The organism is Streptomyces sp. NPDC050564, from assembly GCF_044457265.1.
Classification (GTDB): domain Bacteria; phylum Actinomycetota; class Actinomycetes; order Streptomycetales; family Streptomycetaceae; genus Streptomyces.
In genome coordinates, this window is sequence record NZ_JBITGS010000013.1 from 1 (window position 1) to 55,581 (window position 55,581).

55 protein-coding genes and 1 pseudogene (1 of these 56 only partly in view) are annotated in these 55,581 nt (G+C 68.9%); 37 read left to right on the forward strand and 19 right to left on the reverse strand.

The window, feature by feature from the left end:
- The first annotated feature begins 328 nt into the window (after positions 1-328).
- The 12 genes from ACIBK0_RS21265 to ACIBK0_RS21320 all read left to right on the forward strand — a co-directional run bounded on the left by ACIBK0_RS21265 (position 329) and on the right by ACIBK0_RS21320 (position 6,388).
- Positions 329-694, forward strand: coding sequence for a gas vesicle protein (locus ACIBK0_RS21265; RefSeq protein WP_399081924.1), 366 nt, complete (start codon positions 329-331; stop codon positions 692-694).
- 46 nt (positions 695-740) lie between these two features.
- Positions 741-1,166, forward strand: coding sequence for a gas vesicle structural protein GvpA (locus ACIBK0_RS21270; protein ID WP_399081926.1), 426 nt, complete (start codon positions 741-743; stop codon positions 1,164-1,166).
- Positions 1,163-1,921 carry a GvpL/GvpF family gas vesicle protein gene (locus ACIBK0_RS21275; protein ID WP_399081928.1) on the forward strand — a complete coding sequence of 253 codons (759 nt, stop codon included), beginning with the start codon at positions 1,163-1,165 and terminating at the stop codon, positions 1,919-1,921. The genes ACIBK0_RS21270 and ACIBK0_RS21275 overlap by 4 nt, the downstream gene beginning before the upstream one ends.
- A 4-nt stretch (positions 1,922-1,925) precedes the next feature.
- Positions 1,926-2,189 carry a gas vesicle protein GvpG gene (locus ACIBK0_RS21280; protein WP_399081930.1) on the forward strand — a complete coding sequence of 88 codons (264 nt, stop codon included), beginning with the start codon at positions 1,926-1,928 and terminating at the stop codon, positions 2,187-2,189.
- Positions 2,186-2,830, forward strand: coding sequence for a DNA primase (locus tag ACIBK0_RS21285; RefSeq protein ID WP_399081932.1), 645 nt, complete (start codon positions 2,186-2,188; stop codon positions 2,828-2,830). The genes ACIBK0_RS21280 and ACIBK0_RS21285 overlap by 4 nt, the downstream gene beginning before the upstream one ends.
- A complete protein-coding gene (locus ACIBK0_RS21290; protein WP_399081934.1) occupies positions 2,823-3,896 on the forward strand; it encodes an SRPBCC family protein in 1,074 nt (357 codons plus the stop codon). Before ACIBK0_RS21285 ends, ACIBK0_RS21290 begins: the two co-directional genes overlap by 8 nt.
- Entirely contained in the window at positions 3,893-4,219 is a 327-nt protein-coding gene (locus ACIBK0_RS21295; RefSeq protein WP_399081936.1) for a gas vesicle protein, read from the forward strand. The genes ACIBK0_RS21290 and ACIBK0_RS21295 overlap by 4 nt, the downstream gene beginning before the upstream one ends.
- Positions 4,216-4,983 (forward strand): GvpL/GvpF family gas vesicle protein, encoded by a 768-nt coding sequence (locus ACIBK0_RS21300; RefSeq protein ID WP_399081938.1) that lies wholly within the window; start codon positions 4,216-4,218, stop codon positions 4,981-4,983. The genes ACIBK0_RS21295 and ACIBK0_RS21300 overlap by 4 nt, the downstream gene beginning before the upstream one ends.
- Entirely contained in the window at positions 4,980-5,168 is a 189-nt protein-coding gene (locus ACIBK0_RS21305) for a gas vesicle protein (protein WP_399081940.1), read from the forward strand. The genes ACIBK0_RS21300 and ACIBK0_RS21305 overlap by 4 nt, the downstream gene beginning before the upstream one ends.
- Positions 5,165-5,446 (forward strand): gas vesicle protein K, encoded by a 282-nt coding sequence (locus ACIBK0_RS21310; protein ID WP_399081942.1) that lies wholly within the window; start codon positions 5,165-5,167, stop codon positions 5,444-5,446. The genes ACIBK0_RS21305 and ACIBK0_RS21310 overlap by 4 nt, the downstream gene beginning before the upstream one ends.
- A gap of 215 nt (positions 5,447-5,661) precedes the next feature.
- Entirely contained in the window at positions 5,662-5,853 is a 192-nt protein-coding gene (locus ACIBK0_RS21315; RefSeq protein ID WP_399081944.1) for a CsbD family protein, read from the forward strand.
- Between the two features lie 358 nt (positions 5,854-6,211).
- Entirely contained in the window at positions 6,212-6,388 is a 177-nt protein-coding gene (locus ACIBK0_RS21320; RefSeq protein ID WP_399081946.1) for a CsbD family protein, read from the forward strand.
- 55 nt (positions 6,389-6,443) lie between these two features.
- Here ACIBK0_RS21320 and ACIBK0_RS21325 read toward each other — a convergent pair whose 3' ends face one another.
- Complete coding sequence (locus tag ACIBK0_RS21325; RefSeq protein WP_399081949.1) at positions 6,444-6,983, reverse strand: CinA family protein; 540 nt, start codon at positions 6,981-6,983, stop codon at positions 6,444-6,446.
- A 132-nt stretch (positions 6,984-7,115) separates the two neighbouring features.
- Here ACIBK0_RS21325 and ACIBK0_RS21330 point away from each other — a divergent pair, with 132 nt between their 5' ends.
- Entirely contained in the window at positions 7,116-7,484 is a 369-nt protein-coding gene (locus ACIBK0_RS21330; RefSeq protein WP_399081952.1) for a low affinity iron permease family protein, read from the forward strand.
- Between the two features lie 78 nt (positions 7,485-7,562).
- On the opposite strand, the gene ACIBK0_RS21335 is transcribed toward ACIBK0_RS21330, so the two are convergent.
- A complete protein-coding gene (locus ACIBK0_RS21335; protein WP_399081955.1) occupies positions 7,563-8,561 on the reverse strand; it encodes an SRPBCC family protein in 999 nt (332 codons plus the stop codon).
- Positions 8,562-8,564: 3 nt separating this feature from the next.
- The gene (locus ACIBK0_RS21340; RefSeq protein WP_399081958.1) at positions 8,565-9,428 is read right to left on the reverse strand and encodes a histone protein; all 864 of its coding nucleotides are present in this window, start codon (positions 9,426-9,428) and stop codon (positions 8,565-8,567) included.
- A gap of 224 nt (positions 9,429-9,652) precedes the next feature.
- Between ACIBK0_RS21340 and ACIBK0_RS21345 the strand changes: the two genes are divergently transcribed.
- From ACIBK0_RS21345 to ACIBK0_RS21410, 14 genes are all read left to right on the forward strand, one after another.
- Positions 9,653-10,030, forward strand: coding sequence for a gas vesicle protein (locus ACIBK0_RS21345; protein WP_399081961.1), 378 nt, complete (start codon positions 9,653-9,655; stop codon positions 10,028-10,030).
- A 28-nt stretch (positions 10,031-10,058) separates the two neighbouring features.
- A complete protein-coding gene (locus ACIBK0_RS21350) occupies positions 10,059-10,553 on the forward strand; it encodes a gas vesicle structural protein GvpA (protein ID WP_399081964.1) in 495 nt (164 codons plus the stop codon).
- 3 nt (positions 10,554-10,556) lie between these two features.
- On the forward strand, positions 10,557-11,270 hold the full coding sequence (locus ACIBK0_RS21355; RefSeq protein ID WP_399081967.1) for a GvpL/GvpF family gas vesicle protein: 714 nt from the start codon (positions 10,557-10,559) through the stop codon (positions 11,268-11,270).
- Between the two features lie 10 nt (positions 11,271-11,280).
- Positions 11,281-11,523: a gas vesicle protein GvpG gene (locus ACIBK0_RS21360; protein ID WP_399081970.1), complete on the forward strand. Its 243-nt coding sequence runs from the start codon at positions 11,281-11,283 to the stop codon at positions 11,521-11,523.
- 40 nt (positions 11,524-11,563) lie between these two features.
- Complete coding sequence (locus ACIBK0_RS21365) at positions 11,564-11,971, forward strand: gas vesicle protein (protein WP_399081973.1); 408 nt, start codon at positions 11,564-11,566, stop codon at positions 11,969-11,971.
- The gene (locus ACIBK0_RS21370) at positions 11,964-12,773 is read left to right on the forward strand and encodes a GvpL/GvpF family gas vesicle protein (RefSeq protein WP_399081976.1); all 810 of its coding nucleotides are present in this window, start codon (positions 11,964-11,966) and stop codon (positions 12,771-12,773) included. The genes ACIBK0_RS21365 and ACIBK0_RS21370 overlap by 8 nt, the downstream gene beginning before the upstream one ends.
- Entirely contained in the window at positions 12,770-13,012 is a 243-nt protein-coding gene (locus ACIBK0_RS21375) for a gas vesicle protein (RefSeq protein WP_399081979.1), read from the forward strand. The genes ACIBK0_RS21370 and ACIBK0_RS21375 overlap by 4 nt, the downstream gene beginning before the upstream one ends.
- Positions 13,002-13,412 carry a gas vesicle protein K gene (locus ACIBK0_RS21380; RefSeq protein WP_399081982.1) on the forward strand — a complete coding sequence of 137 codons (411 nt, stop codon included), beginning with the start codon at positions 13,002-13,004 and terminating at the stop codon, positions 13,410-13,412. The genes ACIBK0_RS21375 and ACIBK0_RS21380 overlap by 11 nt, the downstream gene beginning before the upstream one ends.
- A 127-nt stretch (positions 13,413-13,539) precedes the next feature.
- On the forward strand, positions 13,540-13,998 hold the full coding sequence (locus ACIBK0_RS21385) for an SRPBCC family protein (RefSeq protein WP_399081985.1): 459 nt from the start codon (positions 13,540-13,542) through the stop codon (positions 13,996-13,998).
- Positions 13,999-14,250: 252 nt separating this feature from the next.
- Entirely contained in the window at positions 14,251-15,240 is a 990-nt protein-coding gene (locus tag ACIBK0_RS21390; RefSeq protein WP_399081988.1) for an iron-containing redox enzyme family protein, read from the forward strand.
- A gap of 50 nt (positions 15,241-15,290) precedes the next feature.
- Positions 15,291-16,004: a HemK2/MTQ2 family protein methyltransferase gene (locus ACIBK0_RS21395; protein WP_399081991.1), complete on the forward strand. Its 714-nt coding sequence runs from the start codon at positions 15,291-15,293 to the stop codon at positions 16,002-16,004.
- The gene (locus tag ACIBK0_RS21400; protein ID WP_399081994.1) at positions 15,937-16,188 is read left to right on the forward strand and encodes a CDGSH iron-sulfur domain-containing protein; all 252 of its coding nucleotides are present in this window, start codon (positions 15,937-15,939) and stop codon (positions 16,186-16,188) included. The genes ACIBK0_RS21395 and ACIBK0_RS21400 overlap by 68 nt, the downstream gene beginning before the upstream one ends.
- 332 nt (positions 16,189-16,520) lie before the next feature.
- Positions 16,521-18,191: a cytochrome c oxidase subunit I gene (gene ctaD / locus ACIBK0_RS21405; RefSeq protein WP_399081997.1), complete on the forward strand. Its 1,671-nt coding sequence runs from the start codon at positions 16,521-16,523 to the stop codon at positions 18,189-18,191.
- Positions 18,188-18,589: a cytochrome c oxidase subunit 4 gene (locus tag ACIBK0_RS21410; protein ID WP_399081999.1), complete on the forward strand. Its 402-nt coding sequence runs from the start codon at positions 18,188-18,190 to the stop codon at positions 18,587-18,589. Before ctaD ends, ACIBK0_RS21410 begins: the two co-directional genes overlap by 4 nt.
- Here the strand turns inward: ACIBK0_RS21410 and ACIBK0_RS21415 are convergent.
- The 7 genes from ACIBK0_RS21415 to ACIBK0_RS21445 form a co-directional block, all read right to left on the reverse strand.
- Complete coding sequence (locus tag ACIBK0_RS21415) at positions 18,507-20,012, reverse strand: cytochrome bc complex cytochrome b subunit (protein WP_399082002.1); 1,506 nt, start codon at positions 20,010-20,012, stop codon at positions 18,507-18,509. The genes ACIBK0_RS21410 and ACIBK0_RS21415 overlap by 83 nt on opposite strands.
- A gap of 278 nt (positions 20,013-20,290) precedes the next feature.
- Entirely contained in the window at positions 20,291-20,503 is a 213-nt protein-coding gene (locus tag ACIBK0_RS21420) for a hypothetical protein (protein ID WP_399082005.1), read from the reverse strand.
- Positions 20,504-20,600: 97 nt separating this feature from the next.
- The gene (locus ACIBK0_RS21425) at positions 20,601-21,611 is read right to left on the reverse strand and encodes an SDR family oxidoreductase (protein ID WP_399082008.1); all 1,011 of its coding nucleotides are present in this window, start codon (positions 21,609-21,611) and stop codon (positions 20,601-20,603) included.
- 35 nt (positions 21,612-21,646) lie between these two features.
- Positions 21,647-23,431, reverse strand: a complete 1,785-nt coding sequence (locus ACIBK0_RS21430) for a glycoside hydrolase family 15 protein (RefSeq protein WP_399082011.1) — start codon at positions 23,429-23,431, stop codon at positions 21,647-21,649.
- A gap of 12 nt (positions 23,432-23,443) precedes the next feature.
- Positions 23,444-24,571, reverse strand: a complete 1,128-nt coding sequence (locus tag ACIBK0_RS21435) for an enolase C-terminal domain-like protein (RefSeq protein ID WP_399082014.1) — start codon at positions 24,569-24,571, stop codon at positions 23,444-23,446.
- Positions 24,571-26,397, reverse strand: coding sequence for a thiamine pyrophosphate-requiring protein (locus tag ACIBK0_RS21440; protein WP_399082017.1), 1,827 nt, complete (start codon positions 26,395-26,397; stop codon positions 24,571-24,573). Before ACIBK0_RS21440 ends, ACIBK0_RS21435 begins: the two co-directional genes overlap by 1 nt.
- Positions 26,398-26,511: 114 nt before the next feature.
- Positions 26,512-29,547, reverse strand: coding sequence for an FAD-binding and (Fe-S)-binding domain-containing protein (locus ACIBK0_RS21445; RefSeq protein ID WP_399082020.1), 3,036 nt, complete (start codon positions 29,545-29,547; stop codon positions 26,512-26,514).
- A gap of 585 nt (positions 29,548-30,132) precedes the next feature.
- On the opposite strand from ACIBK0_RS21445, the gene ACIBK0_RS21450 reads away from it, so the two are divergent.
- The 4 genes from ACIBK0_RS21450 to ACIBK0_RS21465 all read left to right on the forward strand — a co-directional run bounded on the left by ACIBK0_RS21450 (position 30,133) and on the right by ACIBK0_RS21465 (position 32,370).
- Positions 30,133-30,276 (forward strand): hypothetical protein, encoded by a 144-nt coding sequence (locus tag ACIBK0_RS21450; protein ID WP_399082023.1) that lies wholly within the window; start codon positions 30,133-30,135, stop codon positions 30,274-30,276.
- A gap of 424 nt (positions 30,277-30,700) precedes the next feature.
- The gene (locus ACIBK0_RS21455) at positions 30,701-30,934 is read left to right on the forward strand and encodes a hypothetical protein (RefSeq protein ID WP_399082026.1); all 234 of its coding nucleotides are present in this window, start codon (positions 30,701-30,703) and stop codon (positions 30,932-30,934) included.
- A 394-nt stretch (positions 30,935-31,328) separates the two neighbouring features.
- Positions 31,329-31,826: a phage holin family protein gene (locus ACIBK0_RS21460; protein ID WP_399082029.1), complete on the forward strand. Its 498-nt coding sequence runs from the start codon at positions 31,329-31,331 to the stop codon at positions 31,824-31,826.
- Between the two features lie 280 nt (positions 31,827-32,106).
- Positions 32,107-32,370: a DUF6158 family protein gene (locus ACIBK0_RS21465; RefSeq protein WP_399082032.1), complete on the forward strand. Its 264-nt coding sequence runs from the start codon at positions 32,107-32,109 to the stop codon at positions 32,368-32,370.
- 577 nt (positions 32,371-32,947) lie between these two features.
- On the opposite strand, the gene ACIBK0_RS21470 is transcribed toward ACIBK0_RS21465, so the two are convergent.
- Both ACIBK0_RS21470 and ACIBK0_RS21475 read right to left on the reverse strand, forming a co-directional pair.
- Positions 32,948-33,103, reverse strand: coding sequence for a DUF6131 family protein (locus ACIBK0_RS21470; protein WP_399082035.1), 156 nt, complete (start codon positions 33,101-33,103; stop codon positions 32,948-32,950).
- Positions 33,104-33,357: 254 nt separating this feature from the next.
- On the reverse strand, positions 33,358-34,200 hold the full coding sequence (locus ACIBK0_RS21475) for a LysR family transcriptional regulator (protein ID WP_399082038.1): 843 nt from the start codon (positions 34,198-34,200) through the stop codon (positions 33,358-33,360).
- A gap of 124 nt (positions 34,201-34,324) precedes the next feature.
- On the opposite strand from ACIBK0_RS21475, the gene ACIBK0_RS21480 reads away from it, so the two are divergent.
- A complete protein-coding gene (locus ACIBK0_RS21480; RefSeq protein ID WP_399082041.1) occupies positions 34,325-35,215 on the forward strand; it encodes an NAD(P)H-binding protein in 891 nt (296 codons plus the stop codon).
- A 246-nt stretch (positions 35,216-35,461) separates the two neighbouring features.
- On the opposite strand, the gene ACIBK0_RS21485 is transcribed toward ACIBK0_RS21480, so the two are convergent.
- Together ACIBK0_RS21485 and ACIBK0_RS21490 are read right to left on the reverse strand one after the other, a co-directional pair.
- The gene (locus ACIBK0_RS21485) at positions 35,462-35,956 is read right to left on the reverse strand and encodes a hypothetical protein (RefSeq protein ID WP_399082044.1); all 495 of its coding nucleotides are present in this window, start codon (positions 35,954-35,956) and stop codon (positions 35,462-35,464) included.
- Positions 35,957-36,544: 588 nt separating this feature from the next.
- Positions 36,545-37,663 (reverse strand): PP2C family protein-serine/threonine phosphatase, encoded by a 1,119-nt coding sequence (locus ACIBK0_RS21490; RefSeq protein WP_399082047.1) that lies wholly within the window; start codon positions 37,661-37,663, stop codon positions 36,545-36,547.
- A 269-nt stretch (positions 37,664-37,932) separates the two neighbouring features.
- Here ACIBK0_RS21490 and ACIBK0_RS21495 point away from each other — a divergent pair, with 269 nt between their 5' ends.
- The 3 genes from ACIBK0_RS21495 (at position 37,933) to ACIBK0_RS21505 (ending at position 43,231) form a co-directional block, all read left to right on the forward strand.
- Positions 37,933-40,692, forward strand: coding sequence for a SpoIIE family protein phosphatase (locus ACIBK0_RS21495; RefSeq protein ID WP_399082050.1), 2,760 nt, complete (start codon positions 37,933-37,935; stop codon positions 40,690-40,692).
- Positions 40,693-41,350: 658 nt separating this feature from the next.
- Complete coding sequence (locus tag ACIBK0_RS21500; protein WP_399082053.1) at positions 41,351-42,340, forward strand: aldo/keto reductase; 990 nt, start codon at positions 41,351-41,353, stop codon at positions 42,338-42,340.
- A gap of 336 nt (positions 42,341-42,676) precedes the next feature.
- A complete protein-coding gene (locus ACIBK0_RS21505; protein ID WP_399082056.1) occupies positions 42,677-43,231 on the forward strand; it encodes an HPP family protein in 555 nt (184 codons plus the stop codon).
- 832 nt (positions 43,232-44,063) lie between these two features.
- On the opposite strand, the gene ACIBK0_RS21510 is transcribed toward ACIBK0_RS21505, so the two are convergent.
- From ACIBK0_RS21510 to ACIBK0_RS21520, 3 genes are all read right to left on the reverse strand, one after another.
- Positions 44,064-44,357, reverse strand: coding sequence for a YciI family protein (locus ACIBK0_RS21510; protein WP_399082059.1), 294 nt, complete (start codon positions 44,355-44,357; stop codon positions 44,064-44,066).
- A 344-nt stretch (positions 44,358-44,701) separates the two neighbouring features.
- Entirely contained in the window at positions 44,702-45,517 is an 816-nt protein-coding gene (locus ACIBK0_RS21515) for a TIGR03943 family putative permease subunit (RefSeq protein ID WP_399082063.1), read from the reverse strand.
- The gene (locus ACIBK0_RS21520; protein ID WP_399082066.1) at positions 45,514-46,563 is read right to left on the reverse strand and encodes a permease; all 1,050 of its coding nucleotides are present in this window, start codon (positions 46,561-46,563) and stop codon (positions 45,514-45,516) included. Before ACIBK0_RS21520 ends, ACIBK0_RS21515 begins: the two co-directional genes overlap by 4 nt.
- A gap of 727 nt (positions 46,564-47,290) precedes the next feature.
- Between ACIBK0_RS21520 and ACIBK0_RS21525 the strand changes: the two genes are divergently transcribed.
- Complete coding sequence (locus ACIBK0_RS21525) at positions 47,291-48,346, forward strand: glycoside hydrolase family 5 protein (protein WP_399082069.1); 1,056 nt, start codon at positions 47,291-47,293, stop codon at positions 48,344-48,346.
- A 99-nt stretch (positions 48,347-48,445) separates the two neighbouring features.
- Here ACIBK0_RS21525 and ACIBK0_RS21530 read toward each other — a convergent pair whose 3' ends face one another.
- Positions 48,446-48,853 (reverse strand): antibiotic biosynthesis monooxygenase, encoded by a 408-nt coding sequence (locus ACIBK0_RS21530; RefSeq protein ID WP_399082072.1) that lies wholly within the window; start codon positions 48,851-48,853, stop codon positions 48,446-48,448.
- A 62-nt stretch (positions 48,854-48,915) separates the two neighbouring features.
- A pseudogene (locus ACIBK0_RS21535) lies at positions 48,916-49,687 on the reverse strand (YqjF family protein).
- A 165-nt stretch (positions 49,688-49,852) separates the two neighbouring features.
- Here ACIBK0_RS21535 and ACIBK0_RS21540 point away from each other — a divergent pair.
- A protein-coding gene (locus ACIBK0_RS21540; RefSeq protein ID WP_399082075.1) for an SDR family NAD(P)-dependent oxidoreductase crosses the window boundary here: on the forward strand, positions 49,853-55,581 show its 5' portion. 2,683 nt of this gene lie beyond the right edge of the window; 5,729 of the gene's 8,412 nt are visible here — the first part of the coding sequence; the start codon lies at positions 49,853-49,855; its stop codon lies beyond the right edge, outside the window.

Genomic DNA, 55,581 nt, shown 5'->3' on the forward strand with positions numbered 1-55,581 from the left:
CATCCAGCTCCGCCCCGACCTGATCGACGGCTGCCTTGCAGGCACCGGACTCACGCTCACCCACCAGCCGACAACAATCCGAAGAGCTCAGTAATCGCGGTTCTGGATCACCCTTCGTGCCATTGCCATTGCCATTGCCATTGCCATTGCCACTGAGGGTGAGCGACTCGATCGCGCAGGCGCACACACGACCCCCAGGGCAGAAGTGATGAGCAGCGCACGCGACTTCCGCCAGTCCTCGCGCAGGTGAACGCCCTACGGGGACCGAGGCGCTCACGCTGAAGGTTTGGCCAACAGGCGTGGGGCCACTCGGGGTTCGAGGGGGCCAATGTCGAACACATCGAACACATCAAAGTCGCAGAATCCACGAAATCCCGCTGAAGGCGGGGGAAACAGCCAGGAGGACAACGCGGCAAAAAACCGGCCGAGCGCCATGGAGGTGCTGCGTCACGCGCGCACCCAACTCGAGGAGCTCACCGGCATGGCCGCCGAGTCCGTGTCGTCCTTCGAACACACCGAGGACGGCTGGACCTTGGAGATCGAGGTCCTGGAGCTCGCCAGGGTGCCCGACACGATGAGCCTGCTCGCGAGCTACCAGGTGGACCTCGACCCGCAGGGCGGGCTCACCGGCTACCGGCGCATCCGCCGCTACGAACGCGGCAGGGCCGACGCACACAGGTCCGGCGGCCGGTAGGCGGCCACACCGCGCAACCATCTACAGACAAGGAGGACCGGTCGGCATGACCGTTGTCCCGGCACAACAGAGCGGCGGATCGGGCGGCAGCAGCGGCCTGTACGACGTCCTGGAACTCGTCCTCGACCGAGGGCTCGTCATCGACGCGTTCGTACGCGTCTCCCTCGTCGGCATCGAGATCCTCAAGATCGACGTACGCGTTGTCGTCGCCAGCGTCGACACCTACCTGCGGTTCGCCGAGGCGTGCAACCGGCTCGACCTGGAGGCAGGGCCGCGCAAGAGCCCCGGCCTGCCCGACCTGGTCGGCGAGATCACCGAGTCCGGTGCGCGCGGCAAGTCCAAGGGCGCGCTGTCCGGCGCCGCAGAGACCATCTCCGACGCCTTCAAGCAGGCCCGCGAGGAAGGTCAGACCGAATCCCGGCCGCGCACCCGCAAGTCAACGGCCTCGCGCAGGAAGGAGGAGCAGGAGTGAGCACGTATGTCTACGGCATCGCGGCGGCGTCGCACCCCTCGCTTCCCGAGGGCATGGGCGGCGTCGGGGAACCGGCGCGTTCCGTCCGCGTCCTGAAGGCGGGCGGGCTGGCGGCCGTCGTGAGCGACGCCCCTGAAGGGCTGCGGCCCAAGCGCAGGGATCTGCTCGCCCACCAGAACGTGCTGAGCGAGGCGGGCGGAGGCGGCTCCGTACTGCCCATGCGGTTCGGCAGCGTCGCTCAGGATGACGCCGCCGTCACCAGCGTGCTCGCCGAGCGCGCCGAGCATTACGAGGAGCGGCTCAAGGCGCTGGCCGGCAAGATCGAGTACAACGTCAAGGCCAGCCACGACGAAGCGGCAGTCCTGCACCGCGTGATGGCCGAAAATCGCGAGGTACAGGCCATCGCGGAGGCCAACCGACAGGCGGGCGGAGGGAGCTACGAGCAGCGGTTGCAGCTCGGCGAGATGGTGGTGGCCGCGCTGAAGAACCAGGAAGCCGCGGACGCCGTCGAGCTGCAGCATCTCCTGGAAGCGGCCGCCGAGGCCGTGAGCGTCGGCCCCGAGTCCACGGGCTGGCTGGCCAACCTGTCCCTCCTCGTCGACCGCAAGTCGGCCGAGGTGTTCCTCTCTGCGGTCGAAGAGATTCGCAAGAGCCATCCACATCTCGAACTGCGTGTCAACGGACCGCTGCCGCCCTACAGCTTCGTCGAGCCCGGCCCCGCCGAACCGGCGGACACCGCCATCGATACGGAGTGAGCGGATGGGACTGATCGGAGAGGTGCTGCTGCTGCCGTTCGCACCGGTACGCGGCAGCCTCTGGGCTGTGAGACAGGTGCTGGCCGAGGCCGAGCGCCAGTACTACGACCCGGCAGCGATCCGGGCCGAACTCGCCCTCCTCGAGCAGCGGCTCGAGGCGGGCGAGATCGATGACGACGAGTTCGACCGCCGCGAGGACGAGCTCCTCGACCGGCTGGAGATCAGCCTGCGCGGAAGCGCGGGTTCAGGCAACGGGACGACAGGATGAATCGACTAGGACTTGGCCTCGCCGTAGGGGCCGGATACGTCCTCGGACGTACGAAGAAGATGAAACTGGCATTCGCGGTCGGCACGCTGGTCGCCGGCAAGCGACTGCATATGAGCCCGCGGGCGCTCGCGGACCTGGTATCTCAACAGCTGCGGGACAACCCGCAGTTCAAGGAGATCGGGGACCAGCTGCGCGAGGACCTGCGCGGTGTGGGGAAGGCCGCCTCCGGCGCACTCGTCGAGCGGCAGGTCGAGGGCCTGGCCGACCGGCTGCACGGCAGGACCGCAGAGGTGCGGGACCAGCTTGCGGGCGTGGTGCCGGACGTGCCGGGGCTCGGCGATGAGGAAGAGGAGAACCAGGCGGCCGAGCCGGACGACGAGTACGAGGAGTACGACGCGGACGACGGCTCGGAGAATGACGAGCCCGAGGAAAAGGCACCACCGCGCAAGAAGGCTCCCACTCGGAAAGCCCCAGCCAAGAAGGCGACGGAGCAGCGGAGTTCCGCCAAGAAGGCACCCGCCAAAAAGACGGCGAAGAAGACGGTGACCAAGAAGGCTCCCGCGAAGAAGTCGGCCGCGGCGAAAACCGCCGCGCGGCGCGCGACACGCAGCCGGCTGACGAGGGGAGGCGGCGATGACTGACACCCTCGGATCCGCGGCAATGCGGGCGACGGACAACCCGCTCACCGGCGTCGCCCAGAGCGCGGCCGCCGACCGCCTCAAGGCGGAGGTCCAGGCGTATCTGGCCGCCCAGGCCCAACGCCTGTTGGTGGACCTGGGCCGCAAGCTCGGCGAAACGACCGGCAGGCTCAACGACATCGCCGAGGGCAACAGCCCCGGTTTCGCCAAGCTTGCCCTCGACAGCGGCCGCAAGCTCGCCGAGGGCAAGGGACCCCTGCGGTCGGCCCTGGAACTCGGCGCAGGGCGGGCGAAGGACAGCGTGGCCGGCGCGTTCAAGAGCCTGACCGGAGGCAAGGGCAGGCGCAAGGGCGGCGCGGGCAAGAAGCCCACGGTCATCATCGAGTTCATCGACGTGGGCGTGCCGCTGCGCACCGCGTACGACCAGTGGACCCAGTACCAGGACTTCAGCACCTTCGCGAAAGGCGTCAAGAGCGCGAACCGCGCCGACGACACCACCTCGGACTGGCAGCTCAAGGTCTTCTGGTCCAACCGGAGTTGGAAGGCCCACACCACGGAACAGGTTGCGGACGACCGCATCTCCTGGACCGCGGAGGGCGCGAAGGGTACGACAAAGGGTGTCGTCTCCTTCCACTCGCTGGCCGAGAACCTCACCCGCGTCCTGTTGGTCATCGAGTACGACCCCAAAGGCTTGTTCGAGAAGACCGGCAACATCTGGCGTGCACAGGGCCGCAGGGCCAGGCTCGACCTCAAGAACTACGCCCGCTTCATCACGCTCAAGGGCGAGGCGGAGGAGGGCTGGCGCGGCGAGATCCGCGACGGTGAGGTCGTCCGCAGCCACGAGGACGCGCTCGAGGAAGAGAGCGAAGAAGAGCGCGAGGACGTCCCCGAGGGCGACTACGAGGAAGAGGAGCTCGAGGGAGAAGAGCCGGACGCGCCGGAGGACGAGGAGGAGGACACCGAGGCGGCATACGAGGACGAGGCGGAGGAGAACGACGAGTACGCCAAGGACGACGAGTACGCCGAAGAGGACGAAGGCGAGCTCGTCGAGAGCCGGGGTCGTCGATGACCATGGCCGGCAGGCTCCCCGAGACTTACGGGCAGAGCAGTGGCGCCAACCTCGCCGACATCCTTGAACGGGTGCTCGACAAGGGCATCGTGATCGCGGGCGACATCCGGATCAACCTTCTGGACATCGAGCTGCTCACCATCAAACTGCGGCTCATCGTTGCCTCCGTGGACAAGGCCAAGGAGATGGGCATCGACTGGTGGGAGGACGACCCCGCGCTGTCGTCGCGCGCGAACCACTCACAACTCGAGCGTGAAAACAGGGAGTTGCGCGAACGGCTCTCCGAGTTGGAACGCGCGAGTCCGAAGGAGGAGACCGAGTGAGCGGTCTGCGCTACGTATACGCGATCTGCCGACCCTTCACGGCCGCACTGCAGGCGCAGCTGACCGGCGTCGCGGGCGTGCCGCCGAAGCTGCTGCACCACGGTGACCTTCTCGCCGTGGTCGGCGCGGTCCCGACGGAGGACTTCGCCGAAGAACCGCTGCGGGCTCACCTGGAGGACCTGGACTGGCTGAGTGAGACCGCCCGCGCGCATCAGAGCGTGATCGACGCACTCACCGCTGTCGCCAGTCCACTGCCGCTGCGGCTCGCCACCGTGTTCCGGGACGACAGTGGAGTACGCACGATGATGCAGGACCGGCGGCAACAGTTCCTGCGGACGCTCGAGCGGCTCGAGGGGCGGGTGGAATGGGGCGTGAAGGTGTACGCGGAGGATTCCGGCACCGATGAGCGCCCGGTGCATACGGGTGAACCCGAGAAGGCCGCGACGGGGCGCGACTATCTGCGGCAGCGGCGTATGCGCAATCGTGCCCACGAGGACGTGTGGGAGCGCGCGGAGAAATTCGCCCGACAGTTGCACGACACGCTTTCCGAGTGCGCGGAGGACACCAGGATCCACGCGCCGCAAAACGCCGCGCTGTCCCGTGCGCCGGGCCGCAACGTGCTCAATGCCGCCTATCTCGTGCCGCGTTCGGACTCCGAGGGATTCGTGGAGCTGATCGAGCGTACGAGGGACGAGGCTCAGGGGATGCGAGTGGAACTCACCGGCCCGTGGGCGGCCTACTCGTTCAGCGGGGAGGGGCAATGACTGTCGTGGAACACCGCGAGGTCGCACTGGTCGACCTGCTCGACCGGCTGCTCGCGGGCGGGGTCGTGATCGCCGGGGACATCACCCTGAGGATCGCCGACGTCGACCTCGTACGCATCGACCTGAACGCCCTCATCAGCTCGGTGAACGCGAAAGTACCCTCACCTTGGCGGGAGTCGATGTGACCGCGAGGAACCGACTGGACCTCGATCCCGACACGGTGGAGCGCGACCTCGTCAAACTCGTGCTGACCGTCGTGGAGCTGCTGCGCCAGTTGATGGAACGCCAGGCGCTGCGGCGATTCGAGACGGGAGAGCTGACGGACGACCAGGAGGAGCGGATCGGGCTCACCCTCATGCTGCTCGACGACCGCATGACCGAACTGCGCGAGCGGTACGGACTGCAACCCGAGGACCTGAATCTGGACCTCGGCCCGCTCGGACCTCTGCTTCCCAAGCAATAGGCTCACCGCCCGTACCGGCGACCCTGTGCGGTTGGCAGGGGGCCGAGTGGCGGACGTCGGTGTGGCGCGGTGCGCCGCTGTGCCGTATGACGCCGCCGACCCGCGTGCCCGCCCCCCACCCATGATGACTACACAACGTGACGACTCGGCGGGCGACGTCTCCCACAGCCGCTTACGTTGGGCGGGCAAGCGACCTCACCCCCAAAGGAGGAACCATGGCCGGCAAAGGCGGCATGGACAAGGCTAAGGGCAAGGCCAAGGAGATGACCGGGAAGGTCACGGGCGACCGCGAGACGGAGATCGAGGGCAAGCTCGACCAAGCTCGCGGCGAAGCCAAGAAGGCCACCGGCAAGACCCGTGAGCGCATCGAGGAGACCGGCCGCTCCGCCAAGCGCGACCGCACCTGAGCATGTGTGGTGAGGGGGCCCCGCAGTCGTGGGAACCCCCTCACCGGCAGGCGTGCCCGTAGCTGCCACCGACGGCGGCAGTGCGGCTTGCTCTCAGCGGTCTCAGCGCCGCGCGCACAGACACACACGGCAGCTCGCATCAGACCCATCCCACCGCGCAGCCACGATCAGGGGACCGATCGGTTACGGCTGACGCGCTTCCCGGTCGGGGCATGCCCCGCGAGTGGCCGACACCGACGCCGCTGACGGCGACATGCTCCCGGTTGCCGCGCCCCGGAGACGGGCGCACGGTGAACAAAGAGGTGGCGGTCCCGGACGGTCCGCGGTCCCCGGCGTCTTCGAGAGGACGACGATTCCGATGGCGAAGAGCACGGCGAAGGTGCAGCAGATCAGGGGCAAGATGAAGGAATCCCTCGGCAAGGCCCTGGGGAACAAGTCAATGCAGCGGTCAGGCCGTGGAGATATGGTGCGCGGCAAGGCACACGAGATCACCGAGAAGATGGCTCACCGGGTCCACAAGCGGATCGGGCACTGACCGTGGCGTACGGCCGGCCCGGCGCGTCTTCCGAGGACTGCCGCTGCCAGTGCCGTCACTGCGACGGACGGACGTGATCGCGGAGCAGTTCGAGGGCCGCGACCACGGCCGTCTGGCATATGGCCTCTCTGACGTCAGCACCCTCGGTGTCCGGCTCGTCGACGACCGTGCCGGTCGGCCCGCAGACGGCGACGAAGAGCGTCCCGACCTCCTGGCCGTCCTGCGGGGCCGGACCGGCGACACCGGTCGTGGCCAGGCCGTACGAGGCGTCCATCAGGCGCCGCACTCCTTGCGCCATCTGTGCGGCGACTTCGCCGTGGACTGCGCCCTGCGAGGCCAGCAAGCCACGCTCCACACCGAGCACGGACGCCTTGACTTCGGTGTCGTAGGCGATCACGCCGCCACGGAAGGTCTGCGACGCACCGGGCGCGGCCGCCAGTGCGGCGCCGAGCAGGCCGGCCGTCAGCGACTCGGCCACCGCGACGGTGTGCCCGGACGCTGCCAGGGCGGCGTGCAGCTGTCGCGCGAGCAGTTCCTCGCGGGTCAGGCCGCGGTCCTCGTGCGCAGGGCCGGAGGGGGAACGGTTGCTGTCCACCTTCACATGGTGAGGTCCGTACTGACGTCTCGCCTGCTGGAGCACACTCGTAGGGCCTTCCGACACTGCCCAGATGGTGACCGCCTGTCAGCAGCACCTCGGCACGCAACGAGCAGTGAAGGATTCGGGCCCATGGCTCTTCAGCATCCCGCCGACCGTGGCGGAGACAAACGCGGAAGGTTCGAACGGCTTGCGGGCTCCGTCTCGAACTTCACCAGTTCAGCGGCATTCTTCGTGTTCTGCCTCGGGCTCGTCGCGCTGACGCTCGCCGTCCATGTCGCCGGACTCGGGTCGGCGTGGCTACTCCTCGCGGGCGATGCCATGACCGCGGTCACCCTGCTGCTTCTCGCGCTGCTGAAGAACTCGGAACTGCGGGCCGAGCGGGCCATCCAGCGCAAACTGGATGCCCTCGCCGCCGCCCTGCTGGAAGCGCAGGAAGGAGAGCCTGGAAAGGCACACGAGGACCTCAAATCGGTGATCCGCATGGAGGACGAGATCTGAGAGACCGGGGTCACCGGCCACATCGCGGGGCGCGGCGCGTCATGTCGAGAGTTCGCTCCTGGCTCCGCGGCGGCCGCGTCAGCCCTCCTCCTCGTCCTCCTCGTACTCGTCGTCGTACTCCTCTTCGTCTTCCGGCCCCTCTTCTTCGTCTTCCTCTTCGACGGCGCCCTCTTCGTCGGCGGCCTCTCCCTCGGCGCCCTCTTCCTCGGAACCCTCTTCGTCGTACTCCTCCTCCCCCTCGTATTCGCCTGCCGCCTCTTCCTCTTCCAGCGCTTCCTCGTGGCTCCGCACCACCTCACCATCGCGGATTTCTCCGCGCCAGCCCTCAACTTCCTCGTCAGCAAACGTGACATGCCGTTGGAAGTTCTTGAAGTCCAGCCGCAGGCGTCGCCCTTGGGCACGCCACAGGTTGCCGGTCTTTTCGAAGAAACCCGAGGGGTAGTACTCCACGACAAGCACAACGCGCGTCAGGGTGGGCGTGAGTTCATGGAAACTGACACAGCCGTGGGTGGTGCCCTTGGCGCCCTCGGAGGACCACACGATGCGCTCGTCAGGTACTTGTTCCTGAACGGTTGCCTTCCAGCCACGCGTCGAAGGGCCGACCTTCACCTTCCATTCGCTGGTGGACTCGTCGTTGCGGGACACACTGCGTACCCCTTTGATGAAGCTGCTGAACTCTTCGTACTGAGTCCAGTAGTTGTAAGCCGTGCGGATGGGCACACCCACATCCAGCACTTCAACGATGTTCATCACCTTGGTGCTGCCGGCCTTGCCTCGTTTACCCCCGCCGAACACGTTCTTGACCTTGTCCATCACGTTGTCTTTGAGATCCTTGGTCTTCTCGCCGACGAACGCTTTCAATGGGGAGTCTCCTTGGAGAATGCGTCCGCCAATGCGGGGAAGGGGTCCGCCGTTCTCGGCGGCGTCAAGGAGTTGGTCGGTGACATCCCCCAACTTCTCCCCAGCTCTGTCGACCAGATGCTCCACCTGAGCACCGAGATAGTCGGTGAGCTCATCGCGCAGCAGTTCCAGACCCGAACCATCTCCGCGGATGGTGTCACGCTCTTTGCTTGCCATGACCTACCTCCGCCGCGCGGCAGTCTTCTTGGTGGCCGTCTTCCTCGCCGAGGCCGTCTTCTTGGCCGGGGCCTTCTTCGCGGCCGCCCTCTTGGCCGTTGTCTTCTTCGCGGCCGTCTTCTTCGCTGCCGCCTTCTTCGCAGGGGGCGGAGACTTCTTCGCGGCCTTCTTCGCCGGCGCCGCCTTCTTGGCGGCAGTCCTCTTGGCCGCGGGCCTCTGCGCTGCGGCCTTCTTCCCTGGAGCCCTCTTCCTGGCGGGAGCGGCCTTCTTCGCCGCCCTCTTACGGGGAGCGGGTTTGGCCACGCGCTTCCTTGCCGTGGTTCCAGCCGGGCGCCGGCGACGCCGTGGCGGTTCTTCCTCAGCCTCTCCCTCGGGTTCTTCCTCTTCGGCTTCTTCTTCGGGTTCCTCCTCTTCTGGTTCCTCCTCTTCGGGTGCTTCCCCCTCGGGCTCCTCCTCTTCGGGCTCTTCCTCTTCTTCTTCCTCCTCCGGCTCTTCCTCCTCCTCGTAGCCCTCCTCGCCGTCCCCCGGCTCTTCCTCCTCCTCTTCCTCCCGCTCCTCACCTATGCGAAGCGTGCGCTCGTGGAGGGAATCGGCGAGATCGGCGAGGCGCCGATCGGCGGTGGCGGCCAGGGCTTTACGTCCGGCGTCCAGTAGCTCGCCGCGCACCTGCTCGTTCAGCTCGGAGACCCCTGGAACGTCGCCGAGTTTACGCAGGCCTGTCGTCATCAACTGCTGCGGATCGAGCCCAAAACGACGCCCGGCAAGATAGGTTGCCATGCCGAATGCGAGACGGCCTTTCTTCGTACGCCCCAGCACGTAGCCAGCTGCGACCGCGGCGGCGAGGCCGATCTTGGTCGTGTCATTCATGAGCCGGTTCCCTTCGGAATAGGCAGGTGAACACGCCCGAACACGTGCCAACGCCCCCTGCCCAAACCGCGATTGACACACAATGTGGATCGCACGCGCGGAGTTGCACAGTCCGCCCCGCTCCGCACCTGCCGCGCAGCCCCCTCGGACAGTTCACGTGAAGGCATCCACCGCTCGGGTGATATATCCCTATATGATGGAATTATACTGTTCACCCGTGGAATATGACGCCCGCTCCGACCACCGGAGAGACCATGGCCGCAGCAGAACCCCGGCGACGACCCAGCAGTAGCCGCAGCACCGACCGAGGTCCCACAGACGGCCCCCGGCGCCGCTCCCGCAAGGCCAAAGCCGCCTGGGCCATCCGTTCCGCCGCCGAACAACTTCAGGAGTTGCTCGGGCGACCCCCCGAGTCCGTCTCGGCACTAAAACTGACGGAGGACGGTTGGGAGGCTGACCTGGAGGTACTCGAGATCGAGCGCGTCCCGGAAACCACGAGCGTTATGGCTACCTACCGCGTGACGCTGGACAAGGAAGGCGATCTGGTGGCGTACGAAAGGACGCGTCGCTATACCCGAGGCCAGATCGACCGGCGGGGCTGAGACAGCACAGCCGGTGAAGGGAGGCACCATGACAGTGGTGCCGCAGGGTGGAGGCGGTGTCGCCCGAGGTGGCGGAACCGGCAACCTCTACGACGTCCTAGAACTCATTCTTGATCGCGGACTCGTCATCGACGTATTCGTCCGCGTGTCGCTGGTGGGGATCGAAATCCTCAAGATCGACGCTCGCATCGTCGTGGCCAGCGTCGACACGTATTTGCGTTTCGCCGAGGCCTGCAACCGCCTTGACCTCGAGGCCGGGAGAAAGGCGCCCACCCAATTGACCGACATCGTCGGAGATTCGGTGGAGAGCGGAGCAAGAGGCAAATCCAAAGGAGCCCTCTCCGGCGCCGTGGAAGCGGTGACGGATTCCCTCAAAGGTGTCACCGACCGTGACAACGGCGACGAAGAGTCCGAGGAAGAAGACGAGGACAAGGAAAGGGAACCCGTGGAGAGGCGACGGCGGCCGGTTCGGCGCACCCCCCGACGTGAGCACGAAAGGGGCTCGCCCCGCGAGAAGGAATGAGCCATGGCCGTATACATCTACTCCGTCACCGGCAAGCAGCACCCGCTCCACATCGGCGACCTCAGCGGTGTCGGTGAGCCATCGGGCGGCTTGCGGACAGTGACCGCTGGACCGCTGTGCGCTGTGGTGAGCGACGCTCCGGAGGATTTGCGCCCCAAGCGCCGCGACATCATCGCCCACCAGGAAGTGCAGCAGCGCCTCATGGCAGACGGCACTGTCCTGCCTATGCGGTTCGGCCTCCTGGCCGCGGACGACGAGGCCGTACGTCTTGCCTTGGAGCAGAATGCCGAGGACTACACGGACAGGCTTCAGGTGCTGGAGGGGTGCGTCGAATACAACCTGAAGGCGTCGCAGGAAGAGGACGCTCTGCTGCGTCAGATCCTTCGGGAATCGAATGTGGCACGAGAGCTCAATGACGAGATCCGCCGCGGGACCGCAGGGCCTGACGCGTCACTGCGGCTCGGCGAGCTGGTCGCCCAGGAGGTACAGGCACGGCAGGAGGCGCTGGCCACGGGTGTGCGCGAAGCACTGCGCCCCTTCGCCCGGCAGATTGAATCCTCCCATCCGACAGGTTCCGACTTCCTCAGTGTGTCGTTCCTGGTGTCCGAGGACCAAGAAGAGGCATTCCTCACTACGGAGTTGAGCGTCGCCCACCAGTTGGGTGATGACTTCGACTTCCGGCTCAACGGTCCCCTTCCTCCCTACAGCTTCGTCTGAAGGAGTTCTCATGGGCCTGTTCACGCAGCTGGTCACCCTTCCCATAGCGCCCGTGCGTGGCGCCGGCTGGGTCGTGGAGCGCGTCCTGGAGGAAGCCGAGAACGTGTACTACGACCCCGCACCGGTGCACCGCGAACTCGCCGAGCTCGAGCGGCGGCTTCTCGCGGGAGAGATCGACGAGGAGACGTTCGACCGGCGTGAGGACGAACTGCTCGACCGGCTGGAGGAGATCCGAGCCCGACAGCAGGGCTGACATCCCGGCATCCGGCACGAGGGAACATGAGGCCGCCACCGTGACTGAACCCCTGGCCAACAGGCTTGGTTCCTACCCGTCCAGAGCCGCGCCGCCGTACGGGCAGGGCTCCTCCGCCAATCTCGCCGACATCCTTGAACGGGTGCTCGACAAAGGCATCGTCATCGCAGGCGACATACAGATCAACCTGCTCGACATCGAGCTGTTGACCATCAAACTGCGACTCCTGGTCGCCTCCGTCGACAAAGCGAAGGAAATGGGCATCGACTGGTGGGAGCACGACCCCGCGCTCTCTTCCCGGAGCAGGGACGAACACTCTCTCGCCGAGGAAAACCGCCGATTGCGGGCCGAGATCGACGCCCTCCGCGAGGGAACCGAACTCCCCTCGCACGAGGAAGCGCACCGGGACACCGGCAGCCGTCGCCGGGGAAGTGCTCGCGATGAGTGACCTGATGACCTACGCGTATGCCGTGGTACCCCGGGCCGAGGGACTGCGGGAGGCAACCACGACGCTGCGGGGCGTCGCCGACGCCCCCGTCCGCCTCGTCGCCGACGCGCGCGACGACCGGGTGATGCTCGTGGTGAGCCATGTACCCGCCCAGGACTTCCAGGAGGACGCTCTCAAGCAACATCTCGAGGATCTGGAATGGCTGGAGGCGGTCGCCCGCGCCCACCACGGCGTCATAGAAGCGTTGGCCGCGCGCACCACCGTCCTTCCGCTGCGCCTGGCGACCGTCTACCTCGACGACAACAGGGCCCGGGACGTGCTGGAAGCGGGCCGGAACCTGTTCGCGGAGCGTCTGGCCCGACTCGCCGAACATGTCGAATGGGGGGTCAAAATCTATGTCGAGCCCTCGGCGGCCCCAGCAGCCCCGGCTGCTCCGTCGGCAGACCTGCCCCCTGGGCGCGCCTACCTACGCGACCGCAGGCAACAGCAGAGTGTGCGCGACAGTGTGTACCAGGCGGCGCAGCAGGCCGCCGAGCGAGTGGAGACCGCAGGGCGCAAGCACGCAGCCGAGCGGGTCCGGCATCGTGTGCAGCAGGGCGTTCTCGCCAACGCGGCCGGCGGGGGCGAGAACATCGTCAATGACGCGTACCTCGTGTCCCTGACGCGTTGCGAAGAGTTCCTGGCCGATGTGACACACGCCGCCGACGGGCTGCCAGGGGTCCGAGTCGAGGCCACCGGTCCCTGGGCGCCGTACTCCTTCGCCATGCCCCTCAGCGGTGCCGCGGAAAGCGTGCCGCCATGATCACGCCGGGCCCGCCGCCCCCGGCAGAGCGCCTGCCTCAGCGGCAGGTCGCTCTCATCGATCTGTTGGACCGACTCTTGAGCGGTGGGGTCGTACTCACCGGTGACGTGATGCTGTCCATCGCAGACATCGATCTCGTACGCATTTCGCTGCGAGCCCTGATCGTTTCCATCAGCGCGCGGAATCCCTCACCATGGGACGGGACGGACCCGCTGCGAGGCGGCGACCATGACGCCTGATGGGGACAGCCAGCCGCCACGTCGCGCCGACGAGGTCGCGGAGGCCGCCGCACGTGCTTTCCGGCTGCTGCCTGCCGCCCCACGCGACTTGGGCTCGCCCGCCGGCAAGGGCTCGCGTTCCCCGGCTCGGCGGATCAGCTCCGATCCCGACACGGTGGAACGGGACCTCATCAGGCTGGTTCTCACTCTCGTGGAGTTGCTGCGCCAGCTCATGGAGCGACAGGCATTGCACCGCGTCGACCAGGGGGACCTCAGCGACGAGCAGGAGGAACGCCTGGGAACGACGCTCATGCTGCTCCACGACCGCATGAGCGACCTGTGTGCTCAGTACGGACTGACCATGGAGGACCTCAACCTCGACCTCGGGCCGCTGGGCACATTGCTTCCGCCCTCCGATTGAACGCCGGATTTCGGGATGAGGTGCCATCCGGGCCGTACTGTCCCCGACAACGGGTACTCGCCTCTCCGCGCCAAGTCCGCGCGGCGGTACCGCGTCCGTGCGGTGAATACACGAAGGAGGCGCAGCGATGAGCATGGTGAAGGAATCGGTCGAGGTCGATGTCCCTGTCCGCACCGCGTACAACCAGTGGACGCAATTCGAGGAGTTCCCGAAGTTCATGGAGGGCGTCGAGGAGGTGACACAGCTCGACGAAACCCACAACCACTGGACCACCAAGATCGGCGGGGTGCGGCGGGAGTTCGACACCGAGATCGTGGACCAGCTCCCGGACGAAAGGGTCGCCTGGCGCACGATCAGCGGCGACATCCAGCAGATGGGCATGGTGCGATTCCAGAGCCTGGACACCACACACACCCGTGTGGAGCTCGTCATGGACATCGAGCCGAGTGGGGCGGCCGAAAAGACCGCGGACGTGTTCGGAATGATCGATCGTCGCGTCAAGGGCGACATGCGGCGCTTCAAGGAATACATCGAAGAGCGCGGCGGCGAATCCGGGTCGTGGCGTGGCCGTGTCACCCCGGGATGACCGCTCCGTTCTTGTCACGCTCGATTAAGCCCTACCATCTCCTCTCACGCTCCCTAAGCCCTCCCGTCGGAGGTCTTCCTGGCCGCCGCATCCCGCGAGGGCTTGGGGATCGATGGCGCCGCCTCCGGCGGTCGGCCACGCGGAACCGCCACGAGGACACCGCGCCGCTTTTGCAGGGCGCGAGTGTCCTCGCCCCCGTCGCGGATGAGAGCGGCCATGTGAGACGTTCTGGATCACGGGTACTTCGTACCCATGGATTTCTGGTCGAAAGAACCACCGTTGCCGCCGAGCCGAGGCAGAATCTCTACGGCAATCACCGAATACTTGAGGAGTACAGGGCCGCCCCCCGATGACAAGACGATTGCCGCCGCATTCCCCTTCGGCGATGACTGGCAGCTCGGCCTGTATCTCTGTTACGAACTGCATTACCGAGGTTTCGCGGACGTAGCCGCCGCACGGGAATGGGACCCCGACCTGCTCAGGGTCCGTGCAGCACTGGAGCAGCCGTACCTCGAGGCCCTGCGCGACAGGGCGGCACGGCATGAGCGCGCCGACGAGGCACTGGACGAGCTGGCCGTCGAGCCCGTCGCCGGCAAGGGTGTCACGCACTTCCTCCAGGACGACGGCGAGCTGTGGCAGCTGCGCGAGTACGCAGCCCAGCGATCGCTGTACCACCTCAAGGAGGCCGACCCGCACGCCTGGGTACTGCCCCGATTGTGGGGCCGAGCGAAGGCGGGCATGGCTGCCGTCGAGTTCGACGAGTTCGGGGGCGGCCGGGCCGAGCGCGTGCACGCGCGACTCTTCGCCGACCTCATGGCGGACCTCGGCCTGGACACGACCTACGGGCACTACCTCGGCGCGGCATCCGCCGAGGCCCTCGCCGTCGTGAACCTGATGTCGCTCTTCGGCCTGCACCGCGCACTGCGAGGCGCCTTGGTGGGTCACTTCGCCACCGTCGAGATCACCTCGTCGCCCGGTTCGCGGCGGCTCGCTCAGGCCATGCGGCGCACCGGCGCGGGACCGGCCGCCGAGCATTTCTACGACGAACACGTCGAGGCCGACGCCGTGCACGAACAGGTCGTCCGCCGTGAGGTCGTCGCGGGCCTCCTCCAAGAGGAAGCCCACCTCGACGGTGACGTCGCGTTCGGCGTGGACGCCACCGGTTACGTCGAGGACCGCCTAGCCGACCAACTCCTCCACGCCTGGCGGGCAGGCAAGTCATCTCTGTACGCACCCGTCTGACCAGCCGACCGCCGAACAGCTTTACCGACACCGAGTGAGACGAAACCTCCATGGCTCCCCTTGCACTCCCCGTTGCACTTCCCGGGGTCTACACCCCCCAGCACGACACCGAGCTGCTCGTCCGAACGCTGCGTCACGAATCTCTTCCCCCGCTGGCTGAAGTCCTCGATGTCGGCACGGGAACGGGCGCTGTCGCTCTGGCCGCCGCGCGGCTCGGCGCGCACGTCACAGCCGTCGACATTTCCTGGCGAGCGGTTCTCAACGCCAGGGTCAACGCGGTGCTGGCGCGCCTCCCGCTGCGCGTCATGCGCGGCGACCTGCTGGCTCCGGTGTGGGGCCGGTCTTTCGACCTCATCTTGACGAACCCGCCGTACGTGCCGGCCCCCGACGCCTCCTGCCCCCGACGGGGGGCGGCCCGGGCCTGGGACGCCGGATACGACGGCCGCCTCGTACTGGATCGTCTCTGCCAGGACGCTCCCGCGTTGCTTCGGCGGGGCGGGGTGCTTCTCCTGGTCCAGTCCACCCTGTGTAGTGCGGAAGAGACACTGAGGCAGTTGCGGGCGGCGGGCCTGAGCGCGGGCATCGTGGAACAGCACCGCATCGCTTTCGGGCCGGTCCTGCGCTCACGGAGCGCTTGGCTGCGCAACCACGGCCTGGTGGACGGCAATGACGAGAAGGAAGAGCTGGTGATCATTCGTGCAGAACGACCCTGCGGCACGACGCCGCCGCATCACAGCTCCACGCGCAGGGCCCCTGCTCGTTGAAGGTCCGGTCGACGTCACCCTCGACGACGGCACCACCGTGTCGTCCGACCGGTTCTGCGTGGCCCTGTGCACCTGCCGCCGCAGCCGCATCTACCCGTGGTGCGACACCAGCCATCGCCGGCCGGCGAGGCCGAGCCGACCGGACAGCCCAGGGTCCGAACCGGCATCTGAACCACCTCCCTGATCCGCGCCGATACCGTCCGCGTTCCCCGGTGTGCGGCGGAGCTCGAATCGAGCGGGCGCCGACCCCGCCGGGGTCCCGGACAGCAGACGGTAGGGCGTGGCGTGGGCGACTGGCGAGGTGACGCCGGTAGCGTCGCCACCGACGATCACGATCCGTACTCGGCCGATGACGTCATGTACGGAAGGGTCGTCGGGAGAGTCGAGGGCGTATCCCGCGTCACGGGGTCCGGATTCCCGGCCGAGGCCAGGGCACTCGCAAAGACGCTTTTCCGTCGTCCGGCCCGTACCCCCGTACACCGTCGGGCCGGGGCAGGCGGTCCGCGTAGGAGGACGATGACCGAGCTGTCAGAACGCGGCGCCGGCACCGAACAGGCCGTCTCCCCGCCCTCTCTGGGGCGAACGCTGCTGCGCTGGACGTCGACGACCGATCACAAGGTGATCGGCAGCCTGTACATGGTCACGGCCTTCTGCTTCTTCCTTTTCGCCGGCCTGCTCGCGCTGGCCATGCGGGCCGAACTGGCCCGCCCTGGACTGCAGTTCGTGAACGAATTCACCTACAATCAGTTCTTCACCATCCATGGCGCCATCATGATGCTGCTCTTCGCGACGCCCATGTTCGCCGGTTTCGCGAATGCCGTGATGCCCCTGCAGATCGGCGCACCGGATGTGGCCTTCCCCCGGCTCAACGCCCTGTCGTACTGGATGTATCTGTTCGGCGGCCTGATGGTGGTCTCGGGTTTCGTTGTGCCCGGCGGGGCCGCCGCGTTCGGCTGGTTCGCCTATGCGCCGCTGAACAGCGCGTACTACTCCCCGGGCGCCGGGGGTGATCTCTGGGTGATGGGACTGGTGGTCACAGGCGTCTCCACGACGCTCGGCGCCGTCAATTTCATCACGACGATCCTGTGCCTGCGCGCCCCCGGAATGACCATGTTCCGGATGCCGATGTTCACCTGGAACGTACTGTTCACGTCGATTCTGGTACTGCCCGCCTTCCCCGTTCTCACCGCGGTCCTGCTGGTCCTTGAGACGGACCGAAAATTCGGGGCGCATGTCTTCGATGCCGCCAACGGCGGCGCCATTCTGTGGCAGCACCTGTTCTGGTTCTTCGGGCATCCGGAGGTCTACATCGTCGCCCTGCCGTTCTTCGGGATCATCTCGGAGATCATTCCGGTGTTCTCGCGCAAGCCGTTGTTCGGCTATCTGCCCATGATCGGCGCGACGATCTCGATCACCATGCTGTCCGCCATTGTGTGGGCCCACCACATGTTCGCCACCGGCGCGGTGCTCCTCCCGTTCTTCTCCGTGATGTCGTTCCTGATCGCCGTGCCCACGGGCATCAAGTTCTTCGCCTGGATCGGGACGATGCACAAGGGGTCCCTGTCGTTCGAGACACCGATGCTGTGGGCGATGGGGTTCTTGGTGTCGTTCCTGCTGGGCGGGCTGAGCGGGGTGCTCATCGCCTCCCCGCCGCTCGACTTCCACGTCACCGACTCGTATTTCATCGTGGCGCATCTGCACTACGTGCTGTTCGGCACGGTGGTCTTCGCGATGTTCGGCGGTTTCTACTTCTGGTGGCCCAAGTTCACCGGAAAAATGCTCGACGAGCGCCTTGGCAAGGTGCATTTCTGGCTGCTGTTCCCGGCGTTTCAGCTCACCTTCCTGGTGCAGCACTGGCTGGGAGCGGAAGGGATGCCACGCCGGTACGCCGACTATCTTCCGGCGGACGGCTTCACGCTCCTCAACACCCTGTCGTCCGTCGGAGCGTTCTTGCTGGGTGTCTCGACGCTGCCGTTCCTGTACAACGTGTGGCGCACGGCCCGGTACGGACAACATGTCACCACGGACGACCCTTGGGGTTACGGGCGCGGACTGGAATGGGCGACGTCGTGTCCGCCTCCGCGCCACAACTTCCAGGCGCTGCCGCGGGTGCGGTCCGAGGCCCCGGCCTTCGATCTGCACCACCCCCGCATCACGAAGCAGGCGCAGGAGGAGGGTCTGCGATGAAGGTCGAAGCACTGCTCTTCGGCGGCGTCGCGGCGTTCTTCGCGGGTGCCGCCGCCCTCTATGCCGCCTGGTCCGGCGATCCGACCGGTACGGCGGCCCTGATCGTCGCCTTCGCGATGGCCGCCCTGGTGTCGTTCTTCTGCACGATGCACTACCGGCGCAAGGGGCGCCGTCCCCAAGACCGTACCGATGCCGAGGTGGCGGACGGCGCCGGGCCCGTGGAGTTCTTCCCCGCCGAGAGTTCGTGGCCCATCATCACCGCGCTGGGATTCGCCGTCGCCGCCATCGGAGTCGTTTACGGCCTGTGGCTCTTCCTCATTGGTTTCGGTGTGCTGGTGCGTGGTGTTCTGGGGATGACGTTCCAGTACGTGGACCGGGGGAGTCATCAGCAGGGGTGAGCGGGGCCCGGGGCGCTCCCGGCCGGAACCTCTCGACCGGCCGGTGGCCACTTTCGTAGCGCCCCTCGACCGTCTGCCGCACGTCGCCCGTCTCCTCGCCCTGCGCCAGGCGTTCCCGCTCGGCGCGCACGAGGGCCTGACACAGCCGCCGGGTCAGCATGAACGCCACGATGGGCGCCACCACGAGGGAGATGCGCAGCAGCCAGGTCAACGTGTTGAGCGAGATCCTGAACGTCTGGGCCACCACGTCGTTGCCGCCGGCCAGCACCAGCACACCGTAGAACGTGATGCCGGCGACGCCGAGGCCCGTCCGCACGGGCCGTTCACGCGGCCGGTCGCACAGGTGCTGCTCCTCCTGCGCTTCGCCCGTCAGCCGCTGCTCGACGAACGGGTACAGGTACAGGACGAGGAAGAGCAGTCCGGGCAGGACCAAGGCCGGGAGCAGGACGTTCCACATGATGGTGTGTCCGAGGACGTTCGTCTCCCAGGGCGGCACGAGCCGCAGCGCCCCCTCCAGGAACCCCACGTACCAGTCGGGTTGCGAACCGGTCGACGCCTGGTCCGGGCGGTAAGGCCCGTACGTCCACACCGGATTGATCTGGGCGAGACCTCCGAGCAGCGCCATGACGCCGAAGACGATGAAGAACAGGCCGCCCGAAGACGCCATGAACTGGGGGAAGAGGGGCTTGCCGCGGACGTTCGCGTTGGACCGGCCCGGTCCGCGCCACTGGGTGTGCTTCAGGTAGAAGACCAGGATCAGATGCACGGTGAGCAGGGCGATCAGTGCACCGGGCAGCAGCAGGATGTGCATGCCGTAGAGGCGGGTGACGATGTCCTCGCCCGGGAACTGGGATCCGAACGCGAACATGCTCACATAGGTGCCTACGACGGGGATCGACAACATGATGCCCTGGGCGATACGAAGTCCCGTCCCGGAGAGAAGGTCGTCGGGCAGCGAGTAGCCCGCGAAGCCCTCGGCGAGCGCCAGGACGAACAGAGTGAGGCCGAAGACCCAGTTCAGCTCGCGGGGCCTTCGGAAGGCTCCCGTGAAGAAGATCCGCAGCAGGTGCAGACCGATCGCGCCGATGAAGACCAGGGCCGCCCAGTGGTGCATCTGCCGCATGAGCAGACCGCCGCGTACGTCGAAGCTGATGTGCAGCGTGGAGTCGAACGCCTCAGACATGAGCACACCGCGCAGCGGCAGGTACCCTCCGGCATACGTCACCTCGCGCATCTCCGGCTTGAACCAGAACGTCAGCCACACGCCGGTCAGCACCAGGACGATCAGGCTGTAGAGCGCCAACTCGCCCAGGAGGAACGACCAGTGGTCGGGGAAGGCCTTGCGGAGCAGTTTCCCGCCGCCGTCCGTGGTGGGCAGCCTGGCATCGACCGCGTCGGCGAAGCGCTCGCCGCTCGAGCTCACGGATGCCTCCCTCTGCACGGACTCACGGAAGCCTGTCTGTGCACGGATCTGTGCACGGGCTGAGCCCAGCCTTCCGGTCCTCCCTGCCCCAGTCAGCCGGGCGAGTACTCACCCCCGCGAAAAACGCGCCTTCGCGGGTCCTCTCCCACCATCACCCGAGGCCGTGTCGCACGACATTGCTGCGCGTCCGAACGGGCCGGAACCGGCGTGCGTGCCGCGGCCCCGGGCGTGCGGCACCGCGTCATGAGGTCCGAGGGTTTCCGACGAGCTGCGCGGGCTCAATCGGGGTGGTACTCGTGCGGCCGACCGCCCTTCCACTCGACCCATACAGGATCGTCGAGGACGTCCTTGCTCAGCGCCAGACCGGCGAGACGTATGTACTCCACGACGTCCCCGTCGGTGTGCGCCAGGCCGATGACCTCGCTGCGCACGACGACGGGGCGGCCGCCCGACGCGATCGGCCGATGCACGACGATCGGCACTCCTGCCACTCCTCCAGCGTGCGACGCATCCGTGTCGTCTGTCGAGTCGCGCGCTCACCCGCCACGTCTCATCCTGGTGATCCGGATGTCTGAGGCCGACGGTGCGCTACCGGAGACGCCTGCGGCGCACAATCGCTGTGAGGGCCGCGGCCACCGCTCCTGTCAGGGCTGCCGATACAAGCACCGGGTGCCGAGCGAGCGCCGCTTCGGGAGACAGTGCGTGGGACGTTTCGTCGAAGACGCCGTGAGCTCCGTGGTCGTATTCATCGGCGTCGTCCACCGGTTGCCAGAGGTTGCTTGCCCGGTTGTCGGCGACGCTGTCGTCCGTCTGCTGCGACGCATAGCCGGTGCGGGCGAGGTAGCGGTCGAGCAAGGCGGGAGCCAGCTTGTCGACGAGGATGGTCGCGGCCGTGGACGCGCCCACGTAGTACTGCTTTCGGTTCGGATGGTTCGCCGCGTGCAGGACAGCCCGGGCGGCCACTTCCGGCTGGTAGATCGGCGGGACGGGCTGGGGATGCTTAGGAAGCCGGGATTTCACCCATGAGAATTGCGGGGTGTTCACCGCGGGCATCTGCACCATGGTGATGCGTACCCGGCTGCGTTCGTGCAGGAGCTCGGTGCGCACGCTCTCGGTGAAGCCGTTGACGGCGTGCTTGGCACCGCAGTAGGCGGACTGCAGCGGGATGGCGCGGTCGCCGAGGGCCGAGCCGACCTGCACGATCGCACCGGCGTCGCGCGGCAGCATGCGCTTGAGCGCGGCCCTCGTGCCGTGCACGAAACCCAGATAGCTCACCGCGGTGACCCGCCGGTACTCATCGGGCTCGATCTCCATGAACGGTGCGAACACCGATGTAAAGGCATTGTTGACCCAGACATCGATCGGACCGAAAGCTTCTTCGGCCGCCGCGGCGGCCGCTTCGACCTGCTCGTAGACGGAGACGTCGGTGGGCAATGCGAGCGCACGGCCGCCCAGTGCCTCGACATCGGTGGCCGCGGCGTCGAGGCCTGCTTTACCTCGGGCCAGCAGGACGACGTTCGCACCGCGCCGGGCGAAGAGCCTTGCGGTGGCTCGGCCGATTCCGGCGCTGGCACCGGTGACTACAACGGTCTGGGTCATGATGCTCCTCTTCGTCGTGCGAAAGGGGTGCCGCGTCAGGTAGGGGCGCCGCGGCCGAGGCCGACCGCGGTTTCGAGCATGAGCGCGTGGACGAAGGCCTGGGGCAGGTTGCCGCGCAGCTGCCGTTGGGCGATGTCGTACTCCTCGGAGTACAGGCCCGCCGCCCCGCACGCGTGGCGGTTGCGTTCGAACCAGCGGTAGGCCTCCACCTCTCGTCCCTGGTGGTGCTCGGCCAGTGCCATCACAAAGCCGCAGAGCAGGAAGGCTCCCTCCGCTTCCTCCAGCGGCCGTTCGTCGTGCCGGAAGCGGTAGGCGTAGTGGCTGCGGGTGAGCTGGTCGGTGTAGACACGCAGGGTGGCGCGGGTGCGGGGGTCGTCGGCGGCCAGCAATCCACGCACCGGGGGCAGCAGCAGGGCCGCATCCAATCCGGTGTCGTCCGGGGCGCGTTGCCAGTGGCCGTCGGGGTGCACCGCGTTCGCCGCGGTGTCGGCGAGGATCGTGGCAGCCAGGTCGGACCACTCCCGGCAGCGGGGGCCGCCGGGTGTCGCCTCGGCCATCCCCCGGAGTCCTGCGGCGCAGATCAGACGACTGTGCGTCCAGACCCGGGCGTCCAGTTCCCAGATGCCCGCGTCCGCTTCCCGCCATCGGCGGGCGATGGCGGCCGCCGCGATGTCCGCGGCCTGCCGGCCGTCCTTGTCGAGTCGGTCGTGACGTGCGGCGGCCGCGAACAACAGCAGTGCTTCGCCGAATGCGTCGAGCTGGAACTGGCGATTGACATGGTTCCCGATCCGGTCATGGCCGCCGGGGTAGCCGGGCAGGTCGAGCTTCCGCTGATCGGGGACAGGACCACCACTGACCGTGTACGCCGGTCTCAGCTTCGGCCCGTCCTCGTGCAGGCGGGCGCCGACGAAACGGACGGCCTCGTCCAGCAGGGGATGAGGACCTGCCGCTGCCACGGCCTGACCCGCATAGCACTGGTCACGGATCCATGCATAGCGGTAGTCGTAGTTGCGTCCTTCTTCGGCTCGCTCCGGAAGGCTCGTGGTGGCCGCGGCGACCATGCCTCCAGCTGCGCTCGTCATACCGCGCAGCACGGCGTACGCCTGCCGCGAGTCGCCGGCTGCGACCGTGCAGTCCAGGGCGGGTACGGCTGCGGACCAGGCCCCTTCGGTCTGCGACCAGGCCTTGGACGGAGCGGGGGGCGCGTCGTCGTGCGGGGGTGTTTCGCTGAGCTCGAGCATCAGGTCGTGCCGCTCGCCGGCGGCCAAGGACAAGTCGAGGGTGAACCGCGCGCCGAGAGAGTCGGCCTCGGACAGGGAGGCGTTGCCGCCGCCGGTCCAGCGCAGATGCAGATCGCCCAGCCGTGCGGTCCATACGCCGGTCTCATCGCGCTGCGCGTCGCGCACTGGCTCGGTCCCGTATCCGGCGAGTGGGTGCAGCACCACGCGGACCCGAGCGGGTGCGTCGAGGGCCAGCACTCGCCGCAGCAGTACGAGTCGACCTGCGGCGCCTGGAAAGGCCAGCGCTTCGCGGCACTCGACGATTCCGGTTTCGGTGACCCAGCGGCTGCGCCAGATCAAGGAGCCCTCCTCGTAGTAACCGCCCGGCACGAATCGCCCCCTCGGTGTCACCGCGTAGAGGCCCGGCCCGCCGATGAGCGTGGAGAAGACGGCGTCGTCGGCCCAGCGGGGTGCGCACAGCCAACAGATCTCCCCGCGCGGGCCGACGAGTGCGCCGCGCTCACCGTCGGCGAGGAAGGCGTAGTCGTGCAGGGCCTGAGGCGGGTAGGCGCCGTGCTCGCTTGATTCGACCGTGCTCATGGCTCTTCGTCCCTACCCGGTGCGATACCGCTCCGCCTGTTCGGTGCGCAGCGTCAGACCGTGGCCCGGTGTGCCGTCACCGCCGGGACGGACGCTGCCACCGCTCGGGTCCAGGGCCCCGTCGAAGAAGAGGTCTTCGATGCGCACGTGATCGTGAAACCACTCCAGATGGCGCAGGTTGGGGACCGAGGCCGCGGCGTGTGCGTGGACGTGCGGAGCGCAGTGGCCGGAGATCTCCAGTCCCGCCGCCTCCGCCAGGGCGGCGACCCGCGTCCACACAGTGATGCCGCCGCAGCGGGTGGCATCGGCCTGAAGGCAGTCCACCGCACCGGCGCCGAGCATGTGCCCGAAGTAGGGAAGGGTGTAGCCGTACTCGCCGGCCGTCACCTCGGGCAGGACAGCGGCCCGGATCCGCGCCAGGCCGTCCAGGTCGTCGGAGGAGACCGGCTCCTCGAACCAGGTGACGCCCTGGTCGTGCAGGTGCCGGGCGAGCCGGATCGCCTGTTTGCAGGTGTAGGCGCCGTTGGCGTCCACATACAGTTCCGACGCGTCGCCGACGCTGCGACGCGCCCATGCGATCCGCTCCAGGTCCCGTTGCTCGGCCCGGCCCCAGGACTCCCCGATCTTGATTTTCACGCGTGGGATGTCCTGCTCCTCCACCCATCGACGCAGCTGACGGTCCTGCTGTTGCTCGTCGTAGGTGGTGAAACCGCCACTGCCGTACACGGGCACGCTGGTGCGGCTCGCACCGAGCAGCCGCACAAGCGGTACACCGAGGAGGCGGGCTTTGAGATCCCATAGGGCGATGTCCACGGCCGAGATCGCTCCGGCGATCAGGCCAGGGCGGCCGGCATTGCGCACCGCTCGGTTCATTGCCTCGTTGGCGGCGGGGACGTCCCACACGCATCGTCCGCCGACGACGTCGGCCAGCTGCCGTTCGACGACTTCAGCGGTTGCGGCCGCGCCGTAGGTGTAGCCCAGTCCCGTGGCATCGCCGGAGCGCGCCTGGACGATGACCATGGTGGTCGAGTCCCAGGCGAGCGTGCCGTCGCCTTCCGGCGCGTCGGTGGGAACGGTGTACACCGCGGTCCCGAGCCCGTCCACGAGGGGCTCGGTCCCGTCGGCGGTGCGAGGGGCCATCAGCCTTCCTGATCCGGCGTACTCGGTTTGTCGTCGCGGTGCTTGCCACCAGGGAGCAGTTCCTGCACCTTCGCCTTCAGTCCTTGCCGGATCATGCCGACACGGTCGCTGTCCCCCTTCACAATGGCGGAGGCCGCGGCCTCGATCTGGTCGAGACTGGCGTGCGGAGGGACCGGCGGTACGGCGGGGTCGGTCCGGAAGTCGATGACGAACGGCCGGTCGGCGCCGAGCGCTTGCTGCCAAGCGTCCTCCACCTCCCCCGGCTTCTCCACCCGTACTCCGCCGAGGCCGATGGAGCGCGCGAAGTCGGCGTACGGCACGTCCGGGAGTGCCTGGGAAGGCAAGAACTGCGGGGCGCCGGACATGGCACGCATCTCCCAGGTGACCTGGTTGAGGTCCTGGTTATTGAGGACGGCAACGACCAGCCGCCGGTCCTGCCATTCGGGCCAGTACTTGGCGGCGGTGATGAGTTCGGCCATACCGTTCATCTGCATCGCTCCGTCCCCCACGATCGCCAGAACCGGACGGTCGGGGTGGGCGAACTTGGCACCGATGACGTACGGCACACCCGGCCCCATCGTGGCCAGCGTGCCGGACAGGGAGCCGCGCATGTTTCCGCGCATACGCAGGTGCCGTGCGTACCAGTTCGCCGCGGAGCCGGAGTCGGCGGCCAGGATCACGTTGTCCGGCAGCAGTGCGTCGAGGGCGTGCACGACGTACTCCGGGTTGATCGGGTCCGCGTCCACGGCTGCGCGACGTTCCATGACCTCCCACCAGCGAGCCGTGTCCTTCTCGATCTTCTTGCGCCACTTGCCGTGCTTCTTCCGCTTCAGCTGAGGCAGCAGAAGCTTGAGTGTTTCCTTCGCGTCGCCGACGAGGTTGACCTCGAAGGGATAGCGCAGCCCCACCATGAACGGGTCGATGTCGATCTGCACGGCACGGGCCTGCCCGAACTCCGGCAGGAACTGTGTGTAGGGGAAGCTGGAGCCGATGACCAGCAGGGTGTCGCACTCCTGCATCAACTCGTACGAGGGGCGGGTGCCGAGCAGCCCGATCGAGCCCGTGACGTACGGCAGGTCGTCCGGGAGGGCATCCTTGCCCAGCAGGGCCTTGGCCACCCCGGCGCCGAGCACGTCGGCGAGTTCCTCGACCTCGGCGCGTGCGCCGCGCGCTCCCTGACCGATCAGGACGGCGATCTTCTCCCCCTCGTCGAGCACCTGGGTGGCACGAGCGATGTCCGCGGCGGCCGGGACCGGGGCGTAATGAGCCATGCCGAGGCTGGAAGGGACCATCTTGAAGGCGTGTGTCGGCGCGGAGTAGTCGAGCTCCTGCACGTCGGCGGGGATGACGACCGCGGTCACGGTCCGCTTGGCGTAGGCGGTGCGCATGGCCCGGTCGATGACGTTCGGAAGCTGTTCCGGGACTGTCACCATCTCGCAGAACGCGGAGGCGACGTCCTTGTACAGGCTCAGCAGATCGACTTCCTGCTGGTAGGAGCCGCCCATGGCGCTGCGGTTGGTCTGCCCGACGATCGCCACGATCGGGACATGGTCGAGCTTTGCGTCGTAGAGGCCGTTGAGGAGGTGGATCGCTCCCGGACCGGAGGTCGCGGCGCAGACGCCGACCTTGCCGGAGAACTTGGCGTATCCGACGGCCTCGAAAGCGGACATCTCCTCGTGCCGTGACTGGACGAACTTCGGCTTGTTGTCGGCTCGTCCCCAGGCGGCGAGGAGACCGTTGATGCCGTCGCCGGCGTAGGCGAAGACATGGTCGACATCCCACTCGCGCAGTCGCTGGAGGATGTAGTCGGACACCTTGATCGACACAGGAGCTCCCTTCATTGCACCGGTCGTCGATTCCGGCACCGGTAGTCGTAGTGGTTCCTCGGAACGGTCAGCGAGCCGGGCACGCCGGCCCCCGAGGTGATTCGTCCGTCCGGCTCATCTGCGCCACCCCCGTGTCCACCCATAGGCTCCGGCTGCCGCCGCTGCGAGGACGGCGGCGGTGCTCGCGGTCAGCAGTCGGCTGTCGAGGGTGGAGGCCTCGGGGCGGTCTGCGAGCTGTTCCGGGTAGTCGGCCGGCAGATGCTCATCCATGCCCATCGCGAGAACTTCGGCCAGGTGCACGGCCCGCCGGCCGGTGCCTCCCTGGTCGATCTGGGTGCGGCAGCTGAACCCGTCCGCGATCACCAGGGCACTGGGGGCGGCCTCCCGTACCGCGGGCAGAACGCCCTGCTCCGCCACGGTCATCGAGAGATCGTGATGGCCGCGTTCGAAGCCGAAATTACCGGCGAGCCCACAGCATCCGGCGTCCAGGACATGGGCGTCGATCCCGGCACGCTTCATCAGTTCGCGGTCGGCGCCGTCCTTCATCACCGCGTGCTGGTGACAGTGCGTCTGAACTGTGGCCGGCCTGGCGAGCGGTCGAGGCCGCCAGCCGTCCGGCGCATGGTTCAGGATCTGCTCGGAGAACGTGCGGAACTGCCGGGCCAGCTGTTGGACGTCTTCGTCGTCGGGCAACAGCTCGGGGGCGTCGGCGCGGAAGACGGCGGTGCAGGACGGTTCGAGGCCGACAATGGGCGTGCCGGCCGCGAGCCAGGGGTGGAGTACATCCAGGGTTCGGCGCAAGACCCGTTCGGCCGTGGCCAGTTGCCCGGTGGAGATCCAGGTCAGACCGCAGCAGACGGCCCGGGTGGGCACGGCCACGTTGAATCCGGCGTCCTCCAGCACACGAATCGCGGACTTCGTGACATGCGGGTGGAAGTACGTGCTGAAGGTGTCAGGCCACAACACGACAGTGCGAGGATCGGCCGGGTCGGGTTCGGGGGTTCCCCGCGCGGCCCACCACTGGAGGAAGGACTCCTGGGCGAAGACCGGCGCGTCCCGCTCCGCCGCCACGCCCGCCAGGCGCTTTCCGAGGCGCGCGAAGCCTGGCGCATCGAGTGCCGCATTGATCAGCCGCGGAGCCAACCGGGACAGGCGCGCCCACAGGGGCAGCCAGCCCATGGAGTAGTGCGCGGCGGGCCGTAGCCTGCCCGCGTAGTGGTGGGAAAGGAACTCCGCCTTGTAGGTGGCCATGTCGACACCGACCGGGCAGTCGGACTTGCAGCCCTTGCAGGCCAGACAGAGGTCGAGGGCGTCGCGGACTTCGGTGGAGCGCCAGCCGTCGGTGATGGCCGAGTCCGCATGCCCGTCCAACATCTCGAACAGCAGCCTGGCCCGGCCGCGGGTGGAGTGCTCCTCCTCACCGGTCGCGCGGTAGGAGGGGCACATCACCCCGCCCTCGTGCGTACGGCAGTTGCCGATGCCGACGCAACGCATCACCGCCCGGGTGAAGGAGCGGTCGTCGTCGGGATAGCCGAAGTGGGTGTGGTGGCTCCGCGGGCGCCAATGGGGACCCAGCCGGAGATTCTCGTCCACTCGATACGGGGAGACGACCTTGCCGGGGTTCATCCGGTCGCCCGGGTCGAAGAGGGCTTTGACCTGGCCGAACGCGGCGACCAGATCCTCACCGAACATGCGCGACAGGAGTTCGCCCCGAGCTTGTCCGTCACCGTGCTCGCCGGACAGGGACCCTCCGTAGGACGCCACCAGGTCCGCTGCCCGGAAGAGGAACTCCCTGAAAGCCGCGATGCCTTCGGCGCTCTTGAGTTCGAAGGGGATACGGGTGTGTACGCAGCCCTGGCCGAAGTGCCCGTACAACGAGGGGTGGTCGTAGCCGAAGTCGGCGAAGAGCTTCTTCAGGTCACGCAGGTAGTCGCCGAGCCGCTCCGGTGGCACGGCTGAGTCTTCCCAGCCCTCCCAGGTCTCGCGTCCGTCCGGCGGCCGAGCGGTCACTCCGAGCCCGGCCTCCCGTGCCCTGAGCATCTTGTGCTCGCGTGCCGGATCGTCGGAGAACGCCACCGTCGCGTCGTCTTCGCCGCGTCCGAGAGCCCGGAGCAGCTGGTGGCCCTGCTCGTCGACTGCCTCCTGGCTCTCCCCCGTGAACTGCACCAGCAGCCAGCTCTCGCCCTCCGGGAGCTCGCGCAGCGAGTCGAGGTAGGCGCCTTCCTCGCGCATCAGCTGCGCCATCCGGCCGTCCAAGGCCTCCAGTTGAGTCGGAGCGCTCTGCTCCAGCAGCCGCGGCACATCATCCGCCGCCGCACAGATGTCGCCGTAACCAAGAACGAGGAGCGCCTCGTACGGCGGAACCGGCACCAGATCCAGCTCGGCGTGAAGAACAGTGACGAGCGTGCCCTCACTGCCCACGAGCGCACGAGCGAGGTCGAACCGGTTCTCGGGGAGCAGCGAATCCAGGTTGTACCCGGAGACCCGCCGTGGGATGCGCGGAAAGCCGCGACGGACATCAGCCATGGTGCGGTCGATGATCTGCCGCAGCCCCTGATAGATCTCGGCCCGACGTCCGCCGCCGGCAACGATCTCCTCGTACTCGTCGTCCGACGTGGGCCCGACCCAACACCGTGTCCCGTCGTACGTCAAGATCTCCAGACGCCGCACGTTGTCCACCGTCTTGCCGTACGCCTGAGCCGAACCCCCGCACGAGTTGTTCCCGATCATCCCGCCCAGCGAGCAATGGCTGTGCGTGGACGGCTTGGGCCCGAACTGGAGCCGATGGTCGGACAGTTGCCGGTTGAGCTCGTCCAGCACGATGCCCGGCTCCACCACACACGTCCGCTGCGCCACGTCGACCGACACCAACCGATGGCAATACTTGGTCCAGTCGATGACCACAGCTGTATTGGTGCACTGGCCGCCTAGGCTGGTCCCGCCGCCCCGGGACAGCACCGGGGCCCCGAACTCGGCGCACACCGCCACAGCATCCGCGCCGGCCTCGACGGTCCTGGGGACGACCACCCCGATCGGTACCTGCCGGTAGTTCGAGCCGTCCGTCGCGTAGGCGCCCCTGCTTCCCGCATCGAATCGCACTTCACCCTCGACACGCTCACGGAGCGCTTTCTCCAAGGCACGCGCATCCATCCGGTCAGCCCGTTCGATTCGACAGCTCCTGCGTCATGGCTCGTTCCCGATCGACGCGCCGTGGCCACGACCAACTCCCTCCGCACCCTCGACGGCTGAGCGACGGTCGGATCCACTGGCCCGCAGCACAGCCGACGAAGTGCGCCTCGACGAGCGCGCCCGTCTATGGATCGCGGGACATGAGCGAAGTCAGCCTCGCGGCGCGGCCGGTACGCCTGGTTGCCAAGGGACGAGTTCCCGAGAGTCGGAGCCGCTAACGTCTCATCCGGGCGGATTGGGCCGGATGCCACCAAAACCCGGCGCACTGACTGCTGCTGGCGCGCGCCCGAAGGCCGACGCGTCCCGGCGCGACCAGCGACTCGAACGCGCGGCGCGCCAGGTTCGCGTACGGCATGCCCTGCCGTTCCAGCCCGGTTCCGACGGGGATCACGCAGTCCTGCGGGCGCCGCTCCGCACTGGTCGCCGGCCTGGAGCTCGTGCCACTGTTCGCGCCCTCGCGGTGATCGCTCCGTTCCGAGCCGGATCACAAGCCAGGCTGGGGCCCGCCTGCCCGCCACCGCCGGGCTGTGCGCGGCGGCGGGGCCGGTGCTGCTGAGGCGGGCCGAGCCGCACTCCGGCCACGGAGTGCTGCCCGCACTGTTCGATGGCGACGTGCTGGACGAGGCGATCAGCGCATACCTGCAGGCCAAGCCCGCCTGCCTCGCCAGGGGACGCAGGCCGAACGTCTGAGCGCTGCGGTTTATGGCGAAGCGACAGGGGCACCCGGGGCAGGAGCCGAGTGTTCAGGAGAAGTGAGGCCGCCAAGGCCGTGGTCGTCGATTCCCGTTCTGAACAGTGGCCGCACCCCGTCCGGGGTCATCAGGCCCTCGACATGCTCAGCCCTGACCTGAACCTCGTTCACGCCGGCGACGTCGAAGGGCGCGAGCTACATCCACCTTCCCCAGCAGGGACACCACAGCACTACACCGTTAGATCGTTCAAAGTGATCCAGCGGGGACTCATCATGAGCCTCAGGCGGTGCGAGCTGCGGGCAGTCATCGGTTTCCCTGCGGCCGGCTCGCACGCGGCGTCGGCCGATAGGCGGGCCGGCGGGAGCGAGGCGGGGACGTCGGACTCCTGGGGAGGCGAGTAGCTGGAGAAGGGAGCAGTTGGCATGAACGAGAAGAGCGCGAAGCAACCGGGCGCCGCCGCCAAAGTGCCGAGGGACTTGCCTGAGCCGTCGGACGAGGCTGCCCTCGAGGACGAGTTGGTCGAGGTTCCGGCGAGTGATGACGAAGCTCCCGAGGTCTATCCCGACCCGGACGAGGCCGGTTCCGGGCCGCGCCAGGGTACTGCCCAGGACGACTCCCCCGCCGAGGAGTCCACACCTCAGGAACAGCCGGATTGACAGCAGGCGCCGGCCAGAAACGGGTGCCCGGGGATCAACCGCAATCTGAACTCGGGCCAGGAACGACATCCAGAAATCTGCCCCGCAGGGAGCTTCGTTACGACCTGCACCACGGTAAACGACGGCCCGGACAGATCCGGTCAATGTCGGCCAGGAACGAGATCGCTTCAAGGGGATCCCGCGCCCGACGCGCCTCGATGGCCGCCACCTCGTCGAGCAGTTCGCGGATCCTCGAGTGCTGCGTCTTCAACAGCTCCACGACGTCGGTGGGTTCGGCATCCTCCTGCTCTCCGTCTGTGCAGGGGGTGGTGCGGAGCCGGACGGGGTCCCTCGGCAGCGGCACAGGGCACTATGTACGGCGTTACGGCCGTCACCGGTCGGGTACCCGCCCACCATGGACCGCTTGGATCATCTGGAACATCTGGACAAGGACCTGGTCGACGAGCTGGCACAGGTGGCTCGTGAGACCGTACGAGACGAGCTGCGGGAGCAGACCCGCAAGCAGCGCCGTACGGCCACGCTGTATGCCGCATCCGGTGCCCTCGCCCTGTATGCGGGCGCCGCAGTGGCGCTCGCCCTCGGTTTGGCACTCGCGCTGGGCCTGCCCGGCTGGGCCGCTGCGCTGATCACCGCCGCGGTGCTCGGCGTAGCCGCGTACGTGCTGCGGGGTATGGCCCGGCCGTCCGCGACCGGGACCGCGCCGACGCCCACGAGCGAGGCGACACCGATCGGCCACGACCGAGTCATCGGCGGGACCGCCCCGGCAGCGCCGCCGAGCGGCCTCGGCATGCCCTACCCGCCGGTTCCGCCGGTCGCGCCCGGTGTCCCGGGAACGGGCGCGGCACCTCCGGGCGACGCGGACCCCGAGGCACCGCACCATCGAGCCCGGTGAACCGTCGCCCGGGCGCCGCAGGCCCGTCGTGGTGACGGAGCCGGCTGCGCCTGGGGCCGGGCCACGGCCCTGCCCCCCACGCCACCTGCGCCGGAGCTCGCTTGCCAGGACGACCGGCGACTGCTGTCAGCCTCCGCTCGTGGGTCGTGGCCATCGCATGGCGAGGTGTCGACGTCTGCGGAGGCTCAGAGCTCCGGATGTTCGTACAGTGGAGAAAAGTGACATCCATGGCTCCCTCCCGGATGCCGCTTCGGGGCAACGATCACCGAGCGGGTACCGCATGGAGGAAGACGACGAGCGGGGTATCACCATGAACGGAGTCGCGCCGGGCCGCTTGGACGACCAGCAGCTCATGATCGAGCTGGAGACGATACATCGCACGCGCCACGACACCCTGTTGCATGGGTCGAACGACGCACTGCGGGCCCACAATGAGCGCATGGCACAGCTGGAGGGCGAGTACCTGCGCCGCCACCCGCGCCGCCCGGTCGCGGCGGCCCGGACGCGTGAAGGAGCCCGGGAGCGAGCCTCCAGCAGCACATGAGGCCATGTGCAGGACAACCCCGGCACACAACAACCCGGTGCTCACCCGGTACGCGGAGGCGCCGACCTGTTCTGGGTCCACACCGTCCAGGACGGTCAGTTGGAAGCTGGTGCGTGATCTCATCAATCATCTCGTGTCCGAGCAGCTGTACGCGCCCACCCGGCTCCCGGACGGCGCCATGATCGACGCAATCGGTGACACCGACGGCGACAGGCTGGGGCGCGACACGGCCGCCCGCCCCTGTGGGACACAGCCGCCCGCTCCGCGCGTGACGCGTTCGCCGCCCCTGGTGCTCTCGACGGCAAGGTCCGCCAACGACGCGACGGTGGGGCCGAGTTCCCGCAGGGCGTTTGGGGAGTGGCGGCCCCGGGGTGCCACAGGACCGCGAGTAGGTGAGATGGCCCCGTAAGCGTGCGGGCGTCCGACCTCCTCGGTGGGACGCCCGACGGCTCCACCAAATCAACCACAAGCCGGCGAACCGTAACCGTGTGGACCACGAGAAGCCGGTTCGCCGGCCATGCTGCATTGCCGCAGGTGTGCGGCGGTGCGTCGCCCGCGCCTGTCCCGTGAGTGGTACTCACCAGTAGTGACGACGCCCACCCACAGCGTGGCCCACCCCGCCAAGAATCCAGAGGATGAGGCCAATGACCACAAGGACGATTCCTATCGTCCATAGGATGCCGATTCCCGTAAGGAATCCAACAACGAGCAGAACGACTCCCAGGATGATCATGCTGGCCTCCAGGGCACTAACTCTCCCTGCCACCGGGTACCCCTCCCGGAATCGCTAACACAGCCGCAAGCCAGTTGGGTCCGTACCGAAAACTGCGGGCCGAAACCATCGAGGAGCACCATTGCCCGGTACGAGTCGTCGGCGCTGACGCCTGGATACCTCACGGCGTCCCGCCGCTGGTCCGGCGGCGAAGGGACGTCATGATCGTGCACGAGGGCGTTCCCGATGACGTGCCCCCACGGACAACGAGTTGGTCAGGCGGGCCGGTCCCGCCCGGCGTCCGCCACGGACGTGGCGGCGCGGACGAGCGCAGCCGTGGCCGTCGAACGGGACTGCTGCGGCCAGGCGATGGCGAGGACCGCGGGCGGGGCGTCCGTGACCGGCCGGTAGACGACGCCCGGCCTCGGGTAGCGGGCGGCGACGGAGGCGGGCAGCAGGGGGACGACGTCGCCCAGTGCGACGAGCATGAGCAGTTGGGCGAGGTCGCGGCCCGCACCGCGGATCTCTTCGAGGTAGCGGTGCAGGTCGCCGGGGCGCAGGCCGAGGTCCGCCAGGACCAGACTGTCCCGGACGGCGAGCGGGTGGGTGGCGGCGAGGGCCGCGACGCGCGGTTCGACGGTCAGCGTCTCGGTGTCCAGGCCCGTGTGGTCGAAGGGTTCGTGGACCAGGGCCGCATCGGCTTCTCCCTGGCGCAGGAGTCGCGGCTGTTCGTGCCAGCCGCACAGCCGCACAGCGACGGGTACGGCCGCCTGCTCGGACGCGAAGCGTGCCAGGATCGGCTCCAGCAGTCCCCCGTCCCCGTCGGCCTTGATCGCCAGGATCAGCTTCGGCTCCGAGGCGGCCGCGCGCTGAGCGCGACGCTCGGCGGCCTGGAGCGCGTCCAGCGCGATCCTCGCCTCCGCCAGGAGCACCGCTCCGGCAGGGGTCAGCGCCACGCTGTGGGTGGTCCGCTCGAACAGGGCGACCCCCATCTCCGACTCCAACTGGCGGATCGCGCGGGACAGCGGCGGTGGGGAGATGCCCAGCCGCTCGGCGGCGCGGGCGAAGTTGAGCTCCTCGGCGACGGCGACGAAGTAGCGCAGCGGGCGGGATTCCACGCTCTCCCCCTCCGTTCGGTATTGCCCTGAGGGTAACAAGCGGGAGCGGATCGATCCTTCAGTTCGGGCGCACCGCGCAGCAGGCTCGACGACGTCCAGTGAAGCATCCCGCTTGGAGTTGTTCATGATTGTCGTCACCACCCCGACCGGCCAGATCGGCCGACAGGTCCTCGACCGTCTCCTCGACGCCCCGGACGGCAGGGCCGGGATCCGGGTGATCGCCCGCGACCCCGCTCGCCTCTGCGCGCGCGTGCGCGAACACGTCGAGGTCGTACGGGGATCGCATGCCGATCCCGCCGTTCTGAAGGAGGCATGCGCGGGCGCCGACCGCCTGTTCTGGCTGGTACCCCCGACCCCGTCGGCCGACAGCGTCGAGGGCCACTTCCGCGACTTCACCGAGCCACTGCTCGAGGTGATCGGGCGCCAGGGCGTCGAGCGGGTTGTCGGTGTCTCGACGCTGGGCCGCGGAGTGGCGAAGAACGCCGGGCAGATATCGGCTTCGCTCGCCATGGACGAGGCGATCATGGCCACGGGCGTCCACTACCGGGCGCTGTGTCCGCCGTTCCTGATGGAGAACCTGCTGGGCCAGGCCGATTCGATCCGCGACGCCGGTGTGTTCTTCCTGGCGGTGGCGGAGAACTGCGTTCTGCGCACCTGCGCCACCCGCGACATCGCCGCCACGGCGGCCCGGCTGCTGCTCGACGACTCCTGGACCGGACAGGACGACGTCCCGCTGGTAGGCCCGGACGACCTCTCTGCCGAGGGCATGGCGCGGGTCGTCTCCGAGGTGCTGGACCGTCCGGTGCGCCTCCAACGGACCGGCAGCGCGGACTACAAGGCGACGGCGCTGCGCTTCGGCGCCAGCGAGGCCTGGGCGCAGGGGCTGGCCGACATGACGGAGGCCCTGAAGGACCAGGGTTTCTATGGTGCCCTCGCGCCGAGCACTCCCCAGTCCGCGCCCACCGGCTTCCGCCAGTGGTGCGAGGAAGTACTCAAGCCGGCCGTACTCGCCTAGGACGCTTTCGGATCAGGCCGGGGCCAAGGCGCGATACCCGACCAGTGCCCGTGAGCGGGGCTTGACGCGCGCAGTTGCACGGCGGAGGAGGACGTCGACGCGACGGGTCCCGGCGTTCGGGCGAAGTCCCGAACTCGGGGATCCGCAATCGACGACAACGCAGGGGTGGCTGTCTGCTCGACCGCAGCCCCGAGCTCGGGGCTGCTTGCCGAGCCCCGCCGTCCTGGGTGGCCCAAAAGACCCGTGCTAGCCCCGGAACCCGTCCCGGTCCTGTCGGCCTTGCCGGCGCTGAGGGTGACCGCCACGCCCACCCGAACGACGACGTGACGGCGCAGCGGGCGCGTCGGCGCTGTTGAAGCCCGGTCCGGTCGGAGCACTGAAGCCGCCGGGTACCACCGGTGCCGTCGCCGCGGCGGCGGGCGCGGATGTCTGCGCGGCAGCCGTGGCCGGCGTGCGCGTGCGGGGCAGGGCGCGGCCGACGATGCGGGTGTGCGTCATCAACGGGGCGCAGGCCGCGCAGACTTCCAGCAGGGTCCAGACCTGACCCACGGCCGGGTCGTGGCGCAGCACCAGGACCACACTGCCCGCGCAGTGCACCTGACTCCCCTCGTGGGCCGCGCACTGTGCCTGCCGGCAGGCACAGGCGGCGTCCGGGTGCACGCTGGCCGCCCGAGCGTGGGCGGCGGCGTGGGCTTCGGCGAAGCGGCGCAGTGCTCCCAGGTCGCGGGAGCGAGGCGGCATGCTGCACGGGGAGGAGCACGTCACGGAGGCGGTACGGTCGCTGTGGCCGGAGACCCGAATGGTCCACATCCGTCCCGGGCGGCGTGCGGCAGGAATTTCGGGGTGCGCGAGATCCAAGATCGACAGTCCTTCGGCAGAGGAGTGGTGTGCGCGACGGCGCTCGGAACCATACGTACCCCGCCCTCCGGTCTGTCATCTACCGATTGCGCCGCAGGCGCGCGCAAGGAACGACTCGTAACGCGGGGTCCGGAATTCTGTCCGGACGCCGTGATCATCCCATAGGTGACTTCGACCCGGCGAACATGCCCGCCGTGCCCTCTGCTCCGCCCTCGCCGAGTCGTGCCGACTCTGATCCGGTCGTACGGGCTGTGCCCCCGAGTGCAGCGCCCGGCCGATCGGCGAGCCTCACGGCATCCGGCCATCCAATGCCCCGGCAGGCAACGTTCGCCCCGTCGCGACGCCCGGCACGCCCTTTCGCCGCACCGGCCGAAAGCCCAAGTACGTCCAGTACGAGGACTTCCGGCCGGCACACCGAGAGCACGCACCGGACGCCGCTCCTCGACGGGCAAACGTTGCCTGCCGGGGCAACTAGGCCGGGTACTCCTGGCACAGGGTGTTCGGGCATCTGACCGCGAGGGCCGCGATGTCGTCGTCGAGCCGTCCGCCGCTGTACTCGAGCAGGTCCCGGTGAAGCCGGTCGAGCAGTTCGCGGGGCGGCTCCGGGCCCTGCCGGCGCATCCAGTCAGGCAGCGGAAAGAACTCGCCGGCGCGGTCCCGGGCTTCCGATACGCCGTCGGTATAGAGCAGCAATTGGTCACCCGGGCCGAAGGCGACGGTGTCGACCCAGTAGTGGTCACCGATGAGCGCCGCGAGGTTGAGGGGCGGCGAGGGGGTGGTGGGTTCCAGGACGCGGATCTTCCCGCGATGCGCAAGCAGTGGCGGGGGGTGCCCACAGTTGAGAAGCCTGATGTGGCCGCCACCGCGTGGGATCTCGGCGATGAGAGCGGTGGCGAAGTGCTCCGGCCGGTCCTGGGTCGGAAACGCAGCACTGTGGCGAGCGATGCTGGTCTCGAGACGATGGATGATGCCCCTCAGGTCGGGCTCGTCGTACGCGGCTTCCCTGAAGCAGTTGATCACCGCGGAGGCCGCGCCCACAGCGGACAGACCCTTGCCCCGAACGTCACCGATGAGCAGCCGGACCCCGTAGCGTGTACCGGCCGCTTCATAGAAGTCGCCGCCGATCCGGGCCTGCTCCTGGGCCGCCAGATACAGCGATTCCATCTCGACGTTCTCGATACGGCGCGGCAGGGGACGCAACAGCACCTTCTGGGCCGCGTCGGCGACGAGCCGAACCTGGAGCAGTATTTCCTCCCGCTGGAGTCGGACATGACTCGCGTATGCCGCCGCCAAGGTGACCGCGATGATCGCAGCCCCCGTGTACTGCGTCCCCAGGTCGGTGTAGAAAAAGCTGAGGCTGATCATGACGAGCAGGCAGAACGTCCCCAGCAGGATCGTGGGGAGCACGGGCCACATCGCGGCGGCAAGGGCGGGTGCGGCGGGCAGGAGGCGACTGACGGCGATCTCCCTCGGCGTGGAGAACGCCAGGCCGGTGATGAAGACGGTCAGGATCACCGGTGCCAGCTGGGCAACTCCCCATTGGCCGCCGTAGGGGGGACGACGGTGCCGCAGCCGTCCAGACATGATCACAAAGTGCATCATATCGGTCAAAAGGGGCATTGGGTCCTGGTGGATCATGCACTTCCTGCGCGGCGATCAGCCGATCGCACCGCGGATGCGCGGTCCACTCGACCGAGAGAGCGGCCCGCTCGAAGGAGAGACACGGCAGCGCGACGAAAATTGCCGGGCGAAGAGGTCACGGAACGTCGGCCCGGGCAGGCGCCGGAGGCCGAGCCAGATGGGGATCACTCCTCGGAGGGACCATGGCCACCCGGGATCACCAGTGCTAGAAAGGTCACATGGCGAAACGATTCGCCGGTTTTCGACGCATCTCACTCCGGCCACTGGTCAGCAAGAGCCCGCGCAGCGTAGCCGGGCAGGTGCTGGTCTTCCAGGTGGCCCTGGTAGTGCTGCTCGTGGCGTGTGGCGTCTTCGCCCTCGCCCTGCAGTCGAAACGGGACACCACAGCCGAGGCCGTGCGCCGCTCCATAGCCGTGGCGCAGACCTTCGCACACTCTCCCGGTGTCCTGGCGGCACTACAGGCCCCCGACCCGAGCAAGATTCTCCAGCCGCTCACCGAGGCAGGGCGCAAGGCCGCCGGCGTGGACTTCATCGTGGTCATGGACACCAAGGGCATCCGCTACACCCACCCCCTGCCGAGCCGAATCGGCAAGCGGTTCGTGGGCAACATCGGGCCGTCGCTGGCGGGGAAGGTCTACACGGAAAGCGTCCACGGTCCGCTCGGCCACGAGGTCCAGGCCACCGTCCCCATCGAGAACCCGGACGGCAAGGTGGTGGGCCTCGTCTCCGCCGGGCTGAAGGTCAAAAACGTGACCCTTCAGGTGTGGCGGCAACTGCCGATCATCCTGGGCGCCGGGGCCGGGGCGCTCGTGGTGGCCACAGGCGGGACGGCACTGGTGGGCAGACGGCTGCGGCGGCAGACCCACAGCCTGGCCCCGGACGAGATGACCCGCATGTACGACCACCACGACGCGGTGCTGCACTCCGTGCGGGAAGGGGTGCTCATCGTCGCCGACGACGGACGGCTGTTGCTGGCGAACGACGAAGCCAGACGGCTGCTGGAGCTGCCCCCCGACGTCGAGGGACAGCAGGTGTCGGAGTTGTCGAGCCTCGACCCCGAGACGGTGGCACTGCTCGACTCCGGGCGCGAGGCCATTGACGAGGTGCACTTCGCCGGAGAGCGGCTGCTGGCGGTCAACCAGCGCCCCCTGGAGCGTGACGGAGGCCCCAGGGGAACGGTGGTGACACTGCGCGACTCCACCGAGCTGCAGGCGCTGACCGGCCGGGCCGAGATCGCACGGGAGCGGCTCAAGCTGCTGTACGACGCCGGACTCGGCATCGGCACCACCCTGGACGTGCTGCGTACCGCCGACGAGCTGGCGCGCGTCCCCGTTCCCCGCTTCGCCGACTTCGTCACCGTGGACCTGGCCGACGCCGTGCTGCGCGGCGAGGAGCCGGCCCCCACGGCGACGGACATCCGACGCACCGCCGTGTGCGGCATCAGGGACGACCATCCGCTCTACGAAAAGGGCCGACTGATCGACTTTCTGCCCTCCACGCCCCAGGCGCGCGGCTTCGGCAGCGGCCGCTCCGAGCTGGTGACCGACCTGTCGACCGCCACGGGCTGGCACGCGCAGGACCCGGAGCGCACCAAGCGGATCATTGACTACGGCATCCATTCCCTCATCGCCGCCCCGATCCAGGCCCGCGGCGTCATACTGGGCATGGCCAACTTCTGGCGCTCCAAGGAGCACGAACCCTTCGACGAGGAGGAGCTGTCGCTGGCGGAGGAACTGGTGGCCCGTGCCGCCGTCAGCATCGACAACGCCCGTCGCTACTCCCGCGAGCACGCCCTGGCGGTCACCCTCCAGCGCAGCCTGCTGCCGCGGGCCCTCCCCGAGCAGAGCGCCGTCGACGTCGGCTACCGCTACCTGCCCGCCCAGTCGGGCGTGAGCGGCGATTGGTTCGATGTCATTCCCCTGCCGGGGAGCCGGGTGGCGCTGGTCGTCGGCGATGTGGTCGGCCACGGCCTCCACGCGGCCGCCACGATGGGGCGGCTGCGGACCGCGGTGCACAACTTCTCCACCCTCGATCTGCCGCCCGACGAGCTGCTGAGCCACTTGGACGACCTGGTCGGCCGCATCGACCTGGACGAGGCGGGCACGGAGAGTCCCACGGGCGTCCTGGGCGCCACCTGCCTGTACGCGATCTACGACCCGGTGACACGCCGCTGCGTCATGGCGCGTGCCGGGCACCTGACGCCCGCGCTCGTCCACCCCGACGGAACCGTCACCTTCGCCGACGTGCCGACCGGGCCTCCCCTGGGCCTCGGCGGCATGCCCTTCCAGAACGCCGAGTTGGACCTAGCGGAGGGCACCCAGCTCGTCCTCTACACCGACGGCCTCATCGAGGACCGCAGGCGCGACCTGGACGTGGGAATGGAAATGCTGCGCGCTGCCCTGGCGGGCCACCCCGACCGGCCGCCCGAGGACAGCTGCCAGGCTGTGCTGGACGAGCTGCTGCCCGGGCGTCCCAAGGACGACGTCGCCCTGCTCATCGCCCGCACGTGCGGCCTGCCGTCCGACCGGGTCGCCGACTGGGATGTGCCGTTCGACCCTGCCGCCGTCGCGGGGATGCGCGACGCCGTCTCCCAAAAGCTCGACGAGTGGGGCCTGTCCGAACTCGGCTTCAGCATGGAGCTCGTCCTGAGTGAGCTCATCACCAACGCCATCCGCTACGGCTCCGAGCCGCTCCACGTGCGGCTGATCCACGACCGTACGCTGATCTGTGAGGTGGCCGACGGCAGCAGCACCTCCCCGCACCTGCGCTACGCCGCGACGATGGACGAGGGAGGCCGAGGCCTGTTCCTGGTGTCGCAGATAACCGAGCGCTGGGGCACCCGGTACACGCCCCAGGGCAAGGTGATCTGGGCCGAACAGGCGCTGCCGGACGCCGACGAGGGGCCCGGCCTGTCGCTGGCCGAGGCGGAGGCGCTCTTCCCTGACGAGGAGGCAGCCGACCCGGGAGCCCCGGCGTGACCACGGCTCGGCCCAGGGCGGCGCCGCTGTATTCAGCCCGTTTCACCCGGCGCCGGTGGGTCGTCGAGTACTGCGTCGGCAGGTCTGTGAATCGGACGTGCTGACCGGCGGAGCATTCGCACGCCTGGGTCATCGACGCAGCCGTAAATCCCTCAGCGGCAGTTCTTCCGCCCGAGACAGCTCTGCTGTGGCGCCGACGAGGCCGGTTTCCGCCCCGACGCTTGGGGATCGTTCGCACCGTCGGTGGCGCCGCGGGTCCCCTTCGTCCCCGTTCTCGCGGTGGTGGCACCACCCGCGGGAACACAGCCCACGGCTCCCCAGGGACGAACCGATCACTCGGTCCCGCGGCTCCTCGCGATGTTTCTGGAAAGCGCCGAAATACGTCGGGGCGGTGGTGGGCATCATGGCTCCTTGTGTCGGTCGGCGCCGCCCCGCGCCGCTCTTTCGCCATCGCGGAACTCCATGCGGCCCACTCGGCCCCAAGCCCTCAGATGCTCCAACGGGCGATCGTCTCGAGAGCCCGCCGCATCGAGATGCCGACACACGGAATCCACAGCTAAATGGATGAAGGCCGCAGAGGCCATGAGGAGTTCGCGGCATCCGCCACGTACCTCCCCCCGAGCGAAGATCAACTCTGTAGGGAAAGGTTGGGACTCACATGGATCAGCGCAGGCTGCGAGACCTCCAGGTGTCAGCCATCGGCCTCGGCTGCATGGGGATGTCCGCCTTCTACGGCACGACCGACGAGGACGAGGGCATCAGGACCATCCGCCACGCCCTCGATCTGGGCATCGACTTCCTCGACACCGCACAGCTCTACGGGCCGCTCACGAACGAGACACTCGTCGGCCGCGCCATCAAGGGTCATCGCGACCAGTATGTGATCGCCACGAAGTTCAACTACCGGATGGACGACGCCATTGCGGGTGACATCAGCACGATCGGGCGCCAGGACGGCTCCGCCGAGCACGTGCGCAGCTCGATTCACGGCTCGCTCAAGCGGCTGGGAACCGACTATGTCGACCTCTACTACCAGCACCGCGTCGACCCCGGCGTGCCGATCGAGGAGACCGTCGGCGCCATGGCGGAGCTGGTCGCCGAGGGCAAGGTACGCCACATCGGTCTGAGCGAGGCCGGGCCGGAGACCATCCGCCGTGCGAACGCCGTTCACCCCATCACGGCGCTACAGACCGAGTACTCCCTGTGGACGCGTGACCCGGAAACGGAGGTCCTGCCCACCTGCCGGGAACTCGGGATCGGGTTCGTCCCCTACTCCCCCCTGGGCCGCGGCTTCCTCGCGGGCCGGTTCTCCTCCCCCGACGAACTCGACGAGGGCGACTTCCGCCGCAGCGGCCCCCGCTTCACCGGCGGCAATCTGGAGGCGAACCTCAGGCTCGCGGAGAAGGTGAAGGAAATCGCCGCGGAGAAAGACGTGACGGCGGCGCAGTTGGCGATCGCCTGGGTGCTCGCTCAAGGCGACGACCTGGTTCCGATCCCGGGTACCAAGCGCCGTACCTATCTCGATCAGAACGCCGGCGCTGTGGACGTCGAGCTGACGCAGGAGGATCTGGCACGCATCGAGGCCGAACTCCCCGAGCCTGCCGGGGAGCGCTACGACGAGGCCGGCATGAAGAGCGTCAACCTCTGACACCCGCTCAACCGGACCCTGGAGCCGTGCCACGCAGGAGCCGTTCGATAGAGGACCTCGATCAAGCGATAAGGAAGTGGGCTTGGACAGGGGTTCGTCGGCGAGGTCAGGATGCTGGACATGATCCCCGCCTTCACGGACGACGAGCCGCCGTGGGCCGGAAGCGGGGGCGTTTCCGAGGAGTTCGCATGCTGATTCCGTGCGCCCCGCAGGTGTGCACACCGACCGGCAGCCCAGAGACCTCGCCTCCCCTCCGCCTGATGCGGACGCACGGTGCGCGGCGGCCGGGCGACTCAGTCGCCCTCGGCCTCCCGTCCGGACAGGAATGCCGCGTTCATGGCGTGTGACGCGCCCGGGATACCCGACACGATGGATGCCCGAGCGCGCTCGACAAAGCGGCCCGCTATTCGCAGGCGGAAACCCGACGAACCGCGGCTGCCCCGGCGCACGGTCGCATCGGCGGCCATCACTACGTCGGTCGGACTCGCCGTCCTGGTGCTCATGGGGACGCTCGCGCACCAATCGGTGCTCGTACCACCGCTCGCGGCCACCATGGCGATCGTCACCGCCACTCCGGACTCACCTCTCGCGCAGCCTCGCCATGTCATCGGCGGCCACATGCTGTCCTGCCTCGTCTGCTTCGCGGTGCTCGCCCTCGGCTGGCACGGCCCGTGGGCCGCTACCGTGGCCTGCGGCATCGCCTGCGGACTTGTGCTCATACTCAAGGCGGCCCATCCGCCGGCCATGGCGACCGCCGTGATGATCATGCTCACCAGTCCGCCGGCCGACCGTTTCGTACCCCTGCTGGCTGCCGGTGCGGTGCTGCTCGTCGTGGTGCAGATGATCTCCGCCCGTCTGCAGCGGGGGGTCTACCCCACCTCCTGGTGGTGAGCCGACAGGGACGTGAACCGGCGAGGAGGTGACGAGCGCGGCCCTCGCCTCCCCCGGGTGTCAGCCCTGACGGGCCTTGAACCATGGGTTCTTCCAAAAGAAGGCACTTGCTGTGGTCGGCCGCCGGCACCTGGGAGATGCTGCTCCAGCACGTCCAGGCCACCGCCGAGGTCGAGGGTCTCATCGACTGGAACATCAACGTCGACTCCACCATCACCCGTGCGCACCAGCACGCGGCCGGGGCACCAAGGGCCCACCGCCGACGCCACCAGCGGTCTCAAGAAGGGCTGCACAAAGATCAGTTCAGGTGCTGGCGAGTCTGCGGGGCCTGCTGGAGGAGGCGGTGCGGCAGGGCAAGGTCTCGGTCGCTCCCGCGGCGGACTGACCTGCAAGATCCATATCGCCGCGAAGGGCCGATACCGCCCGCTGTCCCTGCTGATCACGCCGGGGCAGCGGGCGAACTGCACACAGTACGAAGTGGTCCTGGACAAGATCCGTGTCCCTCGGGCCAGACTGGGCCCCCCGCACGCCCGACAACGTCTCCGCCGATAAGGCATACAGCAACCGCAAGATCCGCATGTACCAAGCGCGGCAACCGGCACGTCATCCCGGAAAAGAAGGACCCCAGGGCCGCCCGGATACGCCGGGGTTCACGCGGCGGACGGCCTCCGGACTTCGACAAGGAACGCTGCAAAGATCGCAACACGGTGGAGCGGGCCATTGGGAAGCTGAAGCAGTTCAGAGCCGTCGGCGCGGATACGTCTACCTCGGCACCGTGACCGCCACCGCACTCCTCATCTGGCTCCGCTCATAGCCGGAAAGAAAGCCTGGCTCACTCCTGCAGCTTGAGGTCTTCCAAACCGGTTGCTACCAGCAGCGGCGTGAACTCCACGACGGCGTGCGTAGCGACGCCGTTGAGGACGTACGGATCGGTGGCGAGGAGATGGTCAAGTTCCTCGGCGGGCATCCTGGGGGCGAGGTAGACACCGCCGACGAGCGGCACTTGGCGACCGGCCACGAGAAGCAGCCGTCGCGAAATAAGATCACTCAGCCAGTCGCCGTGCGCTGGTCTCCACCGGTCCACTTCATCCAGCGGTGCCGTGTAGGTCACTGTGACAAGGAACATGACCGGACCGTAGTAGAGCGCCAAGGACTTCCGCGACCCTATTCCATGATCCAGGAGGCAGGCCCCGGCTCGATCAACCGCGTCGGCCACCGTCGGCAACAGCGCCGCTCCCAGCACGACGCCCAACGGCCGGTCGCGAGGCGGTAGATTCCTTGCGGTGCGATCGCCGGGTCGGCCGCGAGCTTTGAGGCAGGTGCAGGACTCCCGGAGGTACACCGAGAGCACGAGCATGAGCAGGCACGGGTTTCTCCTCGCCGCTCAGCCTGCCGTTCGCGCTTCGCGGTCGAGGCCACACGAAGACCCGCCGCCTCTCGGGGCATGGGGCAAGGCGTCGTCGCCCAGGGTCAGGACGGTGTGAGCGGAAGGCTGTCCGTATAGGCGTTCACCGGTGGCGAGATCCGCTGGGTGGCGCTGACGTCGAGGGCCGGGACTGCCGACTTCGTGCCGAGCGTACCCTGCGGGTGCCAGGTTCCCGTGACGGAGACCCAGGTGTCGTGGGGCAGTGCGGGGGCGCCGTACACCCGGATCCTGATGGACTGCGAGTCCGCGGCGCAGCAGTTGAAGATGATCCGGGTCAGATACCAGCCGCCACCCTGCCGCGCCGGCGTGACGAAACCCGTCATCCACAGGCTGCGGCCCTTGATGCTGCGCCCCCGGTCCTGCTGCACCCGCTGGGTGAAGTCCGTGAGGGTGATGGGCAGCGGCGAGGTCGCCGGCAGCCGGTCGAACCGGCTCTGCTGTTTGACTGCCTTCTCGTTGGCCCGTGAAGCGGTGTACGCGCCGAGTGCGGGAGGCGCGTAGAGGAGCAGGCTGAGGGCGGGAAGGAACAGCAGCCAGGCGATCCGGGGCATGGTCGAGTGGTCGTGATGACCGCCAGGACCATCTCCTCCATGACCATGACCGCCGACACGGTCGTGATCACCGCTGTGGTCATGGTCGTGGTCGCCCTCACTGCCGTCGTACGCGGGCTCGTGCGCGTCCGCCCGTCCGTCGAGGGCGGCCGCCAGCAGGCCCAGCACGAGGAGCAGTGCGCCGGAGGTGATGAGCGCCGGGCGCAGGCCTGCCTTCACGTAACGCAGGTACAGGTCCGAGAAGAGGGAGACGTGCAGGAGGCCGAGCCCGCAGAGGACCAGGAGCAGTGCTTGTACGCGGTGTCTCACAGCAGGGCTCCTCCGATCAGCACGCTGCACACGACCGCCACGACGACGGTCGCGGTGGAGAAGCGGAGAGCGAACGCCCGGCCGAAGGTGCCCGCCTGAAGGGCGATCAGTTTCAGGTCGACCATGGGTCCGACCACCAGGAACGCCAGTCGCGCGGTCGGCGAGAACCCGGCGAGCGACGCGGCGACGAAGGCGTCGGCCTCGGAGCAGACCGCGAGGACGATCGCCAGTCCGGCCAGGAACAGCACGGAGAGCCAGGGTGAGCCGGAGAACGTGTCGAGGACGGAGCGCGGCACGGCGACGTTGAAGGTCGCCGCCGCGGCCGCACCGAGGACGAGATAGCCGCCGGCGTGCAGGAAGTCGTGCTGAAAGCCGCGGCGGAACTCGTTCCAGCGGCTGTGCCCCGGATGGTGACCGGTGTGGCGGGCCGCGGGCCGCAGCCACTCCTCGCGCCCCAGCCAAAGCCACAGCCAGCCCATCACGGCGGCGGTGACGAGCGAGGCGAGCAGTCGGGCGGCCACCATGGCGGGGCTGCCGGGGAAGGCGACGGCGGTGGCGGTCAGGACGACCGGGTTGATGGCGGGGGCGGAGAGCAGGAACGCGAAGGCCGCCGCCGGGGTGACGCCCCGTCGGATCAGGCTGTTCGCCACCGGCACCGACGCGCACTCGCAGCCCGGGAGGACGACACCGGCGGCGCTGGCGACCGGGACGGCGAGTGCGGGGCGACTGGGCAGGGCCCTGCTGAACACAGAGGCCGGCACGAAGGCGTTGATCGCGCCGGACAGGGCGGTGCCGAGCAGCAGAAACGGCAGCGCCTGGACCGTGATGGCGAGACACACCGTCCGCCAGGCCCCGAAGGCCGGGGCGCCCAACCACCCGGAGCGGGCGAGCTCGGCCGCCGCGTACGTGCAGCTCCAGCCGACCGCCACCCCCAGCCCGACGACAAGGAGACGGCGGCGGGGGACGCGGGCCCGCGATGCGCCGCTGGGGCCCCCGGGCAGCACGGCCGTGCGCGTCGCCCCGACCGCCTCATCCGTCTGATGCATCACCACTCCGCCCCGCAGACAATCCCGCCGGATACAACGCGGACCGTACTAGTAGGACTTGGGTCAAGTTGGTATCTATGACCGGTATGTCGCGACGGTGGCTGCGGCCGGGACGCCCGGCCGAGACGGCGAGAAAGGTCCCCAGTTCACGGACGACCCGGGGGCGCCGGCAACGGAACCAAACGCCCCCAGCGGGTACGGAGAACGGGCAACAGCGGGGCGCACACCGGGTGTTGAGCAGGGAACCCGCCGCTCGCGCCCGTTCGAGTCCATCACCTCACCTCCCCTCCCCTCGAACTCGGGTCCGAGAACCCGCGGCACGGCGCAACGACGTTACGCGCGGGAAACCTTGACGATCGCTGTGCCGGATGCCACGATTCCGGCGCCGTCATGTTTACGTAAACATTCCCCCAGCCGAGCCCGAGCCAAGCCCTGCCGATGCATGTTTACGCAAACATGCCTGTCGAGATGGGCGAAGCAGAGAGGACTTGACCTCAGAACAAGCTGCCTGGCCGGAAGCCTCCGTCACGTACACCGGAGGCGCGGGTGCCCGGACCGCGCCCTGTACTCCCCCGCGCCAGGCAAACCGGTACACCACCGGCCACCGCCGGGCCCACCAGCGGCGAGCCGGCACCACCCGTCCGGCCCGGCACACCTTCCGACGGCCGCTCAGACGCGCACAGGCTCCGCCCTGCGCCGAGTCGCCATCTCTTGAAAGGGCAAGTCGATGCGCAAAACCCCCGCCAGAACCCGCTTCACCCCACGACTGCGTGCCGCCTTCGTGGCGATCCTGATCGCGGGCACCAGCGGCACCACCATCGCCGGCAGCCCCGCCTACGCCGCGCCGAGCGGAGACACGACCCAGTTCAAGGGAGTCAACTGGGCCGATCCCCGCGACAACTTCGCCGACGACCCCGTCGTACTGTCCGGCCTGTCGACCTCCGACAGCTACGCCCAGACCTACGCCAAGGCGAGTCGAGTGATCTCGGCATTCCGCGCGAACCTGGGCGCCAACACCGTACGACTGCCCATCAACCCGTATACGGTCAACGGCACCTACTGGAAGTCCTATCGCGGGGTGATCGACGCAGCGTCGGCCCGCGGCTTCAAGGTCATCCTCTCGTACTGGGAGGGCACGGGCTCCCGCAAGGACGGCTTCATCGACGACCCTGCCACCTACTGGCCCATGTGGAAGACCGTGGTCGACGCGTACAAGGACGACCCGCGGGTCTACTTCGAGCCGATGAACGAGCCCCACGGCTACACCGACGCCGAGTGGGCCGACATCGCCGCGCAGTGGCTGGCCACCTACCCCTCGGTGCCCCGCAACCGGGTGTTCGTCAGCGGCGCCGGCTACAACGATCACGTCACCTCCGTCTGCGCCGACCCGCGCCTGAAGGGCACCTACCTGTCGCTGCACCACTACGGTTTCTGGAAGGACTACGCCACCTACGACCAGTGGGTGGCCGACCTGAAGGAGCGCATCGGTGACTGCGCGAACCGGACCGTCGCCGACGAGTTCGGCGCCCCGATGACCACCGGCCTCGACTACAACAAGCCGGCTCCCTCCAACAACTACATCAACTACGTTCAGGCCGTCACCGACACCTTCCGCCGGCTCAAGATGGGGTCCGTCTACTGGCCCGGGCTGCGTACCGACGACACCTACTCGCTGCAGAGCCTGACAGGCGATCCCAACCGGCCGTGGCTTGCCACCACCAACCAGTCCGGCGCCGACCGGCTCGCCTGGGGCTGGGGACGCGGCAAGCCGGTCCGACCCTGACCAGGTCTTCGGCGTAACCGCCGACCTGCCACCGTCGTGGCTCCGCCCCGGCCATCGGGGCGGAGCAGGGGCCGTCGCCTCCGGTCAACTTGTGTCGTATCAGGCAGTGCCTACCTCGTTGTGGTGCGAGGGGATCTTGGCAGCGACTATCTCGGTGTACTCGAACGTCGGCTGCACGGCCAGGTGCTGTGCAGCTCCCTCGGCAAGGCTCGCCACGCCGGCTTCCAGATGAGCCTGCCGACCGGCTTCATGCGGGAACGCCTCCACGACCGCGAACGTCGACGGGCCGAGTCGGAGCGCGAGCCAGACGGTGGTGTCCGCTTCCTGCTCGACTTCGGCGAGAGCCGCCGCGAGTTGAGCCTCAACCGCTGCTTCGTGTCCGGGCTTGGCCTCGATCCGAACGAAGAGCCCTACCTTGACCATGATGTCTGCTCCTGCCTGCACCGAGTGCATCGGATGGGAGTTCTTGACACGGCAGCAGTCCCTGCTACCGGCGGGAACAGCCATCGTCGCGGGTTTTCGGCGACACGGCGGATTGCGGCGCGGTGCGCGGCTCTCGCAACCGGCGCTCAGGGGGTCGGGATGCCACCCGGCCGGGCCGGCCGCCCCAGGCGGACCGGGACACCGGGCGAGTACAGGACGCTGACCGGTTCGCCCGGCGGTGTGGGCACGCCGGCGGCCGCGAGCAGGTTCTCCTCGCAGGCGAGCAGCTCCGCGCGGTGCAACGGCCAGCGCGGATGCTCGTTCGGCAGGTATCCGGTGTCGCCGAAGAACGTGTTGTGCATGCCCCAGCGGGCGGTCAGGAAGTGCTCCAAGTCGGTGGGCTCCGCCACCGGTTCGCCCGGCCGCAGGACGATCCGGCTGTATGCGCCGCGCGGGCCGGGCCGGCGCCGGGAGCTGGTGTAGGTGATGACGTCGTCGTCGGCGTGGACGGCCATGCGGGACCACTTGTACGGAAGCCGGAAGCCGGAAGCCGGCCCGGCCCATCAGTACGGGCACGAGCCTGGCGGCGTCCATCGACCGGAAGACCACGCCGCGCCGGCCATGCGCGTCCACCGAGTACAGGCGCACGTTGGTCTCCGGGAACGTGCCCAGATACGGCACCCCGGGCGACCCGAGCCAGCCGACCCGGTGCATCCGGAAAGCCACCAGGCCGACGTAGGTGATCCCGTCGAGCACGTCGGGGACGGTTCCCTCAGGCAACAGCCCGGCAACATCGGTCGGGTCGACAGCCCAGTGCACGAAGGCGAGATCGAGCCACTGCTGCGTGAGCAGCGGCCGCTTCAAGGCCCTGGGCGCGTCCGGGGTGACAGGCTCGGGTATCCGCGCGGTGGTCGACACCCCTCCAGCATCCCAGACAGCCGCCCGCCGACCGCAGCCCGGAGGTGAGTCTCACGGGGTCGGCGCCGGTCCGGGACGATCACGAGGACCGGGGCGCGGGCGCGCTGAGCGCCCGTTCGACTGACGTACGGTTGCCGGGAGCGAGCCAGGGCCGAAGGGGCGGGGATGGCGGATTTTCAGGGCGAGTTGGTGCGTGCGCTGCCCGGCACCTTGAGGGAGCACGCGGCTCGGCTCGGAGACAAGACGGCCTACCGGGACGCCCATCGCTCCGTCACCTACGGGGAGTTGGAGGAACGTACCCGACGGTTGGCGGGGCACCTGGCCCGGCTCGGGATCCGACGTGGGGATCGCGTCGCGATCCATCTGGGCAATCGGGTGGAGCTGGTGGAGGGCTGTCTCGGCGTGCTGCGGGCCGGAGCGATCGGCGTGCTCCTCAACCCCGCCGCGTCCGACGAGGAGTTGGCGTACTTTCTCGACGACAGCGGCGCGGTCCTGGTCGTCACCGAGGAGCCGTCGCTGCCGCGGGTGGCCCGACTGGCGGCGGGACGGCCCGGTGTACAGCCGGTGGTCGTCGGCCAGGGCTCTCTGCCGGCCGATGCCCCCGCGGACGCACTCGTCTTCGAGGACCTGGCCGGGACGGATCCGGGCCGAACGCCCCGCGACGACCTCGGCCTCGACGAACCCGCCTGGATCCTCTACACCTCGGGCACCACCGGGGAGAGCAAGGGCGTGGTCTCCACGCAGCGCTCCGCCCTGTGGTCGGTGGCGGCGGCCTACGTACCGGCGTACGGGCTGCGGGAGCGGGACCGGCTGCTCTGGCCCCTGCCGATGTTCCACTGCTACGCCCACTCGCTGTGCCTGCTGGGAGTGGTCTCGGTCGGTGCCAGTGCCCAACTGCTCGACCGGGGCGCGAACGTCGCTCACGCTCTCGCCGGGCAGCCGTTCACCCTGCTCGCCGGAGTGCCCGCCACCTACCGACTGCTCCTCGACTCGCTGCGGGAGACCGGCGATCCGGTCTCCGACTCCCTGCGGGTGTGCGTCACCGCGGGCGCGCCCTGCCCTCCTGAGCTGCGGGCGGAGGTCGAGGATGTGCTGGCCGCTCCCCTCCTCGACGGCTACGGATCCACCGAGACCTGCGGGAAGATCGCGGTCAGCCGGATCGACGGGCCCCGGGACGACGCCTCCAGCGGCCCACCGCTGCCGGGGCTCGCTGTGCGGCTGGCCGATCCGTCCACCCGTGTCGAGGTCGGAGACGGGGAGGAGGGGGAGATCTGGGTTCGCGGCCCAGGCCTGATGACCGGCTATCACAACCGTCCCGACGCCACCGCCCAGGCCTTCACGGACGGCTGGTACCGAACCGGGGACCTCGGCCGGCGGACGGCGCACGGCCATATCCAAGTCACCGGCCGCGTCAAAGAATTGATCATCCGCGGTGGTGAGAACGTCAACCCGACCGAGGTGGAGCGGGTACTGCTCGCCTGCCCCGGTGTCAGCGACGCCGCCGTCGTCGGCCGCCCGCACGACGTCCTCGGCGAGGTGCCGGTCGCCTTCGTCGTCCCCGGACCGCACGGGATCGACACGGCGCGGGTGCTCGCCGACTGCCGGGAGCGGCTGTCCGCGTTCAAGGTTCCGGACGAGATCTACGAGACCGTGTCCGTCCCCCGTACTCCCTCGGGCAAGATCGTCCGGCCCGCGCTCGCCGAGGAGTTGGCCGAGCGGCTCGCCGGGCAGCGGGCGAGCGCCACGGCCGCCCTGCGCGAACGGCTGGCGGCGGTGTCCGACGCGGTGCTGGACCTGGTGCTCGAAGAGACCGCGCGGACGGCCGGGGTGCCTGCGCACGCGGTCGATCCCGACCGGCCCTTCACCGAGCTCGGGCTCACCTCGCTCGGCGGTGTGCTGCTGCGCGACCGGCTGGGCGCGACGACCGGTCTCGACCTGCCCGCGACACTCGTCTTCGACCACCCCACGCCCACCGCCGCGGCGGCATGGGTGCGCGAGGCGCTGCGGGACGACAGCCGGCCACAGCCCGCAGGTACGTCCGGCGGCGGACCACGCACGGAGCCCGGGGAGCCGATCGCCATCGTCGCCATGGCCTGCCGCTACCCCGGCGGCGTCGAGTCCCCGGAGGATCTGTGGCGGCTGCTGGCGGACGGCACCGACGCCACCTCCGAGTTCCCCGCCGATCGCGGCTGGGACGTGGCCGAGTTGTACGACCCCGATCCGGACCGGCCGGGAACGTCCGTCACCCGCAGGGGCGGTTTCCTGCACCGGGCAGCCGACTTCGACGCGGCCTTCTTCGGCATGTCGCCCCGCGAGGCGCTGGCCACCGATCCACAGCAGCGGCTTCTCCTGGAGACCGGCTGGGAGCTGGTGGAGCGGGCGGGCCTCGACCCGTCGGGGCTGCGCGGCAGCGACACGGGTGTCTTCGTGGGCGTGATGCACGCCGACTACGCGGGCCGTCTGCTGCACCGGGCCGGACACGAGCTGGAGGCCCATCTCGCGCTGGGTTCGGCGGGCAGCGTGGCCTCCGGCCGGATCGCTTACACCCTGGGCCTGCGCGGGCCCGCCGTGACGGTGGACACCGCGTGCTCGTCGTCGCTGGTGGCCCTGCACACCGCCGCACGGTCGCTGCGCGACGGCGAGTGCGCGCTGGCCGTCGCGGGCGGGGTGACCGTCATGGCCACGCCCGCGCCGTTCATCGCGTTCAGCAGGCTGCGCGGGCTGGCTCCGGACGGCCGGTGCAAACCCTTCTCCGCAGCGGCCGACGGCACCGCCTGGGGCGAAGGCGTGGGCCTGGTCCTGCTGGAGCGGCTGTCCGACGCACGGCGCAACGGACATCCGGTGCTCGCGGTGCTGCGCGGCTCCGCCGTCAACTCCGACGGTGCGTCCAACGGGCTGACCGCGCCCAACGGGCCGGCGCAGCAGCGGGTGATCCAGGCGGCGCTCGCCGATGCGGGGCTGTCACCTGCCGATGTCGACGCCGTGGAGGCGCACGGCACGGGCACCGCGCTCGGCGACCCGATCGAGGCGCAGGCGCTGCTGACCGCGTACGGGCCGGGTCGGCCGGCCGAACGCCCGCTCTGGCTGGGCTCGTTGAAGTCCAACCTCGGACACACCCAGGCCGCGGCCGGTGTCGCCGGCGTGATCAAGACCGTACTGGCGATGCGGCACGGTCGGCTCCCCCGCACGCTGCACGCCGACGAGCCGTCGCCCCGGGTGGACTGGTCGTCGAACGCCGTGCGGTTGTTGACCCAGGAGGAGGAGTGGCGGCCCGTGCCTGGGCAGCATCGCCGGGCAGGCGTGTCGGCGTTCGGGATCGGCGGGACCAACGCGCACGTGATCCTGGAAGAGGCCGAGGAACGCGCGGGCGTACCGCCTCGTGGCCGCACGGGGGCACCGCCGCTGCTGCTCTCCGGCGCGAGCAGCGCCGCCCTGCGGGCCCAGGCCGCGCGGACCGCGGCCGCACTGCGCGAGCGGCCCGAACTCGACCTGCTGGACGTGGCGTTCACGCACGCCACCACCCGAGCCGCACTCCCCCACCGGGCCGCCGTCGCATCCGACGACCGCCAGGGGCTGCTGAGTGCCCTGGACATCCTGGCGGTGTCGGCCGCGCCGCACGCGGTGGGGTCGACCGGTCGGACGGCCCTGCTGTTCACCGGTCAGGGCGCCCAACGGCCCGGGATGGGGCAAGAGTTGTGCGAGGCCTTCCCGGTCTTCTCGGCCGCCGTCGACGCCTTGTGCGAGCGCTTCGACCCGCATCTGGAGCGTCCGTTGCGCTCGGTTCTCTGGGGAGCAGACGAGGGCGCGCTGCTGGATCGTACGGACTTCGCCCAGGCGGCCCTGTTCGTGTTCGAGGTGGCCCTCTTCCGGTTACTGGAGTCCTGGGGCGTGCGGCCGGACTTCCTGGCCGGGCACTCCGTCGGAGAGCTGGCGGCGGCCCACACCGCGGGCGTCCTGTCCGAGCCTGACGCCGTCGAACTGGTGGCGGCCCGCGGCCGGTTGATGCGCCGACTGCCGGAGGGCGGCGCCATGGTGGCGCTGGACGCCACCGAGGCGGAGGTGAGCGGCGAGCTGACCGAGGGGGTCACGATCGCGGCCGTGAACGGCCCGCGCGCGGTCGTCGTCTCCGGTGAGGAGGGGCCCGTCCTCGCGCTCGCTGAGCGGTTCGCCGTACGGGGACGCCGCATCGCGCGGCTGCGCGTCAGCCACGCCTTCCACTCACCACTGATGGAACCGATGCTCGCCGAATTCGGCCGTGTCGCGGCCGGGTTGGCATACGACGAACCCCGCATCCCGGTGCTGTCGGGGCTGACCGGACGTCCGGCCACCGGGGACGAGCTGCGGTCGGCCGAGTACTGGGTACGGCACGCCCGCGAGGCCGTACGCTTCGGGGACGCCGTGCAGTGGCTTGCGCGCGAGGGGCGGGTGACGGCGTTCGCGGAGATCGGCCCGGACGCGCAGCTCACGGCCCAGGCCATGACAGGTCTGGCCACGGCCGATGAGGAACCGCTGTTCACCGCCGCCGCCCGCCGGAGCGCCACGGAGCCCGAACCGCGCACGCTGTTCAGCGCACTGGCTCAACTCCACGTCCATGGTGTGCCGGTGGACTGGCATCGGGTGTACGCGGACAGCGGCGCCCGGCGGGTCGACCTGCCGACGTACCCCTTCCAGCGGCAGCGCTACTGGCTGACCACGGGCACCGCGGAACCCGCGACCACGTCCGGCCATCCGCTGCTGACAGAGACGGTCAGCGTACCGGGCACGGAGCGCCTGCTGTGCAGTGGCCGACTGTCCGGCGCCGCCCAACCCTGGCTGTGCGACCACGTGGTGGGGGGACACGCCCTCGTGCCCGGCGCCGCGTTCGCCGACCTGGTGCTGCAGGCGGGCGACGCGTGCGGTCTCGACGTACTGGAGGATCTCGCCCTCCTGACCCCGCTGCCTCTGCCCGCCACCGAAGGGGAGCGCTTCCAACTCCAGGTGGCCGTCGGAGAACCGGACGGTGGCGGGCGCCGCACGGTGGACGTGTACTCCCGGCCCGAGCAGTCCGGCGCGCTGGGCGGCTGGACACACCACGCGACGGGGCGGCTCGGACCGGCCCTCGCGGGCGACCGGGGCCGTGCGGCCTCGCTCGCCGTGTGGCCGCCGCCGGACGCCACACCCGTGGATCTCACCGGCGCCTACGACCGGCTGGCAGCGACCGGTCACGCGTACGGGCCGGCGTTCCGAGGCGTCACCGCCCTGTGGCGGCGGGGCAACGAAGTGTTCGCCGAAGTCGGCCCGGTGCCCGGCACGGATGCCCGGCGGCACGCCCTCCATCCGGCGCTGCTCGACGCCGCCCTGCACGCCGGACTGCTCGCCGAGCCGCCCACCGGCCCGGCACGGTTGCCGTTCGCCTGGCAAGGCATGACGCTGTACGCCACGGGGGCAGCAGCGCTGCGCGCACGGATCACGACGACCGGCCCGGACACTGCTGCCGTGGACCTCGCCACGCCCACGGGCGCGCCGGTGGCCCGGCTGGAGTCGCTGACCACACGTCCGGTCCCGGATGTGGCTGCCGGGCCGGCCGGGGAGCTGTACCGACTGCGCTGGAGGGGTGTCCCCGCCGCCGACCAGGCGCCCGCCCTGGCAGTGACGGAACCCGACGACCTGGGCGTGGCCGAGGTGCTCGCGGCCGCGGACTCCTGTGCGGCGGCCGGGATGTCCTTGGCTGCCCGCGTCCCCGAGACGGTCGTGGCGTCCTGGTCCGCAGGCGTCCCCGAGACGGCCGTGGCGTCCTTGTCCGCCCTCTCAGCCGAGGACGCCGACCCTATCGACGCCACGCACGCCCTGGCGGTACGAGCCCTGGAGCTGTTGCGGACGCGACTCGCCGGTCCCGGTCGGCTGGTCGTCGTGAC

What these genes read in the sequence shown, in the direction of transcription:
- ACIBK0_RS21265 (WP_399081924.1), top strand. Translation starts at nt 329, where the DNA reads ATGTCGAACACATCGAACACATCAAAGTCGCAGAATCCACGAAATCCC.
- ACIBK0_RS21270 (WP_399081926.1), top strand. Translation starts at nt 741, where the DNA reads ATGACCGTTGTCCCGGCACAACAGAGCGGCGGATCGGGCGGCAGCAGC.
- ACIBK0_RS21280 (WP_399081930.1), top strand. Translation starts at nt 1,926, where the DNA reads ATGGGACTGATCGGAGAGGTGCTGCTGCTGCCGTTCGCACCGGTACGC.
- ACIBK0_RS21285 (WP_399081932.1), top strand. Translation starts at nt 2,186, where the DNA reads ATGAATCGACTAGGACTTGGCCTCGCCGTAGGGGCCGGATACGTCCTC.
- ACIBK0_RS21290 (WP_399081934.1), top strand. Translation starts at nt 2,823, where the DNA reads ATGACTGACACCCTCGGATCCGCGGCAATGCGGGCGACGGACAACCCG.
- ACIBK0_RS21295 (WP_399081936.1), top strand. Translation starts at nt 3,893, where the DNA reads ATGACCATGGCCGGCAGGCTCCCCGAGACTTACGGGCAGAGCAGTGGC.
- ACIBK0_RS21305 (WP_399081940.1), top strand. Translation starts at nt 4,980, where the DNA reads ATGACTGTCGTGGAACACCGCGAGGTCGCACTGGTCGACCTGCTCGAC.
- ACIBK0_RS21315 (WP_399081944.1), top strand. Translation starts at nt 5,662, where the DNA reads ATGGCCGGCAAAGGCGGCATGGACAAGGCTAAGGGCAAGGCCAAGGAG.
- ACIBK0_RS21320 (WP_399081946.1), top strand. Translation starts at nt 6,212, where the DNA reads ATGGCGAAGAGCACGGCGAAGGTGCAGCAGATCAGGGGCAAGATGAAG.
- ACIBK0_RS21330 (WP_399081952.1), top strand. Translation starts at nt 7,116, where the DNA reads ATGGCTCTTCAGCATCCCGCCGACCGTGGCGGAGACAAACGCGGAAGG.
- ACIBK0_RS21335 (WP_399081955.1), bottom strand. Translation starts at nt 8,561, where the DNA reads ATGGCAAGCAAAGAGCGTGACACCATCCGCGGAGATGGTTCGGGTCTG.
- ACIBK0_RS21340 (WP_399081958.1), bottom strand. Translation starts at nt 9,428, where the DNA reads ATGAATGACACGACCAAGATCGGCCTCGCCGCCGCGGTCGCAGCTGGC.
- ACIBK0_RS21345 (WP_399081961.1), top strand. Translation starts at nt 9,653, where the DNA reads ATGACGCCCGCTCCGACCACCGGAGAGACCATGGCCGCAGCAGAACCC.
- ACIBK0_RS21350 (WP_399081964.1), top strand. Translation starts at nt 10,059, where the DNA reads ATGACAGTGGTGCCGCAGGGTGGAGGCGGTGTCGCCCGAGGTGGCGGA.
- ACIBK0_RS21355 (WP_399081967.1), top strand. Translation starts at nt 10,557, where the DNA reads ATGGCCGTATACATCTACTCCGTCACCGGCAAGCAGCACCCGCTCCAC.
- ACIBK0_RS21360 (WP_399081970.1), top strand. Translation starts at nt 11,281, where the DNA reads ATGGGCCTGTTCACGCAGCTGGTCACCCTTCCCATAGCGCCCGTGCGT.
- ACIBK0_RS21370 (WP_399081976.1), top strand. Translation starts at nt 11,964, where the DNA reads ATGAGTGACCTGATGACCTACGCGTATGCCGTGGTACCCCGGGCCGAG.
- ACIBK0_RS21375 (WP_399081979.1), top strand. Translation starts at nt 12,770, where the DNA reads ATGATCACGCCGGGCCCGCCGCCCCCGGCAGAGCGCCTGCCTCAGCGG.
- ACIBK0_RS21380 (WP_399081982.1), top strand. Translation starts at nt 13,002, where the DNA reads ATGACGCCTGATGGGGACAGCCAGCCGCCACGTCGCGCCGACGAGGTC.
- ACIBK0_RS21385 (WP_399081985.1), top strand. Translation starts at nt 13,540, where the DNA reads ATGAGCATGGTGAAGGAATCGGTCGAGGTCGATGTCCCTGTCCGCACC.
- ACIBK0_RS21390 (WP_399081988.1), top strand. Translation starts at nt 14,251, where the DNA reads ATGGATTTCTGGTCGAAAGAACCACCGTTGCCGCCGAGCCGAGGCAGA.
- ACIBK0_RS21395 (WP_399081991.1), top strand. Translation starts at nt 15,291, where the DNA reads ATGGCTCCCCTTGCACTCCCCGTTGCACTTCCCGGGGTCTACACCCCC.
- ctaD (WP_399081997.1), top strand. Translation starts at nt 16,521, where the DNA reads ATGACCGAGCTGTCAGAACGCGGCGCCGGCACCGAACAGGCCGTCTCC.
- ACIBK0_RS21410 (WP_399081999.1), top strand. Translation starts at nt 18,188, where the DNA reads ATGAAGGTCGAAGCACTGCTCTTCGGCGGCGTCGCGGCGTTCTTCGCG.
- ACIBK0_RS21425 (WP_399082008.1), bottom strand. Translation starts at nt 21,611, where the DNA reads ATGACCCAGACCGTTGTAGTCACCGGTGCCAGCGCCGGAATCGGCCGA.
- ACIBK0_RS21430 (WP_399082011.1), bottom strand. Translation starts at nt 23,431, where the DNA reads ATGAGCACGGTCGAATCAAGCGAGCACGGCGCCTACCCGCCTCAGGCC.
- ACIBK0_RS21435 (WP_399082014.1), bottom strand. Translation starts at nt 24,571, where the DNA reads ATGGCCCCTCGCACCGCCGACGGGACCGAGCCCCTCGTGGACGGGCTC.
- ACIBK0_RS21445 (WP_399082020.1), bottom strand. Translation starts at nt 29,547, where the DNA reads ATGGATGCGCGTGCCTTGGAGAAAGCGCTCCGTGAGCGTGTCGAGGGT.
- ACIBK0_RS21455 (WP_399082026.1), top strand. Translation starts at nt 30,701, where the DNA reads ATGAACGAGAAGAGCGCGAAGCAACCGGGCGCCGCCGCCAAAGTGCCG.
- ACIBK0_RS21460 (WP_399082029.1), top strand. Translation starts at nt 31,329, where the DNA reads ATGGACCGCTTGGATCATCTGGAACATCTGGACAAGGACCTGGTCGAC.
- ACIBK0_RS21465 (WP_399082032.1), top strand. Translation starts at nt 32,107, where the DNA reads ATGGAGGAAGACGACGAGCGGGGTATCACCATGAACGGAGTCGCGCCG.
- ACIBK0_RS21470 (WP_399082035.1), bottom strand. Translation starts at nt 33,103, where the DNA reads ATGATCATCCTGGGAGTCGTTCTGCTCGTTGTTGGATTCCTTACGGGA.
- ACIBK0_RS21480 (WP_399082041.1), top strand. Translation starts at nt 34,325, where the DNA reads ATGATTGTCGTCACCACCCCGACCGGCCAGATCGGCCGACAGGTCCTC.
- ACIBK0_RS21485 (WP_399082044.1), bottom strand. Translation starts at nt 35,956, where the DNA reads ATGCCGCCTCGCTCCCGCGACCTGGGAGCACTGCGCCGCTTCGCCGAA.
- ACIBK0_RS21495 (WP_399082050.1), top strand. Translation starts at nt 37,933, where the DNA reads ATGGCGAAACGATTCGCCGGTTTTCGACGCATCTCACTCCGGCCACTG.
- ACIBK0_RS21500 (WP_399082053.1), top strand. Translation starts at nt 41,351, where the DNA reads ATGGATCAGCGCAGGCTGCGAGACCTCCAGGTGTCAGCCATCGGCCTC.
- ACIBK0_RS21505 (WP_399082056.1), top strand. Translation starts at nt 42,677, where the DNA reads ATGGCGTGTGACGCGCCCGGGATACCCGACACGATGGATGCCCGAGCG.
- ACIBK0_RS21510 (WP_399082059.1), bottom strand. Translation starts at nt 44,357, where the DNA reads ATGTTCCTTGTCACAGTGACCTACACGGCACCGCTGGATGAAGTGGAC.
- ACIBK0_RS21520 (WP_399082066.1), bottom strand. Translation starts at nt 46,563, where the DNA reads ATGCATCAGACGGATGAGGCGGTCGGGGCGACGCGCACGGCCGTGCTG.
- ACIBK0_RS21525 (WP_399082069.1), top strand. Translation starts at nt 47,291, where the DNA reads ATGCGCAAAACCCCCGCCAGAACCCGCTTCACCCCACGACTGCGTGCC.
- ACIBK0_RS21530 (WP_399082072.1), bottom strand. Translation starts at nt 48,853, where the DNA reads ATGGCTGTTCCCGCCGGTAGCAGGGACTGCTGCCGTGTCAAGAACTCC.